The organism is Methylomonas lenta, from assembly GCF_001644015.1.
GTDB classification, from domain to species: domain Bacteria; phylum Pseudomonadota; class Gammaproteobacteria; order Methylococcales; family Methylomonadaceae; genus Methylomonas; species Methylomonas lenta.
Map to the genome: position 1 here is coordinate 1 of NZ_LUUI01000149.1, position 47,840 is coordinate 47,840.

Here is a 47,840-nt window from a genome sequence, read left to right on the forward strand (position 1 = left end):
CCTCGTTTCTCACGGCTGCTGGAAATTCTCTCACCCTTTGCAATATGCCGGGAAAAATAGGCTTTGATTAATCCCCAGCGAGTGGAAAAGTCAGAATCACCCTCTGGCAATGTCAAAATGCAATGTAAATGTTCAGGCAGTATCACGATCGCATCAATTGCATAAGGGTGCATGGCTTTTACATGGGCAAAGGCCATCCTCAATAGGTCAATCCGATCAATCAGTAGTCGATTGCCATGACGTTCGGCCAGATTCACAGTAAAAAACCAAGTGGCCCCGGGATGTTGAAAACGGCGATACTCAGTCATATTTTGTGTTTATGCAGTTGAGTTTCTCGAACGATGCGGTTCGTACCTCACCGCATCCTACCGGGCTGTTACAAAAATATTTTCGCCTTACGCTTTTTAAATTCTTCGCGTGAAATTTGGCCTGTGTCTTGAAGAGCTTTGAACGCGGTAAGCCGCAATCCGTAGGGCGTCAATAGGCGATAGCCGTATTGCGCCGCAAGTTAGCTTTCAATCATTCGACGCATTACGCTTTCGCTAGTGCGCCCTATGTGGACCGGGCTACCATCCTAATTACGCAGCATAGCCTAACAGATCGCCATTTCGTGAAACAATACCAGTCAGCCAAAATTCATCACACCCGAAAAAGCTGCCCGCGATAAAATCCCCCCTTCGCTCGGCCTTTTGCCGCAGCCACTAAACTTAAGCTCATTTTTTTACCACCATGCTCAATTTTAAAAATATCGCCATTCGTCGCGGCAGTCGGGTCCTGTTTAGCGGTGCTTCGTTCACGATTCATAAAGGTCAGAAGATTGGTTTGACCGGTGCCAATGGGGTGGGCAAGTCCAGCTTTTTTGCGCTATTGCGGGATGAACTGCATGCCGATGAAGGCGAGTTTTCCATGCCGCCTAATCTGGAAGTGGCGCATGTGGCGCAGGAAACCCCGGCGCTGGAATGCTCTGCAATTGATTATGTGCTGGATGGCGACCGTGAATTAAGAGCTTTGCAACAACGATTGCAAGCCGCCGAACTGGCGCACGATGGTTTGAAACTGGCCGAACTGCATGGCGCATTGGAGCATGTGGGCGGCTATACCGCGCAGGCTCGAGCTTCGCGGTTATTGAATGGTTTGGGCTTTACCACGGCTCAGGAAAGTCTGCCGGTGAGCACATTTTCCGGCGGCTGGCGCATGCGTTTGAATCTGGCGCAAGCGCTGATGTGCCGTTCCGATGTGTTATTACTGGATGAGCCTACCAACCACTTGGATTTGGACGCCGTAATGTATTTGCAGGACTGGCTGTGCAAATACCCCGGCACCTTGCTATTGATTTCGCATGACCGCGATTTTCTGGATGCCATCACCGATCACATCGTACATATCGAACAAAGCCAAGCCGAGATTTACACTGGTAATTATTCCGATTTTGAACGCATGCGGGCGGAAAAACTGGCCCAGCAACAAACTGCTTTTGATAAGCAACAGCGGGAAATTGCCCATATCCAAAGCTTTGTCGATCGTTTCAAGGCGCAGGCTACCAAAGCCAGACAAGCACAAAGCCGTATCAAGGCGCTGGAACGGATGGAGCTTATTGCTCAGGCGCATGTCGATTCGCCGTTTGGTTTTAGCTTTCCACCACCGAAAAAAATGCCCAATCCTTTGCTAAAAATCGAAGAAGCCGACATTGGCTACGGTAGCAAGGTGGTGGCGCACAATGTCTCGTTATCGATTTCGCCCGGCGATCGTATTGGTTTGCTGGGTCCTAACGGCGCCGGCAAATCCAGCCTGATTAAAGTATTGTCCGGCCAGATGCCGGCCCTCAGCGGCAAATTGCTAACCGCGCAGGATTTGCATATCGGCTATTTTGCCCAGCATCAATTAGAGCAATTGCGACTGGATGAATCGCCGTTATGGCATTTGCAACAACTGGATAAACAAGCGCTGGAAAGAGATTTGCGTAATTTCCTGGGTGGTTTTGATTTCCGTGGCGACAAAGTCCACGACCCGATAGCCCCGTTTTCCGGTGGTGAAAAAGCCCGGTTAGTGCTGGCATTGCTGGTTTATCAAAATCCTAATTTATTACTACTGGACGAGCCGACCAATCATCTTGATTTGGAAATGCGGCATGCCTTGAATGTAGCCTTGCAGGAATTTCAAGGCGCTATCGTGGTGGTTTCGCATGACAGGCATTTGCTGCGTTCGGTGACCGATCAGTTATTGTTGGTGGCGGATGGCAAAGTGCAGCCGTTTGATGGTGATCTGGATGATTACAAACAATGGCTGGCGGATCAAAAAAGAGCTACGGATGAACCGGAAGCCACCTCTACCGCCGCTACCAATGTATCGCGCAAAGATCAGCGCAAGCAGGACGCTGAACGGCGTCAACGTTTAAAGCCTTTACTGGACGCGGTAAAAAAAGCCGAAGCAGACGTCGAGAAGTATCATCAGCAACAACAGGATTTGGAACAGCAATTAGCCGACCCGGCTATCTATAATGAAGAAAATAAGGAACAATTGAAAAAGTTATTGAGTCATAAAGCGCAGGTCGACAATGCGCTGGAACAAGCCGAACTCGACTGGATGACTGCCGAGGAAAATCTTTCGCAAGCGGAGTAACTATGTACGAACTGATCCTACTATTTTTTCAAATCGCCATCTTTAAAAAGGGTCCGCAGGATGTACCGGCCTCACCCATGGTATTGCGTTTGTTGTTGCCGGCTTATGTAGCCATCAATTTTCTGATTTTGTTTATAAATGGTGCTTTATCCACAGCTTTGTTGCAAATTCTGGTGGATTTTGCCTTGATCGTGCTGTTCTGCTGGCCTTTATTGTACGCTTCCGGCAAGCGTGCTCGCTTTCCGCAAACATTGGCAGCGATGGTGGGCACTGATATCGTGATCAGTTTTTGTGCTTTGCCGGCTATTGCCACCTTAAATTCCAACGCTAACGATCTGGCTTATTTTTCCATGCTGGCACTGGTGTTGTGGCATTGGCTAGTCAGCGGGCATATTATTAAAAACGCCTTGGATAGGTCATTGTTTTTCGGATTAGGATTGGCGCTTTTGTATATTATGCTGTCTTCCCAGGTGATGGCTGCGCTATTTCCTGAAATTGTCAGCAATCCGCAATGAGGTTGATATGAATCACTATAAACACATTTTATTAGCCGTCGACTTTTCCGAGCATGGCAAACAGGCTTCCAGTAAAGCCCTGGAAATGGCATCGCGAAATCAGGCGCAATTGAGTCTGGTACATGTGGTGGAAAACCTGCCCATCACCGACGCCGCTTACGGCCCTATTCCATTTGATGTCGATTTAACGCAGGAATGGTTAGAAGCATCGAAACAACGTCTGGAAAAAATTGGCGCCGAATTAAATGTGCCTAAAGAACGCCAATGGCTGGAAATGGGCAGTGCTAAATTAGAAATCGTCCGCATCGCCGAGGACAATAATGTCGACTTAATTATGGTCGGCTCACATGGTCGTCACGGCCTGGCGTTGTTACTGGGCTCGACAGCTAATGGCGTGTTACACCATGCCAAGTGTGATGTGCTGGCGGTGCGCCTAAAAGATGATTGAACTGATACTGGGTGGCGCTCGTTCCGGCAAAAGCCGTTATGCTGAACAACTAGCCACAAAATCCGGCTTGCCGGTTATTTATCTGGCTACCGCTGAAGCCCGTGATACAGAAATGCAAGCCCGCATCGCGCATCATCAACACAGAAGACCCGCAGACTGGCAAACCCTGGAAGAACCGATTCAGTTGGCTGCCGTGATACAGCAACAGGCTGATGCAGATGTTTGTTTGCTGATCGATTGCCTGACCTTATGGTTAAGCAATGTGTTGTTCGACAAACAAGGCAACTTGCAGTACAGCGTTTTTGAAACCGAGAAGTCGGCGTTATTGGCTGCATTAAGCAACTGCAAGGGTCGAGTGATCATGGTGAGCAACGAAGTAGGCCTGGGTGTGGTTGCAGCCGATGCCATGACGCGACGCTTTGTTGATGAAGCCGGCTTTTTGCATCAGGATCTAGCCAGAATTTGTCATAGCGTGGTGTTGGTCAGCGCCGGCTTACCTCAAAAACTTAAATAAATGCACTCACTTTTTGCCCCCATTTCCGCGCCTAACAGCGAATTTCATCAGCGGGCGCTGGATAGACAATTGCAACTCACCAAACCTCCCGGCTCACTGGGCATGTTGGAAAGTCTTGCCATTAAACTGGCCGCCATGCAAGGTCGCGATCAACCACAGCTGAATAACATTCATATCAGTATTTTTGCCGCTGATCACGGCATAGCTGCCGAAGGCGTATCGGCGTTTCCGCAAGCAGTCACAGCAGAAATGGTTAAAAACTTCGCCGCCGGCGGTGCAGCGGTGAATGTTTTGGCAAGACATCTGAAGGCTGAATTTGAAGTGATCGATGTGGGTTTGTTAGCTGCGGTTGATTTGCCGAATGTCATTGCCCATCGCGCCGGCTGCGGCACCGAAAATTTTAAAACCAAACCGGCTATGAGCTTGCCACAATTAGATATTGCGCTGGCTGCCGGACAATCTGCGGTACATCGAGCAGTGGCGGTCAAAGCCGAGTTATTCATCGGCGGAGAGATGGGTATTGCCAATACCAGTAGCGCCAGCGCTATGGCCGCCGCGTTGTTGGCCATAGCCCCCAGTGAACTCACGGGTGCCGGCACTGGCTTGAATAATCAGCAAATCGATCATAAAGCGGCGGTCATAGCGCAAGCACTACAAAAGCATCAAAAATATTTAGATACGCCGTTGGCGATATTGCAGTATCTGGGCGGTTTCGAAATCGCCGCCCTCACGGCAGCCTATATCAGTGCGGCGCAACAAGGTTTGCCGGTAGTGGTGGATGGATTTATTAGCAGTGTGGCGGCATTAATCGCATTTAAAATTAATCCGGATTGCGCGGCTTGGTTTTTTTATGGTCACCGTTCCGAAGAAAAAGGTCATAAAATAGTCCTGCAGGCTTTGGCCGCCGAGCCGATTTTAAATTTACAGATGCGCCTGGGTGAAGCCAGTGGCGCGTTGATGGCAGTACCCATATTGCAAATGGCTTGCCGCCTGCATAATGAAATGGCCACTTTTACACAAGCACACATAACAATAGGATAAAAAACATGCTTGGACATATAGAAAGTTACGATGAGCGCTGCCAAACCGGCGTGGTTAAACGAGAAGGCAAGTTTTATGAATTTCATCTCGATCAGTGGAGTTCACAGGAACCACCGAAAGCCGGTGATGATGTCGATTTTGATTATGAACACGACGAGGTGACTGACATCGGTCCAGTAGGCGCATATCTTATCGACAGCCAACCGGTAAAAAGCCGGATCGTGGCAGCTTTGCTGGGCGTCGTATTTGGCGCTATAGGCTTACATCGCATGTATCTGGGATTTTGGGGGATTGCCATCGCACAAATCCTGGTGACTTATTTAACCGGGGGCTTCGGCGTGGTATGGGGCTTTGTTGATGGTGTTTTGATTTTCACTGGACATGTTTATAAAGACAGCAAAGGCAGGCTGTTAAAATAATCATTTAGGCGAAAGACTAATTTTTAGCTAGGCTTGTATGAAGTCTTTCGCCTTAGTAACACAACAGGGTATATTGTCATTCCGAATATAGCGTATAGCAAAGATTTAAGATTTCTCGGCAACTGTTTGGCCTTCGTATAAAGTGGGGCAGGCTCTCCGTACCGTGGTCTTTTTGGTCGAAATGACAGAACAAACCAGTATTTTTTAAATTCTCTGAAGATTTACCAGCTCCTAAACAAACTCAGACATTCCATTCATGGACTCCTTACTGATTGCATTACAATTTTTGACGCGTATTCCAGTCAAAAACTCATTGACCACAGATGATGCCGCACTGGGTCGATCGGTATTGTATTACCCGTTAGTAGGCTTTTTGATTGGGGTATTGCTAAGTTTTATAGCTTTAGTCATGTCGGCTAGTTCGGATATGGTGGCGACGGCGGTTGTGTTAAGCGCCTGGGTATTCTTAACCGGCGGCCTTCATCTGGACGGACTGGCCGATTGTGCCGATGCCTGGGTGGGTGGCATGGGCAGTCAGCAACGCAGCTTAGAAATCATGAAAGATCCTGCTGCAGGGCCGATAGCAGTGCTGGTATTGCTACTTACATTACTTTTGAAATTTGCCGCAATACTGGTTTTGATACAGCAAAATAATCTGACGATTTTAATGCTAACCCCCTTATTAGGTCGCACAGCAATTTTAATCCTAATGTTATCTACACCGTATGTCAGTTCGCAAGGTTTGGCGGAAAAAATCGTGCAAAACCTGCCATTTAACGACGCCCGCCTGGTAATAGTAATCTCGCTTGCTTTTGCAGGTTTAGTCATGGGCTGGGCCAATGTGCTATTGGCTTGCGGGGTATTATTGTGGATTCGTTACGCGGCGCTAAGCCGTTTGGGTGGCGTTACCGGCGATGTGTATGGTGCCGCTGTGGAGCTGATGGAAACTGCCGGATTACTGGCAGTAGTCTTGTTGTGAGTCAACACCGTTTTAACGAACAAGAACGCATTGGAGTTTATCGCGCGATTGCCGAACGTCGCGATATGCGGCATTTTTTGCCTGATCCGATCGAACCCGAGTTATTGGCACGTTTGTTACTAGCGGCGCATCAAGCTGGCAGCGTTGGCTTGATGCAGCCCTGGCGTTTTATTCGCATTACCGATAAGCAATTGCGCACACGCATTCACGACTTGGTCGAACAGGAACGGCGGCTGACGGCTATCGCCTTAAAGCAGCGGCAAGATGAATTCATGCAATTAAAAGTAGAAGGCATTCTGGACTGCGGCGAGTTGTTAGTCGTTGCTTTGCCGGACAGACGCGAACAACACATTTTTGGTCGCCGCACACTGCCGGAAATGGATCTGGCATCGGCGGCCTGTGCCATTCAAAATATATGGCTGGCCGCACGTGCAGAAGGCTTGGGGATGGGCTGGGTATCTTTGTTTGACCCCAACAGCTTGGCTGAATTGTTAGCCATGCCTGAGGGCAGTAAACCCATTGCCATTTTATGTCTGGGCCATGTCGCTGAGTTTTACCCCAAACCCATGCTGGAAATGGAAAACTGGATCAGTCCGCAACCTTTGTCAGCCATGGTTTCTGAAAATAGCTGGGGCAATGACGCCTAAAGCCTTAATGGTGCAAGGCACCACCTCCGACGCAGGCAAAAGTACTTTGGTGACCGCATTGTGTCGGCATTATCATCGGCAAGGTGTCAGTGTCGCCCCCTTCAAGCCACAAAACATGGCCCTGAATAGCGCAGTAACGCTTGATGGCGGTGAAATCGGTCGTGCCCAAGCCGTGCAAGCGGCCGCTTGTGGTTTGCCCGCACACAGTGACATGAATCCGGTTTTGTTAAAACCCAATACCGATACCACTGCACAGGTCATTATTCACGGTCAGGTGTTACAAAATCAGTCGGCGGTGCAATATCACGATTATAAAAAAGTCGCCAAACAAGCGGTACTTGAGTCCTGGCAGCGTTTGACTGCTCGCTATCAAACCGTGATTGTCGAAGGTGCTGGCAGCCCGGCTGAAATCAATTTGCGCGCGGGTGATATCGCCAATATGGGTTTTGCTGAAGCAGTGGATTGCCCGGTGATATTAATTGCCGATATCGACAGAGGTGGTGTGTTTGCCCATATCGTCGGCACTTTGGCTTTGCTTTCCGCCTCCGAACAACAACGTGTGATTGGTTTTGTCATCAACCGATTTCGCGGCGACATAGCGCTGTTACAACCGGGCCTGGATTGGCTGGAATCTGAAACAGGCAAACCCGTATTAGCGGTACTACCTTATCTGCACGATTTGTATTTGGAGGCGGAAGACGCCCTCTGCAGTCGACACGCCGTTAGTAGTAGCAAAACAGCATTTACTATTGTGGTCCCGCATTTACCCAGTTTCAGTAATCACACCGATTTCGACCCCTTGCAATTGCATCCCGGTGTACAGGTGGTATTTGCCAAAAGCCCGGAACATATCGATGGCGCAGATTTGGTTATTTTGCCCGGCAGCAAGTCGGTGCGTAGCGATTTAGCACGCCTCAAGCAGCAAGGCTGGGAAAGCTTTATTCATCGACATTTGCGTTATGGCGGCAAACTATTAGGCATTTGCGGCGGCTTTCAAATGTTGGGTTCCGCGATACACGATCCACATGGGCTGGAAGGCGAGCCCGGCAGCGCTGAAGGTCTGAATTTACTAACATTTGAAACCACACTGCAAACCCACAAACGTTTAAGACAAATGAGCGGATTTTTTGCCCATCAATCGGTGCCGGTGGCTGGCTATGAAATTCACATGGGTATCAGTCAAGGACCGGCCTTGAACCGACCGCTATTTAATTTGGCCAGCGAGGACGACGGCGCAATATCGTTGGATAATCAGGTGGCTGGCAGCTATCTGCACGGCTTGTTTGATGTGCCGGCTGCTTGTGATGCTTTATTGAATTGGGCCGGCTATCAGCAGCAGCATGCGGTGGATTTTAATGCGTTACGAGAATCCGGTATTGATCGAATTACTGACAGTTGGGCAGAGCATTGTGATTTTGCCAAGCTGGATCAGGCCTTAAGGCAGTTTTATCGCCAAAGTGATGAGCGCACTGCTTTGAGTACAGCTTTGAATGACTTTTCTTCATAAGCTCTATGACTAAAATCAGTCTTGCCCAACTTGTTTAGATTCAGCCAAACGTTTATTTTCCGATTTTGCATCATAGTCCGAGTTTAAGATGCCTTGGCTGATTAAATCTTGGTATATCCGATAACAATTGCGTCCGGCATGTTTGGCCTGATACATGGCTTGGTCGGCATGTCGCAATAAAATATCGGTGTCTACATTATCCTGCGGATAAAGCGTTAGTCCACTACTGGCACTGATCCAGATCGGGTGATCACTCAAGTTGAATGGTTCAGCCAAAGTTTGATGGATACGCCTTAAGGTCTCATCGCATTGGGGTTGCGATTGTAGGTCTTGCAACAGTAAAGCAAACTCATCGCCGCCCAGTCGACAGATGGTGTCACATTCACGTAGATTAAGTTTGATGCGCGTTGCAACTTGAACCAGCAACTCATCACCCACGTCATGACCAAAATTATCATTGACCGGTTTGAACCCATCCAAATCCAGGTAGCAAATCGCTAAAGAATTACCGGTACGTTTGCTATGGGCAATGGCCTGAGAAAAACGATCGGCAAACAGCACCCGATTGGGTAGACCGGTAAGCGGATCATAATGGGCCAAATATTCCAGTTTTTGCTGATGCATTTTACTTTCAGTAATATCGGAAAATAAACCGATATAGTTGGAGCACTGATTTTTTTCATCTCGCACTGCAGAGATGGTTAACAGTTGGGCATTTACTTCACCGCTTTTATGCCGATTCCAGATTTCCCCCTGCCAATGGCCTTTCAATGTCAAAGTTTCCCATAGTTTGATGTAATAATCAGCATCTTGTCGGTCCGATTTAAGAAACTTGGGGTTTTGGCCAATGATCTCGTCATGACTATAGCCGGTAAGTTGGGTAAATGCTGCATTGACATCCAGAATTCGTGCCTTGGCATCAGTGATCATGATGCCCTCATGCGCATCAGAAAAAACCCTGGCGGACAACTTGAGCTTTTCTTCGGCTTGTTTGCGTTCACTAATATCCTGAACCACACCCAGCATACGCACCGACTTGCCTTTTTCATTGCGCTCTACCTGACCGATAGAGCGCATCCAACATTGTCTTCCGCTAACATTGATGCGATATTCAACGTCAAATTTATCGCCCTGTTTGATGTGTTTCCTTAGCGCATCGATAACCATGGGCCGGTCTTCTTTGCAGACAGATGCCAAAAAGTGAGCCCATTTAGGGTTTTCAGTTTTCGGAAAACCAAAACCGTTATTAACAATTTCTGACCAGGTCCGACGGTTATTCACCAAATCAAACTCCCAAGTCACAATATCTGCATAATTTTGACTCACCCGCAGTTTCTCTTCGCTGGCTTTGAGTGCCAATTCGTGTTGTTTACGTTGACTGATATCCTGTAATAACAAAACAAACTGGTTGGGGCCTGCCTGATAACTGTCTGCTTCCAACCATCGGTTTACGGCTTGACAGTAGATCTCATAACTTAGCGGTTGTTTGCTGTGTTCGATTTCAGCGAAGTGTTTGATGGTGCCTTGCAAGCCAGGGAGAGGAATGCGTGAAGATCGCTTGCCCACACAAGTATTCGTATCGATGCCAATTATTTTCTCGAAAGCGGGATTAATCGCCAGGTAACGGGAATCGATGATTTGACCTTTTGCGTTGCGGATAGCTTCGTGCAAGGCAAAGCCCAACGACATATTGCTATACAGCAGGGCTAATTCGGCTTCACTAAGTCGGCGGGCCTTGATTTCCCGACGCAACCTAAACACCCAATAGCCCACTAACAACAAAAGGAGTATTGCCACAGCCACGTACTTAGCCAATGTATCTAAGCTGATGCCAGGATTCACTGTCAGGCCCATCCAGCGATTTATCATACTGTCGCGTTGGGCTTGTGGAATGCTGTCCAGGGTTTTTTGCAAAATAGTCAGTAATTCCGGGTGCTGTTTGGCTACTGCAAAACGGGTATCGCTTTGATATCCGCTTTGCCCGGAGAAGCCCAGATTAGTAAAGCCTTGTTGCTTGATAATGAAACTGGCAGAAGCAGCATCACCGATATATGCATCAACTTTACCTTCTGTAACCAAGCTGAGAGCAGCTTGCACTGAATCCACGGCGATAGTTTTAATTTTAGGATATTCGCGATCTAACAATTCCTGAATAAAATAGCCTTTGACCACAGAAACCGTACGCCCGGCCAACAGACTTAGCGAACCGAGATACCCCAATCGATTATCAGCGATGATTACAGTCGGCGTGCTGACGTAAGGTGGACTGAAATTTAAATACTGCTGTCTATCGGGCGTATTAACAGCTGCAGCAATCATATCCAGCTCGGCGTGCTTGGCCATATCAAGTATCTGATACCAAGGCCTATCTTTGATGATTTCAAATTTAACACCCAGCTTACTTTCGATCAAATACAAATGCTCTGCAACCAAGCCCACATAATGACCACGCTGATCAATCCATTCATAAGGGGCAAAATCGCGATCAATACCCACCCGGATGGTTGGATGTGCAAGCAACCAGTTACGCTCTGCTGTGGTTAGGTTTAACTCTGGTTTAGTGTTGAAGATAAAAGCTGCTAACTTTTCGTCTGAAACCCGCGGCGCCAACTTTAGATCGGCATAGATTTGGGCCACACGCCGAAGACGACTGACTTCGATTTGTCCGATTGGGATGCTGTCCGGCATGACCAGCTTACGGGTTTCCTGTGCTTCAAAGCGCAGTTGTGACAGGCTGCGTTTGCTGTGATATTGATTGATGATGAGTTGTATAATTTCTTCGCTATGATCCAGCGCGTATTGCCAACCTTTAATGGATGCGCGTCGAAAACGCTCAGCCCGACCGGGATGCTGTATTAGCTCGGTTTTACTGGTAAACAGCAGGTCACCATAAAAATCAATTCCATAGTTTTGCGGGTTGATGAGGTTGACTTTGATCTTGCGCTGTTGAAACTCAAACGGCTTGTCAGTCAGATAACCAGACATTACGTCCACTTTGTCGCCGATCAGGTCTTCAATATTGAAAGATTCGGCTACCAGAATATAACGATTTTCATTGAGACCCGCTTCAGTCAGCAGCGCACGAACTGGCGCGTTATTTTCGCCGATCGCATCGTACATGATCAGCTTGCCAGCCATTTCATAAGGGCTGATGATGCCGGATGATTGTTTGCTGAAGAAGACTAAAGCATCGTGCTGAAAAATTGCAGCCAATGCCACCAAGGCATCTCCATTGAGATAATGGGCGATGATGCCAGAATCACCTATGCCGAAGTTGATTTTACCGTCCAGAATTTGTTGGATAAAATCTTGTCCGGGTTGACGTTCTTTGATCTCGACATCCAAGCCTTCTTCGGCATAGTAGCCTTGCGCCTGTGCCGCATAATAACCAGCAAACTGAAACTGATGGAAAAACTTTAATTGTAGACTGACGTGCTGCAGATTTTGGCTATGTTCGCGGCTGGAGGCCTGTAGTGGAAAGCTTAGCAAGAGGGCAACCAGTGCTGCCAAAACAAAGAGAGATTGCTTAATCATCGAAGCCCTTTCGATATCACGTAAAAACGTTCACCATCAAGGGGCATTCTACATGGAATCGTGCTTAATGTTAGTGCGGTATTTTAAGTTTAGGGTTTGGTTTGGAATAACGTCCCGAATTGAAATCCGCATGAAAAATATCGTCGTTCCGGTATAGATTGCCGGCATGACGTGCTTGGATAGCGAGAAGTTATTTGTGACCAAACCCTTAGTGGGTGCAATTTTATGAATATCCATTTATTCAGAGCCGATTGAAGCCGTGGTAAACAAGGCCTGAAATCTACTTTTTTCCGCGTTTGATTTTCTTTGCTGGGCGTGGTTAAGCGCCAGCTTGGCTTCATTTTGTAATTGTGTATCGGCATATACTTGCATTTTACGCACCGGTGCTTCGGCAGCTTTTTGAAAAAATGCTTCCGCTTCTGCTGTACGGTCCTGACGGAATAAAAAATCGGCGTAAAAATAATTGGCATCAATACCGTCGGGATTAATCTCCAAGCTGGATTTTAAGTACTCTTCAGCCATTTCATCGTCACCAAACGATACCGGCCAGCCTGGCAGCATGTAATACAAAGTACCCAGAGCGACATAAGCACTACCGTCCAGGGCTTTGGGGTTGATTTTGATAGCAGCTTCCAACAAATCCTTGGCATTTTTCAAATTGGACAACGCCGTTAAAGATGACTCAAACGCTGCATTGGTTGCCAAAATTGTAGCCAGCCAAATTTTGGCTTCTGCGGCACTGGGATAACGCTTAACCAACAATGCAGCTTGCTCCAATAATTTTGGATAGGTTTGTTTTTGACCTGCTTCGTCGGCTTGATAGTAAGCGTTGGCCCAGTCGTTTTCCAGACTTACAATTGAGGCATTTAGCTCGGATGCCATCAACGGGACAGTAAAAAGTAACAAAAAAACAACAAATGTGGCTCTATTCATACAGAAAATATAATCGATTGCGGATCATATTTCAATATGCAGGCTAAATTATTGTTATTTAGCAACTATCGTTAACTCAGGCAGCTGCCGATAAAGGCCATTCAGAAGCATATTTTAGTTGCTAGCTTGCAATTAGTGCTTACATGACTGATCGCCTCGACGAGGCATCTGTTGTTACAATTTTGTTTAAGTTTTGAAACCCTATGCCGAAAACTCATCAAATAAAACCTTTTGATTGAGTATTCTTGTAAAAAAGGCCTAGAATTTAGTCACTGATTTTTTAACAAGGCGTGGACCATGAAACCTGTTATAACTCCTAGCAATAGGGAAAGAAAAATAGCCGATGATGATTTCATCGTTTCCAAAACAGATGCCTCCGGTCGAATTACTTATGCCAACCGCATTTTTATGGAAATAGCCGGCTTTCCCGAATATGAATTGTTAGGTGTACAACACAACATTATTCGACATCCTGACATGCCGCGCGGCGTTTTTCGTTTTATGTGGAATACCCTGAAAGCAGGTGACGAATTTTTTGGTTTTGCAAAAAATCTGTGTGCGGATGGCAGTTTTTACTGGGTATTTGCCAACATTACACCGGATTACGATAGGGATGGTAAATTGCAAGGCTATTATTCTGTGCGTAGAAATCCACCCCGTTCGGCTATAGAAGCAATAACCCCTATTTATCAAGAGATGATGTCGATTGAAAAAACCAGTTCCGTAAGAGAAGCTCCCGATAAATCCCTCGCCTACCTTTTTGACGTTGTTAACCAAAGCGGGCTTAGAACCTACAATAATTTGGTGCTAACACTATACAAACCCAACGGAGTGTTTCAATGAAATCAATGCAAAAGGGTAACGCCAATATCCCGTTCCTAAAAACCCGAGTAACTTATGCAGTAACAGGTATTATATTCTTCTCGGCTGCCTTATTTGCTTTCACATTCCTGCATGTGGGTTTTTCCTGGTTGGCATTGGGCTTGACTATCCCATTCCCTGCGTTTGCCTATTCAATCTGGACTACGACCAGAAAAAATTTGGATGTGCTTCAGCGCATGGAAGAAGTGTTGGTGCTTACCAATCGCGGTGAACTCTACCACCGCGTTACCGGCACAAGAGGCCTGGGCGAAGTTGGCAAAGTAGCCTGGGAACTGAATGAATCCCTGGATATCATAGAATCCTATTTTAAAGAGATTAACACCTGCTTCAGTGAAGCGGGCAAAGGCAATCACGATCGCTTTGCCTTGGGCGATGGCCTTCCTGGCGTATTAAAACAGTCTGCTAACAACATGAATCTTGCCTTGCAGCACATGCATGACAATGAAAGACTGATGGTGAAAAGACGTTTGTCTGCCGGTTTACATAACTTGAATACCTCTAACTTGTCCGGTAACTTAAAAACCAGCCAAAGCGACTTGATTAACATTACCGAACAGTTGCAAAAGGTAGAGTCCATTACCTTGGAAACGGGCAGTAATGCCGATGCCAGCCTACGTACTGTTCAGCTCATCAGTTCATCATTGACGAATATCAACGACAATGTACATTCAGTATCGGACGTGATCGCTGCTTTGATTAGCGATAGCAAAAAAATCACAGAATCACTGTCTATGATTACCGGCATTGCCGACCAAACCAATCTGCTGGCTTTAAATGCCTCCATTGAAGCCGCCAGGGCTGGCGAACATGGTCGCGGTTTTGCTGTGGTGGCAGATGAAGTGAAAAACTTGTCTGAACACACAAAAAATGCAGCGCTAGAGGTGTCAAAAACTCTAAAAGCCTTTAATAAACGTGTGGAACAAATGCACACTGAAGCTGAATCTTCTGCGAGCCTATCACAAGAAGTTATGGAGCAAGTCAGCTCGTTTCATCATCAGTTTTCCAGCCTTTCAAAATCAGCTAAAGCATCGATTGGCTACATTTCATATGCCAAAGACAAATCCTTTGGCCTGTTGACCAAGCTTGATCACATTATTTACAAACAAAACGGCTATATTGCGATTGAAAATCCGAATGAATGTGCACAACATCAGGCAATCACGGTTGATAATCATAACTGCCGGTTGGGTAAATGGTATTACGATGGCATCGGTTACGAAAAATTCCGCACTACAACAGCCTATAGTGCTTTGGAAGTACCTCATCAGACCGTGCATTCAACCACTCAATTGGCTTACGCAATATCCCGAGAGGATTGGATTAACGACCCTCAAAAATTAGATGCCATAATCAAACAAATGCAATTTTCCGAACAGGCTAGCACTCTGGTTATGCAACAAATCGATGAAATGGTAGAAGAAAAGAATCGTAATGTTTAAGACTTTACCCGGATAGCGGCCTACACTATCCGGGTACAACTTGATTATCCAGTTACTGGCTTTTGCGGTACTTTCTTTTTCCAAATACCGCCGCTAGCAAAACAAATCCAGCCCCAACGCAGCCAATCCAGTAATGACAAGGCCATCCACAAAGACCACCCCAACATAAGAATACGGTATACCATCATCGGTGCAGACACTACGGTTGCTGTTGGCAATACTGGCCCACTGTGATCCTGGTACCAATTTAAAACCCATGCCGTCGATTGGTTACCTGTGATTTGCATATCCGGTGAACCCAACAAACCTTGCTGCACGGCAGCAAACAGCAATAATACTGATACTAATGTTAAAAAGCCCAAGCCAATCTGAGCCAGATTAAATTGATTAATATTTTCCTGACTTTGGTGACGGCGTATTCCCAGTGCAAACAACCAAATGACCACTATCAAACCAGCGCCAACATGAATCTGACTTAAACCAATTAACAACAAAAACCACTGCCAACTTTTTAAGGGTGTTAATGTACTTCTGCCCAAGCCCAACGCAAGTAATAACAATACCAATAACAGCCCCCATATCAGTGCCGCCGGACCAAACTTAGGCCCCAACGTGAACAAAACCCAGCGATCACTAGCGGATGTCACTTGAATATTGCTGTTAACACTATCGATACCCAAGTTAACCAATGGCGTGGTAAATAACAGCGATTGTTCACTGACTACCTGCCAATTCAAGGTTATTTGCTGGGTACCAGGATGGATCGGCAAGGTCACGGTATCAGCTTTTTGTCGGATCGGTTGCGTTACTCCATCGATACTGACGTCTTGCAATTCTGCCTGGACAGGTAAAATTAAATTATGCTGTCCGCCTTTAGAACTGCGTAGATTTAAACTCAAACTCGCTATCTGATTACGTTTGCCGGGCTGCAGGTTTAGTTGGCTTTTATCAATGGTTAGCGTTGGACCTGGCACTGGCTCGGGGCGGCTTATACTCAATACAACCTTTTCACCCGGCCAGGGCCGCCACTCTGGCAACCAAATATCTTGCTGATCCAGATGATGCACCACTGCGATTCCTGTGGCTTGCAAATGCCAGATTGGGCTGACATCGGCGCGCCATATTTCGCTCCATGCTGAAGTATCTGTTGCCTGCAATTCTAATTGCTGGCGTTTTTCCAATAAAGAGCGCCATTCCAGCATGTTTTGGCCGGCGGGCATGTTGACCAGCACTTTGCCGTTTTCGATATGTATTTGATCAGAAGTAATCGCCTCCCCTGGCAAAAGTGGGATTTGTAAAACTATCGGATTTTCATTTCCCGTTAATCTAATCACTTGGGTAGTGACATACCAGTCTAATCCCAAATGCAATGTTCTTTCTACCCGGACAAAAGCCGCCAAATCTTTTTCTTGAAAACCCGTTTTGGCAAATTGTGCATCGCTGTCAATTCTATTGAACTCTAGTTGGGCCGCAGTTTGGTGGTTTTCATATAAGCCCTCCACCCGCCAGCCATCGACTTTTACTTCGCTATATTTTGGTTTTAAGGGCAAAGGCAAGCTAAATCTAAACTTTTGATTATGTCGTCCATAAAGTAATACTCTGTGCACCCCCTTGTTTAAGGCTAACCATAAATATCCGTCATTTTCACGTATCAAATTGCTAGTTTGCTTACCATTGACCGCAACCTGCTCCGGTAACCATTGTTCCAGTTGAGCCGGCAATGGTATCGCTACATCTTGCTGAACGTGAACCTGGAGATCGATCAGCATTTCATTTTCAGTGGCCGTCAGTTTCATTGATGCAATTTCTGCACAGGAAGGCAGACATTCCGGGGCTTTTAAAAGCTGGGTTTTAAGCTGATCTAACAAACCCTGATCCGGAATATCGGCAAAGCTATCAGTATTTGCGAATATCAAGATTGGCAATAGTAGCCATGCGCTCACCCCGGGCAAACTCATAGGCATTTTTGCCGTTGCTAATCCTAGTACTTTCAAGCTCATTAGGGCTACCAGCAAAGCCTGCAGGAAATGCCAGACTAAAGTCCAAGGCGGCGATAGATACCAAAGCTGGATTTGCTGTTGACTATCCACGGCCCCATTCCAAGATAATTGAACAGTTTGCCATTTCCACTGTGGCAATCCTGGTCCGGTTTGTATATTCGCATCCGGATCAATTCGATCGAAATTGACTGCAAATGTGCTTGAATCAGCGACAGCTGAATTGGTTTTCTGCATTTTTCGGGCTATTTGTTGTACAGGCGCCTCCGACATTTCCATCGCCGCCCCAGCCAGCATATCCTCGCTGCTTGTGACACTAGCGGCAGAGGGTACCGCTTCAATCGGTTGCCAGGGCTTTTCTAGTTGAGGGTAAATACCCATGCGAATTTGTGCAATCATGAATGGTATTACGATCACTACCAAACTTAACCAACATAGATTGCGATACCAAGTTACCCAACGCGAAAATTGATTTTTTGGTAATACCCGCAATAATGCCAAGGCTGCCAGTATATTTAACCAGATCCAATGAGGGGCATCTGCTTCATGCCAAAATAACATCAAACTGATTAAGGCCAGCAAACCCCATTGCCACGACCACAATCGACTAATAGCCAGTGCAATAATTAGCACCAGAAAAATGTCCAACAATGTCCATCGAGTTAACCAACTATCGGGCTCATTATCGACACCGAATACAGCCAGTAAGCGCCAACCCGGCGGGATATTCAATTCCGCCTGCACCTGTTGAAATGTTTGCTGCCAGCCAACTGCATTTAAATATCTACCATTGCCTATGATGCGACTGTCTGCTTGTAACTCAACAGTGCCACGACGTACTTCAACACCCTGCTGACCATCATTGATTTGGGTAATCAATTGATTTTGTCCATTCAGTTGCACTTGTCCCAAATGCGTTTGTGCTAATGCATTTATACGCCAATCATGTGTCATTTTGCCATTGATACGGTCGCTAACCGTATAGCCGTCGCCAGCAAAATCCAACCACAGCTTGCGATTTAATCTAAGTTTATTCGGCTCCAGGTCTGGGTCGCCACGACGAATTAATTTAAACCGCATACTTTGCCCCTGCTTGACTTGATAAGATGGCAGTTGTCGCCATTCTTCGGGCAAATTCGTTAGACTGGCATCTATCGGTGCCAGGTTTTCAATCTCGACTAATCTCAATGCTGGCATAGCTTTAAATGCCCAAATTTCGGATTCAGGCCAAGTCGTATCTTTGATGGCTAAATCTAATTGCATCAATTGCTGCGGGTATCGTGATTGAATTTTGATTGTCCATTGACCAGGTCGAACTTGTAACAACAAGCTGCCGTCATTATCTATTCTGGCAGAGAATGGACTATCAACACTTATTGGGATGAATGCCGGTAACAAAGCATACGGTATGCTGACTTCCCTTGCTGCACCGGATACATTTAACATCAAATGTGTAAACATCTGCAATGGATTGTCGTCGATAATCTGCCTGAATACTTGTAAATCTAAACTGTCTTGTTGGTTATTAGTGTTACTAACTTGTTGCGATCCTAGCCATAAAACATCCTTCTCGATGCGCGGATAGTTGATTGTTTCATTGTTTATGCTCAGCTGAATTAACCCGGTTTCCCTCGCAATAGCCAGACTTTCCGGCAGCTTGTCCCAGAAAAACTCACCGCTGATTTTATGATGTCCAGCTGGCAGCCAAATTGCTGGCTTGCCATGATATCCGCTTACTATAGCGGGCTTTTGCCCTTGCAGAACCATCTGCGGCCATTGTTTTTGATCGCCGGGCAAGATTATCCAGCCTGCTTGATATAGCGTCCATTCACCGCTAAATCGGCCAGAATTGTTTTGCAATTCCAGTCGCAAAGGACCTGACCAGCTGCAATGCTTTTGTTGATAATTATGATATAGAAATGGGCACTCTAGCTGGGGATAGTCCGCCAGCACCCATGGTATCCAGGGCTTTAATACTTCTGGTACAGCCTGGGTATCAATGGCAAGAACCGAATATGATTTGATTACCAGTAGCAAAACTAGCAATAAACGCTGAAAGAACATCATTGGGCTGCTCCGATTTGAGAGGTGAGTAGACACTTTTACCCTGTTTTCTCAGAGCATTTTAAGCCCAATCAGCCTACCGAATGCTTCTTTATATTTCGGAATATTAAATGTTAAATCAAACAAGCAACCACTGATGATTGCGGAAAATACAACGTCCCAAGCAATTGCTACACGCGAATCGGAAGTATATTTTCCCTTACATCCTACGACTGGCACAGGACGAACGGAAAATCCTGCGCCATCGAGAGGGAAGTTTTTTGATTAATGCCTTAGAAGACTCACTATTTTTACAAGATCTTTTATCAAAAATTTAGCTTGGTTTAAATACCTTTAATACTGACTTCCGACGTTTTTTATCGCTGCGAAATTGTCTTAACATCTCTCGTAGATACTCCACGATACAACTGCCTTGGTCGGCCTATCTTCTGTTCAGGATCTGAAATCATTTCATCCCATTGGGCTATCCAACCTACTGAGCGAGCCAAAGCAAAGATGGCAGTAAACATTTCTGTCGGTATACCCAAGGCTCTAAGAACTATACCTGAATAAAAATCTACATTCGGATACAATTTTTTCTCAACAAAGTATTCGTCTTCCAACGCTATTCGCTCTAACTCCATTGCCAATTTGAATAATGGATCATCTTTTAAATTTAACTCATCCAATACTTCATGACAGGTTTGTCGCATCAGTTTTGCACGGGGATCATAGTTTTTATAAACCCTGTGACCAAAGCCCATCAAGCGAAATGAATCGTTTTTATTTTTTGCTTTTGCTACATATTCCGGTATCTTGGACACATCACCTATATGTTCAAGCATATTCAACACAGCTTCATTTGCTCCACCGTGCGCAGCTCCCCACAAGCAAGCAATCCCTGCAGCAACACATGCATAAGGATTTGCCCCACTTGAACCAGCTAATCTCACTGTTGATGTCGATGCATTTTGTTCATGATCCGCATGTAAAATCAGAATTCTATCTAACGCCCTGACTAAAACTGGATTTGCAATATAATCATCACAGGGATCTCCCATCATCATTCGCATAAAATTTTCAGCATACCCTAGCTTCCTTTTAGGATACATAAATGGTCGTCCAGTACTGTATTTATAGCTCATTGCTACGATATTCGGCATTTTTGCAATAAGTCGAATAGCCGTTAAATTTCTATCTTCTACGCTGTAGATGTCTATAGCGTCATGATAGAACGCTGATAGAGCACCTACCACCCCGACTAATATTGCCATTGGGTGCGCATCACGTCGAAATCCACTATAAAAACGGGCTATCTGCTCATGTATCATGACGTGCTGCCCAACATCCCCAACAAATCGCCTCATTTCCGCGCCATTTGGCAATTCGCCTTTCAATAGCAAATATGAAACCTCAAGGAAATCGCATTTCTCTGCTAACTGCTCTATGGGGTAACCACGATAAAGTAAAATTCCTTCATCACCATCGATATAAGTTATTTTTGAGGAACAACTGGCTGTTGATGTAAAACCGGGATCATATGTGAAATGACCTGTTTTTGCGTATAGTGTCCGAATATCTATTACCGATGGCCCCATAGAGCCTGTCAAAATAGGCATTTGATTAGCTTCATCTGAACCATCTTCTATTATGGATACAATTTTTTCAGCCATTAATACTCTCCCAAAGTGAATGCCTCTGTATTGTTACAGATTAATTTCATTCTATTCCATGTTGAATCTACTAACTAGACTTGTATTGTTAAGCTTTAATGACTTAATTATTTCCATATTTGAATTATTTTTTATGCCACTAACTATTCAATATAACCCTGCTGTCATTTAATTGGATTATTTACTAACCCAAAATAAAATTCTTTCATTCCAAATCTACCATCTATTTCATAGCTTCTTCTTCATTCGTCACCACACCGGACATACACTCTAATACGCTTTCAGCAAAGTTTGCATGTGCCTCGGCTAAAGCTTTTGGCGACCCAAATGCTTCTCTAAGTTCATTCATGGTTTTATTAGGATCTGCTGATTCATTTAATCTAAGCATTTTGCTGTAGTTTTTATAGGCTTGGCTTCGCGCAGGATCAAATGGTAATAAACCAGGCATATTTTTTGACGATGTTTGTACCACACAATCAACCATTGTCTTTGGTTCAATCTTGTAGTCCTTAATATCATTATCTTTCTCTACTTGCTGTAGCACGGCTTGCTCATATTCTGCCTTTTCTGCACAGCCAACCATCATTACTGCTGCTATAAGTATCAAAACTTTATTCATTTCTTTAGACGTGTGATTAAAATTATTATTTATATGACATATCTGCCATAGCTTTGAGTAATTTTTATATTTTTTATGCTAAAAAAAAGCCCCCACCACCCTAAGGTAGTGGAGGCTTCTCATCCTCATTCTAAGATATTATTCTTAGAGTACTTTCATTAGATGAAAGATGGGATTAATGGAGCATCAACTGTTACCAATTGACGTGAACCATTTTCGTCCCAGAAGAACAGCAGACCTGCGAAACGGCTGTCTGGATCGTAGATCAAGTCAGCTAAGCGGTATACTTCCCATGCTGCATCAGAAGCTGTAACTTCAATAGTACGTGTCTCACCTGGAGCCAGTGGGCTATTGTCGCTAACAGTCAAACCTTCTTCAGCCAACAAGTCATCTGGATAAGCAGTTTCATCTTCATGAACTTCTGGATCCAAGAAACGTACGCCAGCAGTGTTGAACTCGCCTAAACGTACTGATGTATCACCATTGTTGGTAACAGTCATGGTCATTTGCATTGCACGACCTGGTACACGGTATGTAGCGTCATCAATTTTAACTGAAACAGTAGCTTCAGGCATTTGATAAGTTTTCATGCCACGCAACAAACCAGCTTGCAAAGGAGTAGTTACAGGGTATTTAGAGTTAGTTGTGCCCATAGAAGCAGCAACGATAACCATAGTACCTACAGCAAATACCATACCGATTTTTTTATCGCCTGCAGAAATCAAAGTACTAGCTTTACCAGTGCTTACTGCAATGTGACGAGGTACGAACATTGGGCGTTTAATCCAGAACAACAACCATGCGAAAGCTACTGCAAACCATACAGCATGCCAGAAATAGGTGTTTTCTAGATTATAAGTTTCCAAGTCGATTGTTTGACCAGTCAAAGTAGTAACTGGATTAACGAAATCGCCCATAGAACCTGTAATGGTTGTCCATTTACCAGGACCGATGATTGGACCACCGCCTTGAACGTTCATCATTGAGTGAACATGCCAGTCGCCTGGGCGACGTGCTTTCAACAAAACTTTGAACTCGTAAACTTCACCCAGCTCCAAAGAAACTGAACGAGGAACCAATTGACCACCGATCCAAGAACCAGCACGAATAAATACTGGACCAGGAATACCAATGTTCAAAAACGATACTTCTGGCTTATCAACAGTTTCTGGCCAACCTTTAAATACCAGGAATTTGCCTGAAATGGTCATAGTGTCGTTAACCGGCACTTCTTCTTTTGACCAATTCAAATCAAACCAGTGAATTGTCCGCATACGCATAAACGCAGCCTGAGACTTTTCACCGTGAGCAGATGCTGTAGGAGCATAAAACATCGCTGCTGTCATTGTGATCAGCAGTGCGACAAAGGACAGTTTTGCAACTTTGTCTTTAATTATTTTCATAATTTCCTCCTCTATTACTAGAGAATCTTGTAATTAAGATCTACTGGCATAATTAGTACATGCCAGCTGTCATTTTCAATCAAAACTTCAGATTAGGATGCTTCGTCAGAAATGAAATCGGTTTTAGCGAACCATTTTCCGAAAAAGTGCCACAAGAAGTAAATGATGATAGAAACGAATCCAGAGAAGAACGCTGATACAGGAGCAACGTCTTTACCGAAAGTTCTTAATGTACCTTTCTCTACCATACGAATGTACTCAGGAGTACCAGTTCTAACATAGTGGTAACCTTGTAAGTCAGCCAAAGTCATCATCATGCCGTTGTATTCAACAGGCACGTGCAATGGAGCGATTACAGGCCAGTTACCTGGATAGAACAACAGACCATATGCCAAACCACCAACAACAGCTGTCAAAGTCATGCTATTACCCAACATCAGGATAACGTCAAGAACAATGGCACCTGGGATCAGGTTAGATGGGAATACGAAGTTTACTGGGAAGTAAGTCCAACCCCAGAAGTTCATGTATCTGTTGATCCACTCACCTAACATCAGAGCAACTACAGAAAGAGTTGCGCCGATTGGCAAACGGTATCTCCACCACAAGCATGCTTGAACAGCCGCAGGGAATGTAATAGAAACGATAGGTGCTACGGTTACCCATAGACGTCTATCTTTCCAGTCAGTCCAGAAATCCCAGTCACCACCAGTCAACATATAATGAATATGGTAACCACCTAGAACTGCTGTGAACAGTGTAAAAAGAATCATCCAGTCGAACGTACGGGAAACTTGTACCGCTTCCGCACGTGAACGTACAGCTGATTGAGATGCGCTCATTAGCTTACCTCCTAAAGAATTAAAATTATATTTTTTTTTACTTTCCCTTATCCTGCCCTACACGAAGTAGGGCAAGAAAGGAGATAGTATTTACTTTTACAGACTTGGATTAAGCCAGGTCTTTTTTCAGCAATTTGGTAATTGCCATTACTTCGGTATTCACTACACCCATGATAGCAAGAGCAGCCCAACCAAAGAATACGAAACCGTAATGCAATGGTGCAACGAACAACTCTTCCATAAACCAGAATGTGTGACCCCATTCGTTCAAGCCAACATTAGGCAAGATCATGAATGGACCGATTACCGCAATCAAATACATCAAATGCAGACCTTCTTGGTATGTAGGCAATCTTGTTTTTGCATACATGAAAGAAGCAGTACCAGTGATGATATAGATTGGGTAAGACAGATAAAATTCGATGATGTGACTTGGTGTAAAGTCAGTATCACGAACGATGGTTTGGTGCCAAGTACCGTCTTGCTCTGTGAAGTAAGAAGCGCCCCAGTAGATAGCCCAGCCGTAACATACCAACCAAACCCAATGATGGAAATGTCTTCTCAACTCTTCACGAGGTGTGATTGACATAACTTTACGATCACGAGTTTTCCAAAGGAAGCCGTTGATACCTGCGAACAGGATAACTTCGACTACGATCTCGATGTACAGCATGTTCATCCAGTATGTTTCAAACTCTGGAGCAAACGAGTCAAGACCAGCTGACCAGCCGTAGACGCCTTCGTACCAACGAATGAAAGAATAAAAAACCAGATACAGCAAAATGCCTAGTGTCAGGTTTCTTTTATTTAAAAGCGGTGCTTCCGCAGCATCAGCCTTAACTGATTCAGTTGTAGCAGCCATTTCTACCTCCTAAAAGATTATCTAAATCCCCGGTTTAACCGGGAGTTCTTTGTGTTTCCATTAATAACAAGTTGCTCTAAAACGAACAACCCACCCCAATCCCTTAGAGTGTTTGCCAGTCTACCATCACAACAAGCCATGTCAAGATAATATTCTTTATTTTCGACCAACATTTGACATGCCACTTCATCGCTTAATTAATCGCTAAACGCGGGGAATTTTTTTTTGTTAGAATTCTCACAAAGTTACCTTAAAACATTACAACAACACCCACACAACTTGCCATGAACAAAAAAAAAATAATTCTCTTTGCTCTTTGCTTAGCCGGCTTGCTTGCACTTCAAATTAAATTTCTTCTACCTTGGATGTATGACATTGCCGCTTCCGACCTGTTTCTGGTCGATAGTAAAGACAGCGGGGACCCGATGCATGTGAGCAACGACATGACTGCGCTTGCATTTTCTCAATGCAATAGCTATATCAACAGCAATCTGGACTCAGAATACTCTGCTTCATTCGCCAACCAGCCAACTAACGCTTGGGGCATTGGTAATTATGAATACATTCTTAATGCACCTGTTGAAATAAGCACTAAAGACACTCCCAGCACGGTTTATCATTATGTGTGCCGAATCCAGTACGATAATGGGGATGACCTATCCGGTGTTAATGATATTAATAACTGGTCTATCGGTGGAATTACCGGCATTCCTGATCTTTAATTTCACCACCATGCGCCAATAGCATTGATCGTTGCACTAGGCTTCGATCAATGCTCTGATCCCATGGCAACCGGACACTAACCAACTATAAGAATCATTTAATTTAAACCCTGATTATAAAACTTGAATGTTGGCATTCCCTGCCGACATGACGCTTTGTAGACTGCGAGGGGGAATTAGGATTTGGCTTGGAATAACTTCCCGAATTGAAACCGTCGTGTAAAACACCGTGATTCCGACTGGGATTGCCGGAAGTTATGTATGACAAAAATACTCAACTGAAGAAGCTTGCCAACCAGATATATCAATTAGGTGAATGCAAGCGCATCAACAAAACCGCTTCATCACGTGTCATGCCACACGCCCTAACCAGCTCGTCAATAGTCGCCCCAGAATGTATTCTTTCGATGGCTTGCCTGTAAATCTGAGGCTGCTCGCTTTCACCTTCATCAATACTATCTCGGTCATACCCAGACAGGTATTCGGCATTATTTTGCTGAATTTCAATACTTTCCTGCACGTCTCTCAGAAGCGCTTCATTTGCCGACAAGCGCCTATCAACAGCTGCAGCAGCAGAACAAAGCCCTACAATATCATCACCACTGCGTTGAATTTGCAAAGCCAGGGCTTGATAAGCTTGCTTCAGTTTTTTTTGTTCGCGCTTAAGATTTAAAAATGCAACGACTACCAACAACAGCAAAATGATGGCAAAACCCGCAATACTCAACAAGAATAAATCATTCATCATACAATTTCATCGACATGCTGAGCCGGTTCGTCTTTCTGCTTAGAAGTATCTTCAGCAGTATGGTCATCCCTCGATTCCTGCTCTTGTTTATTAGCATTATTGTTTCTCTGCTGATTTCGCCTTATTTTATTAACACTAGACACTGCGGGACTAGGGCGAATTGGAGTAAGTTCTGACACAATCTATCTAATAATTGTTAAAACATATCCAGCTCAGCTTTTTCATCCTCGCTGAGAAACCTGTTCAAATCCACTAGAATCAGTAAATTATTGTCGCGACTGGTAACGCCTTGAATATATTTTGAACTCTCTTCATTGCCAACATTAGGCGCGGTTTCAATTTCCGAACCTCGCATCTCCACCACCTCCGCAACGCTATCTACTAGAATACCGATAATGTGCTTAGCGGTTTCGATAATCACAACGCGAGATGCATCATCAGGGGCCTTGGAAGGCAAACCAAAGCGATTACGGGTATCGATAACGGTGACCACATTCCCGCGCAAATTAATAATTCCCAGCACATATGATGGCGCCCCCGGCACGGGAGCAATTTCAGTAACACGCAGCACCTCCTGCACCTGCATGACGTTAATACCATACTTTTCTTCACCCAAACAAAAAGTTACCCACTGCATAACGGGATCGCTTTGCTTTTTATCTTCACTCATATTTTCATCCAAATATATTAGGTTGGTCGCCTTCTGTGGGGTACCAGTTGCTGTAAATCAATAATAGCCGTCAGCTCTTCGATAACGGTGCCGATCAACCATGGCTTCTTTTGTCGACTAGTACGCCACCTCACTTTATCGGGCCTAAGCTTACCTATGGATAGTATTTCGTCACATGCCAAGCCCCAGCGCTTATCCTTTGTAATTAGCACCCGCTTGAACGGATTCGTTTCCAAATCCCGCTGACTACCCCGACTTCTGCCAAAAATCAATTGCCCGGTATCTAGCACACCAATACGATTGTCCTGATCATCTAATAAGCCCAGAAACCAGGAAGGCTGCCCAGCTATTTTGCCAGGTTTTCGCTCAATTTTGATGGTCCGAGACAGCTCTGTCAGCGGAGTTGCCAGAATCAAATGCTCTACTTTAAAAAACAAGGCCTGGAACTCATGCTGCGCCCAATCCGGCATAATAGAAAGGGGATGCAATATGACTTGGTTCGCGCTAATACTAGACTGCGTTTGTAACGACTGAACCAGTGAATTATGGATAACCTCAGACTGCTCCGACTTCTGTTCGGAAACTTCTATCGGGTTAATCGAGCGCGACTCATCCTCATTCGACACAGCATCAGGCACTTCATCCAGCAGCTTGCTCAAATAGGCATCCAAGGCTAACTGCTGCTGAACTATAGTTTGCGGCGACTTTGCCTGATTCATACGCGGCTCACCAAAGGTTTTTCGGCTACATTATCTAGCAATAATTCCAATAATTCTGAATAGGCTTCGACCGCTTTGGCATTTTTATCTAACAAGGGCAAGGGCACACCTTGCTGACTGGCATCTCGCACTCTGGTATCAACCGGAATTACTGAATTCCAGATATTTCCCGGGTACTGCTGATGCAATACCAGCAGGCTTTCCCTGGCAGCACGCGTGCGCTTGTCAAACATGGTCGGCACAATGGTAAATTTAGGCGGCGTTTTGCGCGAATGGAACACCATATTAATAGTGTGCACCATCCTATCCAACCCTTTTATAGCCAAAAATTCAGCTAAAACAGGAATAATCAAATGATCGCAAGCTGCCAGGGCATTGATCATCAACACACCCAACATGGGCGGACTATCTATAATGACGTAGTCGTATTGATCTTTTAACTTACCCAGCGCAGTTGCCACTACCATGCCCATCCCGCCCATCTGCGCGACCTGTCTATCCAATGTAGCAATTGCGGTAGATGCCGGTAACACTGTCAGCCCATCAAACTCAGTTTTTGCTATATAAATACTGGGATTAACATCTTTCTTTTTTTCACTGGTATCACGAAACAGGTTATATACGCCAAGCTCAACTTCGTCCGGATTCATTCTAAAATAACTAGTCAATGAACCGTGAGGATCCAAATCAACCAACAAGGTCCTGAAGCCCCATGCAGACAGCAATCCTCCAAGGGTCACGACTGTAGTGGTTTTGCCTACACCACCTTTTTGATTTGATACAGACCAAATCTTCATTATTGAACCTGGGGATTCACTGCATTTCCAACGAGGTCGGCGGGTTCAGCTTCAGGTTGAGGCGCCAACTTCAAAGCTTTGGCGCGTTGAATGTCTGTCATGCCATATCGGGCAAAAGCTTGAGACATCAGCACTAAAACTACGCGACGATTTTTAAAGCGTCCTTCTTCGTTATTGTTATCGCCAATCGGATGAAATTCGCCATAGCCTACGGCCGATAAACGGTTAGGCGGTATTTCGTTTTTCACTAACTCTTTAACCACGTTGGTTGCACGGGCAGAGGATAAATCCCAATTTGAGGGATAAATACCTGTAGAAATTGGCACATCATCCGTATAGCCCTCAACATTAATCACATTGGGGACATGCCGCACCACTTCAGCTACCTTTTCAAGTACCGGTAAAGCCTTGCTCGACAATTCCGCCGAGCCGCTGGCGAATAATAATTCGCTATTCATTTCCAGCTCAACCCAAAAATCGTGTTTTTTAATGCCTACCAACTGACTCTCCACAAAAGGTTGCAACGCACGTTGAAATTCGTCCGAGACTTCGTTTAAGCGCCTTTTTTCTTCCATGATTTCTTCGCTTAATTGATGCTCTTCCTCTGTTACTGTCACCAGGTTTGGCAATTCAATTGGTTGAATTCGAGTGGGTATCTCGCCAACCTGAATGGGTTCAGCCGTTTTTGCTACTTTTAATGCTTTTGCTGCTTTATCATTATGAAACAACGCTTCATCTAGCGATTCGGAAAAGGTTTCGTATTTACCTTTGTTAACCGATGAAATTGAATACATCACCACAAAAAATGCAAACAACAAAGTAATGAAGTCGGCAAAAGACACCATCCAACGATCTTGATGCTCCGTTTCTTCGATGTATCTTTTTCTACGTCTGATCATGGGGGGTGCAGAACATTATTTTTCCAACATGAAGCCTGAGAGTTTTAATTCAATATTGCGCGGATTTTCACCCTCTGCAATAGAGGAAATCCCTTCTATCATCATTTCTCTCGCTTGTGAGGCACGAAAAACATGCGTTTTTAATTTGTTCGCAATTGGAATAAATAACAAGTTAGCCAGACCCACACCATAAATGGTCGCCACAAATGCAGTGGCAATACCACTACCTAACAACTCAGGCTTGGCTAGGTTTTGCATTACATGAATCAAGCCAATCACTGCCCCCATAATCCCTATCGTTGGCGAAAACCCGCCCATGGCGTCAAACACTTTCGCCGCCTGCAAATCCAAATGCTCCTTGGTTGCCAATTCCACCTCTAGGCAATCTCTAATCACCTCGGGCTCATTACCATCCACTAATAGTTGCAAACCTTTCTTGGCAAAGCTATCTTTTTCAGTATCGATAATCCCTTCTAATCCGAGCAGCCCTTCTTTTCTGGCCATCGTACTCCAGCGGACAATTTTCTCGATTTGCTTGTTAAGCTGAAGACTTTCCGGCTTAAAAATCCAAATGACTATCCGCATGCTACGTAAAAACACCCGCGGTGGAAATTGCAATAATGTCGCACCCAAAGTCCCTCCCACCACGATTACAAAGGCATGAGAGTTGACCAGCGAATCAAATTCACCACCTGCCATCAGGTTGCCGCCTATGATGGCGGAAAACCCTACCAATACCCCGATGATGCTTAAAATATCCATCAACTCAACTAATTAAAATGCGTTGGCAAATTCATCCAAGCGCTAAAGGGATAGACTGTCTTTATTCCCCTCAAGCCGACTTGGCTCTTGTCATGTTTAACATCTGCGTGTACGGCCAAACCTTTAGTGTAATAACTGTTCAAAAAAGCCAGCTGCCCAGAATCTTTTTTTTCGATTTAATTCCCAGCTTAATTAGCATATCTTTTCATCAAACCCGGCACATCCAGAATCAGGGCAATCTTTCCATCGCCGGTAATTGTTGCGCCTGACAAGCCGTCTAGACCTTGTAACTTGGCCCCCAACGCCTTGATAACCACTTCTTCCTGACCAATAAGTTGATCCACAACAAATCCCACATGCCGACCACCCGCATTGACCACAACCACATGCCCACTGGCTGGCATATCATTAGTGCGATCAGTCTCAGAAATCAGCCATTCATTCAAATAAAATAAAGGCATCGCTTTGTTTCTGACCATGACCACCAATTGATTATCAACTTTGTTGGTTTTACTCAAATCCAGATCAAGAATTTCCAGCACACTAGCCAAAGGCAATGCAAATGCCTGCCCGCCCAATTTAACCATCAGCGTTGGCATAATCGCCAATGTCAAAGGCACCTTGATGATGATGTTACTGCCTTTACCCTCTACAGAGTCGATTTCCACCACACCATTCATTTGTGCGATACGCGTTTTCACGACGTCCATACCAACGCCACGCCCGGAAACATCGGAAATTTCGGTTTTCGTTGAAAAACCTGGCATAAAGATCAGATTGTAGCATTCCTTATCATCCAGTCTGGCTGCACTCTCTTCATCCATCAAGCCCTTTTCCACCACTATGGCGCGCAATACATCCGGGTTCATCCCCTTGCCATCATCTTTAATTGAAAGCTGAATGTGGTCCCCTTCCTGAGATGCCTTGAGTATCACAACCCCTTCTCGCGGCTTACCTTTTGCAGTACGCTCGTCAGGCATTTCGATGCCGTGATCAACCGCATTTCTGACCAAATGCACCAAAGGATCAGCTAAAGCTTCAACCAGATTTTTATCTAAATCGGTTTCTTCACCGATCAATTCCAGTCGAATCTCTTTTTTCAAATTTCGCGCCAAGTCCCGCACCACTCGAGGAAAGCGACCGAATACTTTCTTAATCGGCTGCATGCGGGTTTTCATAACTGCTAATTGCAAATCTGCCGTCACTACATCCAGATTGGAGATAGCTTTAGATAATTGCTCACCAGCTTCAGCATTGGCTTTGAGGGTTTGAAAGCGATTACGCACCAATACCAACTCACCCACCATATTCATAATATCGTCGAGAATCTGAGTATCAACACGCACCGTGGTTTCGGCCTGTGCGACAGCAGTAGGTTTGGCTTTTTCCACAGATACCTCGACTGAGATATCTTTAGTGCTGGCTTTATCGGCTCCGGTTTGCTGCGGAGCATTGACTTTAGCTTCTACAAGTGGAGCAGGTGCTGGCTTCGGTACCTTAGGCTTAATCTCAGCGGCTGGATGCACAGGAGATATTTTGGCTTGTTGAGCGACACTGGCATCAAATTTCCCTTTACCGTGCAGCTCATCAAGCAGTTGTTCAAATTCGGCCTCGGTTATATCGTCAGAATTGGCGGGTTCTGTAGCCGTAGAAACCAGCGCCTTGAACTGCCCTTTTCCGTGCAATTCGTCCAATAGATTTTCAAATTCATCTTCGGTAATGAGGTCATTATTGCCACCAGCTGCAGACGATAGATTTTTTTGGGTTGTTGGAGACCCACCTTTGCCATGCAAGGCATCAAGTAAGTCTTCAAACTCTTCTTCAGTAATCTCGTCCGCTTCCAAACGCGACTCTGAAGGCGCGGGTCGCACACCCGCGTCTAACAAGGATTCAAATTCCTGAGCCACCTGATCCAGGTCTGTAATATTTGCCATAACAGGCTCGGCTGCTATAACTTGTATCGAGGCTGGTTCATTATCATTACTGGCATAAGCTTTTAATCTAGCCAATAATTCGGTTGGCGCAGCTTCCGGCGGCTCACCGGCGCGCACGCGGGCAAACATATCATTGACAATGTCCAACACCTGCAAAATAACATCCATCAATTCTGCAGTGACTTGACGATCACCTTGCCTCAATACATTAAATACATCTTCAGCGCTATGGCAAATTTCGACCAACTCATGAATAGCCAAAAATCCGGCGCCACCTTTGACGGTATGAAAGCCACGAAAGATTGCATTCAACAAATCAAAATCGTCGGGTGATTGCTCCAGAACGACTAATTGCTCACTTAACTGCTCAAGGATCTCTCCTGCCTCAACCAGAAAGTCCTGTAAAATTTCGTCGTCTAGATCAATCGCCATAGATCACCCCTCAAAAACCCAGGCTAGACAATAAGTCATCAACATCCACCTGATTAGTGGCAACCCCGCCTTCTTTATCATCCACCCCTGGCACCACCGGCCCCGGCAATTCAGGTTGACTTTGTTGCAAGGCTGCTTTTGGCGCTTTGCTGCCAGCGATACTAATCATTTTGACCATACTGCCTTCCAGCTCTTGAACCAATTCAATTACCCTGCGAATAATCTGCCCGGTAATATCTTGAAAGCCTTGCGCCATTAAAATATCATTCAAGCCTGACTGAACTTGTTGCAAGCTAATTTTAGATTCTTTAAAGTGTAGAGAGATCTCCTCACTCATGGCTTTAAACTCTTCCAATGGCATTTCTCTACCCAGGAAACGATCCCATTTGGTAGACAATTGTTCAATTTGCTCGCTGAGTACCTGAGAGACGGGTAATAGTGTCTCGACAACGGTCAAAGTCTGATCTGCGGCTTGCTCCGTCATTGAAATAACATAGCGCAAACGTTCTTTAGCATCTGGGATATCACGCTCAGTCATGGCTGTGATTTTAGCCTCCACACTAAAACTGATCATCGAGTCATGTAGTTGGCGCGTCAAACGTCCAATTTCTTTAAACAGCTGAGTTTCCCTAAGCCCAGCCAGCTCATCCAATAAGACACCTACTGCGACTTCATCGCCTTTTTCGAGCGCCGTTACCAAGTCTTTAGCTAATCCAAGAAGATCAGTATTCATATCCAATTCTCCCGACCTTAGCCTTCGATACGCTCAAATATTTTTTCGATTTTTTCTTTTAGTGTGGCTGCGGTAAAGGGTTTTATTACATAGCCGTTAACACCCGCTTGGGCCGCCATGATGATCTGCTCACGCTTGGCTTCTGCGGTCACCATTAATACTGGCAAAGTGGCTAAATTTGGATTGGCTCTGACAGCTTTTAATAAATCAATACCCGACATGCCTGGCATATTCCAGTCTGTAACCAGAAAATCTATACCGCCTCTTTCCAGGATGGGTAAGGCGGTTTTGCCATCGTCCGCCTCTAAGGTATTAGTAAAACCGAGGTCTTTTAATAAATTTTTTACTATTCTCCGCATTGTCGAAAAATCGTCGACAACCAGAATTTTCATATTTTTATTCAAGGAAAATCTCCACCCTGATCACTTCATTTTAAAGAATATGTTTTTTGCCGTGAAACCGGATAAAACCCTATTAATAATGCCTAAACGCGCGAACCATTATCATTCCCTTCCAACCAATCTGCAAGCCGGGCCCGAAGCCGTAACATGGCTTGACTACATATCTGGCTAACTCGAGATTCACTCACATTCAGTACCAGGCCAATCTCACGCAAATTCAGTTCTTCATCGTAATACAGTGAAACGACTAAGCGTTCTCTTTCCGGTAATTCGGCAATGGCTTTGGCTAAGGCCTGCTGAAAGTTTTGTTGGATTAGTTGCTCTTCAGGTTGGTAATTGGTGTGGATATCATCAATGACGCTGTCTTCGCCTTGAATAAGCTCTTCGACACTAAAGGTTTTACAGGACGCCGTGTCTTGCAAAATATGCCTATATTCCTCCAAACCAATACCCATATGACCAGCCACTTCAGTGTCTTTGGCCTCGCGCCCGATTTGATTTTCCACTTCGCGGATTGCTCCAGCCAGCATACGAGCTTTTTTATGCACCGAGCGCGGCGTCCAGTCAGCCCTGCGCAATTCATCCAACATGGCGCCCCGGATACGTATGCCAGCATACGTCTCAAAACTAGCACCTTGCCCAGCATCGTAATTTTTAATGGCCTCTAAGAGCCCGAGCATTCCAGACTGGATTAGATCGTCAAGTTGCACAGCATCTGGTAGACGCCCCATCAAATGGTAGGCAATGCGCTTAACCAACGGTGCATGCTGAATCACCAAATCATCGGCGGTTCCAGCTTGCACAGCAGCATACATTGCCGCACCACTCACGCAACATTCTCCCGGGCACTATATTGAATCATGCGTTCAACAAAAAACTCCAAATAGCCGCCGGCATTAGACTTGATAGGCCAGTGATCAATTTTGCGCGCCAAATTTTTTATCGCCAGTGCCGACTTGCTTTGCGGAAAGGCTTCTACCACTGGCGTCTGTTTTTGCACCGATTTTTTTAAGTACTCATCACTAGGGACTGCACCCACAAATTGCAAAGCCACATCAAGATAACGATCGGTAACCTTGCTTAATTTGTTAAACAATGCCTGACCGTGCTCAGCCGTTTGCACCATATTGGCTATGATGTGAAAACTATTTAGCCCGTAATCACGGTTTAGTAATTTGATGTAGGCATATGCATCGGCCAACGAAGTCGGCTCATCGCAAACGACCACTATAATTTCCTGACAGGCACGAGCAAAGTTAACCACACTGGCGGAAATACCGGCCGCCGTGTCGACAATCAATACATCCAATTCTTTATCGATCTCACTAAAGGCGCGGATAACACTGGCCTGTTCGACATTACTCAAATCCGACATGCGTTGAATCCCAGACGATGCAGGGATAACCTTCAATCCGGCCGGCCCGGTCATCATGATTTGCTTCAGAGTTTTTTCGCCACTTAATACATGCGATAAATTGAACTCTGGGAACATGCCCAGTAAAATATCAACATTGGCCAAGCCCATATCCGCATCCAATATAGCTACCCGGCGGCCCACTTTAGCCAAGGCCACCCCGATATTCACGGATAAATTGGTTTTACCGACCCCACCCTTACCGCTGGTCACAGCGATTACTCGCACTGGTTTCATTTGTCTCATCTGTCTTATTCCAGCTGCCTGATCCAACGACTTATGCATGGTATTCCGCCATCCAATGGTCATAATTGAACGTATCAGTATAATCACCTTCGTTTTGCAATTGCATGCATTGCTGAATCAAGGTATCAGCTTCGGGTGCATAAATATCCTCCGGCACTTGCTGGCCGTCGGTAATGAATGATAGAGGCATGCGGCGTTCAATCAATGCTGACAACGCTGTCGCTTTGCTTACTGCCTCATCAAATTTGGTAAGTATAGTTGCTTGTGGCTGAAGAATTTGAAATGCCTCCATAATTTCCATCGCCGCCTTGTATTGCGTAGTTGCAGACATCACCAGATAAGGCTGGATAGGCAAATCATCTTGTTGCAAAGTTCTAATTTGTTCGGCAAGCCGCAAATCGCGCTGACTCATACCGGCGGTGTCGATCAAAATCAGTCGCTTGTCAGAAAAGCTATTGATATGTTGACGCAGCTCTTCCGCATCGCCAGCCATCCGCACAGGCACATCCAAAATTTTTCCGTAGGTACTGATTTGTTCATGCGCACCGATACGGTAGTTATCGGTGGTGATCAAGGCTATCTGCCGCGTACCATGTTTGAGGATAAATTGCGCAGCCAGCTTGGCAATCGTAGTGGTTTTACCCACGCCGGTTGAGCCTACAAGTGCAGCAATTCCTCCCTGCTCCAGTAAGCGATCTTCTGCAATAGGCACTATCCTGGTCAGCAATTCCTGAGACTTAGCCAAAGCCGTTTCAAATTGTTTATGACCACCCACACGATAGGTGATTTTGTCCGCAAGATTTTTTGTGAACCCCGCATCTAACAAGCGTTCCAACAATTCATGTCGCATAGACTGCTCGCCAATTTGCGGCAGATGCGTGATGCTGGATAATTTACTATCCAACAGTGCGCGCATATCTTTCATTTCTTTGCGCATATCATCCATGAACTTATCAGATGTAGACGGCTGAGCAGGTTTAACTGCCGCCGCAACCGCTGGCTTGTGTGAGGGCTCTGCTGCCGCCCAAGTAGATTTATCTGCTGGTTTAAGTTTTTCGGCTATTTTCTGCGCATTAACACTACCCAACTGGACTTTTTCGGCATACCCCAGATACTGATCCATATTCCTGCGCACTGGATTTTCTTTTTCACTTCCCGGTTTACGCGCACTACTGAGCAACTGCGCCGGTTTATTGTCACCGGCAAACTCAGGCAAATCATATTTTTTTAGGCGTTTGGCAACCAATTCGTCTTCATGTTGCTGCTTGAGATTCTTATGTATCACTTGCTCATCAAAATCACGGGCAGCTACAATCTCAACACCACCATCCACTGAGCGGTTGGACATAATAACCGCGTCAGCGCCCAGTTCTTCTTTGACCATACGCATAGCCTGACGTATATCTGCTGCAAAAAAGCGTTTGATTTTCATCGCTTGTCCTCATAAATCATTAAGTACGTTGACCTACGGTCGAAACTACCCGGATTTGTCTATCCTGAGGAATTTCGTTATAGGCTAGTACATGTAAGCCGGGTATCGAATGACGAACGAAGCGGGCCAGCCAGGGCCGGATGAAAGATGAAACCAACAATATTGCCGACTGCCCTTCCATTTCCATGCGTTGAGCACTTTCTTCCAGAGACTGATGCATTTGTTCTGCTAAGCCGGGCTCCAACCCTGCACCACCTTCACTCGCCGTCTGCAATGACTTATGCAATATCTGTTCCAGACTTTGGTCAAGCGTAATTACAGGGATTTCCATCTGTACCCCATTGATTTCATGGACAATTGAGCGTCCAAGCGCGGCTCGAACCGCTGACGTCAGGATGTCCGGATCTTGACTCTTAACACCATACTCCGCCAAAGTTTCGGCGATGGAGCGTATATCTCTAATCGACACCCGCTCTAGCAGCAAATTTTGCAGCACCTTGACCACCACACCCAACTGCAAGGTTTTAGGCACCAAATCTTCGACTAACTTGGGTGCAACCTTGGCCAGGTTATCCATCAGCTGTTGCGCTTCTTCATAACCAAATAATTCATGCGCATTGCCTTGCAAAATATGGCTCAAATGCGTTGCAACTACCGTCCCTGGATCGACTACGGTATATCCAAGCGTTTGAGCATGATCTTTTTGCGCCACTTCAATCCATACAGCATCCAAACCAAAAGCAGGATCTTTACAAGCCGTCCCTTGCAAAGTACCAAACACTCGCCCCGGATTGATAGCCATTTCCTTTTCCGGCATGATCTCGGCCTCGCCTACAGTGACCCCCATCAATGAAATTCGATAAGCCGTCGGCGATAAATCCAGGTTATCGCGAATATGCACCGATGGGATCAAAAAACCCAACTCTTGTGACAGTTTTTTACGTACGCCTTTGATACGCGTCATCAGCTGACCACCCTGGCTTCTATCCACCAATGGAATCAATCTATAACCCACTTCCAAGCCGATAGTGTCTACCGGCATGACGTCATCCCAGCCCAGCTCCTTAATCTCAGCCTTAGCCATTTGCTGCTGCGGAGAAACAATACGCTCCATTTCTAAAGCCTTGTCTTCTTCGAGCTTACGTCGACGATCAATTAAATAGGCCGCGCCAGCCAATGTTGATGCCAGTAGAATAAAAACCATATTAGGCATACCGGGAATAATTCCCAGCAAACCCATCACAACTGCCGTCACTACTAGCGTTCTAGGGTCTTCAAATAGCTGAGCGGATACCTGCTGCCCCAAGTCCTGCTTGCTACCTCTAACCCGGGTGACCACCATGGCCGATGCCACCGACAACAACAAAGCTGGAATCTGTGCCACCAAACCATCACCAATGGTCAACAATACGTAAGCGTTGGCGGCTTCGGCAAAACTCATATCATGCTGCCCTACACCAATCGCCAAACCGCCTATCATATTGACGAACAAAATAATGATGCCGGCTACCGCATCACCGCGCACAAATTTACTGGCACCATCCATAGAACCATAAAAGTCTGCTTCGGCGGCGACCTCTTCCCGCCTGGCCCTGGCTTCATCTTGGTTGATTAAGCCGGAATTCATATCGGCATCAATTGCCATCTGCTTACCCGGCATAGCATCTAAAGTAAAACGCGCGCTAACTTCGGCCACACGTCCCGCACCTTTGGTAACCACTACAAAATTGATGACCACCAAAATAGCGAACACCACGATACCCACGGCAAAATTACCGCCAATAACAAACGATCCAAATGCCTCGATCACCTTGCCGGCAGCGTCGCCGCCTTCATGGCCTTTCATAAGCACCACTCGAGTAGAGGCAACATTTAAGGCCAATCGCAACAACGTCGCCATCAAAATCACCGTTGGGAATGAAGCGAATTCCAATGGTTTCATGCTGTAAATCACCACCAGCAAAATAATCAAAGAAAAGGCGATATTGAAGGTAAAAAACAGATCGAGCATGAAAGCTGGCAACGGCAACACCAACAATGCCAACAACATGACAATAAGCACTGGCGCGCCCAAGCCCATGCTGGTTAGTGATTTCAATGTGCTTATGATTTTTGCAAGATCCATGATTGACTCGATTTGATTTTATTGCCTGAATTCATCAGGCACTTGCACATCACTCGGCGGCACCGGCTTGCCCCAGCCATTTTGTGTCGCAGCCCGCAGCTGAAAAACATAGGCTAAAACTTGCGCCACAGCCAGAAACAGTCCGCGCGGAATTTCCTGATTTAATTCGGTGGAATAATATAAAGCTCTGGCCAGAGAAGGTGCTGCCACCAGGGTTACTTTGTTTGCCAAAGCGAGATTACGAATCTGTGCAGCCACCAAATCCGTGCCCTTTGCCACCAGTATTGGTGCGCCACTACCATTTGGGTCATATTTTAAAGCCACGGCAAAATGCGTCGGATTAGTAACAATGACATCAGCACTCGGCACGGCCTCCATCATGCGTCGCTGGGCAGCCTGCATTTGCATCTGCCGAATCTTGCCTTTTAATTCCAGACTGCCTTCCGATTCTTTGGCTTCATCACGCACTTCCTGTTTAGTCATTTTTAGTTGGCGCTGATGATTCCATAATTGATAAGGCACATCAATTAACACCAACAATAACAAGGTCGAACTCAACACTAATACCGACATGACTAAAATTTCGCCCGTCCGAAATAGCGCTTGATCAAGATTCAACCGGCTTAACGACATGAAATCGTCAAAATATACTTTAAACAAATTCCAGGCCACAAAACCAATCAAAATCACTTTGATGATAGCCTTGATCAATTCGACCACACCTTGTATACCAATAATTTTTTTGATGCCCTGCAGCGGATTGAGTTTGGAGAACTTTGGCTGCAGCGCTTCGTCAGCAAAATTCCAGCCGCCCATCAATAATGGCGTCAATAAATCCGCAATCATCAAGATAATCATCAACGGGGCAATCACACTGTAGCCCTCGACTATAGCTGTCTCAAAATACATGATCGGCGCATTGGGGTCGAAAATGACTTCACGCGACAATTCAAACTGATGTTTCATCATGTCCACCAACCCGCTGACCATGTATCGACCCAGATAAAAAAACAACGCCGCACTAACTATCATGGTTACAAAAGTGTTTAACTCTTTAGATCGAGGTACTTGTCCTTTTTTTCGCGAGTCGGAGAGTCTTTTACTGGTCGCGTCTTCTGTTTTGTCCTGACCGGAATCGTCTGCCATCAGCTTATTCTCAAAAGCTGACTAATAAGAATAAATCCCTCGTGCAATTTGTCCGCAAACCCTTCCAGCATGGTGGACAGCCCGATCCAGATCAGCAGCATTCCCAATAAAATAGTGATCGGAAAGCCGACACCAAACAACTGCAACTGAGGTGCAGCTTTGGAGGCAATCCCAAAGCTAATGTTGACGAATAACAGTGTTGCCATCACCGGCAATGCCAACAAAACACCGCCGGCAAATATTTGACTACTCCAAGTGATCATTCCCCACAGCCCAGCCTTATCTAAACTGCCGGTAGTAACCGGCAACGTGGTAAAACTCTGCGCTATCATCTCGATCAGCAATAAATGCCCATCAACTGCCAAAAATAGCAAGCTGGAGGCAATTACAAACAACTGAGCTATCACGGGCGTTTGCACCCCTGTAGCCGGATCCACCATGGATGCGAAGCCTAACCCCATACCATAGGCGATGGTCTGGCCCGCAAATAACATAATAGAAAACACCATTTGCAAAATAAAGCCGGTTGATATTCCCAACATTAATTGATGTATTGTTACCAGCCAGCCTTGCGAACTAAATAAGTCGATAGCAGGCATTGCCGGCAAAGTTGGCATGATGACAAAAGTGATCAATAAACTCAGCATGACGCGCAAACGCGCCGGCACCGCTTTGACACTCAAAACCGGAATGGAAATAAACATGGCGCTCACGCGCATGAAGGGCCATACGAATGAGGCAAGATAAGCTATAAGTTCGTCTTCTCTAAAATTCATCCTATCAAAGAAGGAATTTCGCGCATCAAGTCTTGAAAATAATCGATGAGCATTTGCAGCATACCTGGACCTGCAACCATCAAAACCACAATGATGGTTGCCAGCTTTGGGATAAAGGTCAGCGTTTGTTCTTGGATTGACGTAGCAGCCTGGAACATGGAAACCACTAAACCGACCGCCAAGGAGGATAATAAAATCGGCCCCATCAGTTTTAAGGATATCCAGACTGTTTCCTGCGCAATCACGGAAATGGTTTCCGGCGTCATCATTTCGACACCCCCAAATTAGACATAAAAACTGGCTGCCAACATTTCCAAAACCAACGACCAGCCATCGGCCAGCACAAACAACATGATTTTGAACGGCAACGAAATAATCATGGGGGATAACATCATCATGCCCATCGACATCAACACACTGGCAACCACCAGGTCAATGACTAAAAACGGTAAAAATATCAAAAAACCAATCTGAAACGCGGTTTTAAGCTCACTGGTGACATACGCCGGCAGCAACAATGAAAAAGGCACGTCTTCAGGTTTGTTAATATTCTGTTTGCCGGAGATGCGCACGAACATGTCAATATCAGTCTCTCGAGTTTGCCGCAGCATGAATTGTTTAATCGGCTCTGAAGCGCTTTGCAGTGCTGTAGTTATGTCGATTTTTTCTTCCAGATAAGGTTGAACCGCTGAGTCGTTAATTTTTTCTAAAACCGGCATCATGATGAATATAGTTAAAAACAACGATAAGCCTAGCAATACCTGATTACTCGGGGCCTGCTGCGCACCCAAGGCTTGCCGCAACAAACCCAACACGATCATGATGCGAGTAAATGATGTCATGGTTAACAACAATGCTGGCAGTAACGTCAGCATTGTCATGATCGCCAAAATTTGTATGGTTACGGTATAACTTTCACCGCCTTTGGGGTTTGTAGTTACTGTAATCGCTTCAATCCCTGGTGGCGCAGCCCACACATTCTGTGACATCAACAGGGCAAAAATACCTACCAAAGTTAATATCAACGATGCTTTAAACATCGATTTTACCTTGTAGGACTTGCTGTAGTTTTTTAGCAAAAAGCCCGTTATCAGCAGCGTCGGTTTGATTCTGAAATAGCCGCGAATCACCCTCAAGTTCTAATAACTTATCCACACGACCAGGCGTAACGCCTAGCAATAGCTGCTTTTCTCCGACTTTTACTAAGACTAGCTTTTCCCGCATGCCTAATGACAATCCGGAAACGATGGCCAGCTGTTTTTTGTTCACAAAAGACAAGTTGCCACTTTTACGTAACAACCACATAAAAATTCCAAAAATCGCCAAGACGACAATCAAAGCCAATACCCACTGCAAAACATCTGCATAAGAAACAACTTTTGCAGATTGCTTTTGCACTTCCAGCTCTTCAGCCCACGTTGAAGTAAACCTTATGCAACCATAACAAATTGCCAGCAGTTGAATTTTAGACATTAGCCTAACTTTCTCACCCGTTCTGATGGGCTAATGATGTCTGTCAACCGAATGCCAAACTTATCATTCACCACCACCACCTCGCCATGAGCCACCAAAGTGCCATTAACCAGTACATCCATCGGCTCACCTGCAAATCGATCCAGCTCGACAACCGACCCCTGATTCAACTGTAACAAATTTCGAATATTTATTCGTGTCCGCCCAATTTCCAGTGAAACGGTTACCGGCACATCCAGGATGACATCTAACTTTACCTCATCAGCGCTTTGATAATTTTTTTGCTTAGTATCCTCAAAGTGTGGAAAATCGGCAGCCTCATATCCGCGTGTATTTTTTTTCCCAGCTTGCTGCTCCTTCATGGCATCACCCCAGTCGGCTTCGGCTTCTCCCTGAGCTTGTTCCGTCATCGCATCACCCCAATCAGCCTCGGCTTCGCCCTTAGCTTGCTCATTCATCGCAGCTGACCAGTCATCGGCTGCTTCATCATTTTCACTCATGCTTTGATCCTTCTAATCTATCGATTATTATCCATAGTCACTTTTTCGACTATTTCAATGGCGTAATTTCCATCCGACAACCCAAGCTTTCCAATGAATACCGGCACCTTTTCCACCTCTAAAAACACAGTTTCTGGCATATCAATTGGAATGACATCACCTTGTTTTAACTCAATCACATCACTGATACGCATCTCTTTTTCGATCAGATTACAATTTATAACCACCTCGCCACGCATCATTTCTGCTCTTAAGGCTTCCTGCCAACGACCATCTATTTCCCCACGATCACTGGTTACTGCATCCAGCAACTCTCGAATGGGTTCAATCATGCTATAAGGCATAGCAATATTGATATCACCACCGCCACCTTCTAGCTCAACATGAATTGTCGAGATCACTACTATTTCAGCCGGGCTGACTATGTTTGCAAATTGCGGATTCACTTCCGAATTAATATATTCAAATTCTAAATCCATTACCGGTTTCCAGGCTTCCTCGTAATCTTTGAAAATCATACCGATAATCAAACGAATCACCCGCATTTCTGTTGGCGTAAACTCTCGACCTTCTACCTTGTTATAAAACTGGCCACCGCCACCAAAGAAATTATCCACAGCGGTAAACACTAAACGAGGCTCCATTACGATAAGAGCACGCCCTCGCAAGGGCGACATACGTATTACATTTAAATTGGTTGGAACGAATAACCCTTGAATAAACTCTGAAAATTTTTGTACTTGAATGCCTGATACTGAAATTTCCGCAGACCGTCTGAGAAAGTTAAATAGCGATATTCGAAAATAGCGCGCAAAACGCTCGTTAACCATTTCCAGCGTTGGCATCCTGCCACGAACAATACGCTCTTGACTGGTAAAGTCATATATTCTGGTAGATGTAATGGCTTCATCATTTTCATCACCTGTTTCCACATCACCATCATCGACACCATGCAGTAAAGCATCAATTTCTTCCTGCGAAAGTAAGTCTGAGCTCGACATTTATTGCATTACAAATTCAGTAAAAAATACATCTTTAACCGGATTTTTCTTGGTCATTTTTTCCATCACATTCCCAATTTCACTCAACATCTTAGCCTGCAATTCCTTTTTACCTTCTATGGATTTAGCCTTATCAGCACCCACCGAACTAATCAACATCAACAAATTGTTTCGTATCATAGGCTCGTGTTTTTTGAGCGCCTCAACATCGGACTCACTTTTAATTAATACAGAAACTGATATCTTTATGATCTTTGCACTGGATTCGGGAGGAAAGTTCACCATCAAGGGATCAACCAAGTCATAGTAGACCTCTGGCTCAACAACCTCATCAGCTTTAGTCGCTTCTACCTTATCCTGCTTTTGATCCGCTGAATTTTGTTCTGCATCTGCGGGTTTATTCATAAAAAAGAAATAGCCGCCAGCCGCCGCACCAAGCAATAACACAATAATCGAAATTATCAGGATCATTTTCTTGGAAGATTTTTTTTCTAGGGGGGGAGTTTCAGCCATGCTTTATCCTTTTTTCATTATAAAAGCAAAAAATAAGCCAACATTAATTGACGCAGAATTGTTAGTATCGTCAACCAATTTGTTGATTGATAATACAAGAAAAAACATTGTTTTAGAATAATAGCCTAAACACTAACTGAATTGTAGTCTGCTTATGGCAATAAGAAAGCGATTGGACACTTATTGAGAGGATGTAACTGCCGGAAATATGACACACCGCAGCAAAAAAGGAGACAGCGACAAAGAAACTGAATGCTCTTTGTCGCTTTGATCGATTTACAAAGTATTTACCGCATTTAAATCTTTAAAGGCTTGCTCTAATCGAGTCACCATACCTACTTGAGCGGCACGTTGCCAAACGCGAGGATCATAGTATTTTTTGTTTGGTTTATCAGCACCATCCGGGTTGCCGATTTGAGCTTGCAGATAACCTTCGTTCTTTTTATAGAACTCCATTACGCCTGCCCAGCTAGCCCATTGAGTATCGGTATCGATGTTCATTTTGACTACGCCATAACTAATCGATTCCTGGATTTCTTCTGGAGTAGAGCCTGAACCGCCATGGAATACAAAATTTAAAGCATTGTTTGGCAAACTGAATTTTTCAGAAACATATTTTTGTGAGTCAGCCAGAATGGTTGGCGTCAATTTCACATTACCCGGCGAGTAAACACCATGAACATTGCCGAATGAAGCTGCGATAGTGAACCTATCACTGACTTTGCTCAGCACTTCATAGGCATAAGCGACATCTGCTGGTTGCGTATACAATGCAGAGTGATCCATGCCACTATTATCAACGCCGTCTTCTTCACCACCTGTGCAACCTAATTCGATTTCCAGAGTCATGCCCATTTTGGACATGCGCTCCAAATATTTGGCGCAGGTTGCGATGTTTTCTTCCAGACTTTCTTCTGATAAATCCAGCATATGCGAGCTGAACAAAGGCTTACCGTGTGCAGCAAAATATTTTTCACCTGCATCCAACATGCCGTCAATCCATGGCAGCAATTTCTTAGCTGCGTGATCGGTATGCAGTATAACCGGTACACCATAAAGTTCTGCCATGGCATGAACGTGGTGCGCACCAGAAATTGCACCAACAATTGAACAACCTTGGCCATCCAGTTTCAAACCTTTACCAGCCACAAAAGCAGCGCCGCCATTTGAAAATTGAATAACAACAGGCGACTTTACTTTTGCAGCCGCTTCTAAAACTGAATTGATGGTATCGGTACTGATTACATTTACTGCTGGTAAAGCAAATTTATTTTCTTTGCAAATAGCAAAGACCTTCTGAACATCTTCACCGGTTACAACGCCGGGTTTAACTACATCTAATATTGTTGTCATGCAATGAATCCTGCTGAAGAATCCGGTTATGCCTTTTGAGCATAATCCAGACTATATCGAAATGGAGGGTGCGCAGAAATTAAATTCTGCGCACAGTCTTGTCTTTTATTAAGCTTCCAGGCTTGCCAAACGATCTGACAATAATTTTTCCAGAGTTTCAAGCGCCTTAGTAAAGCCATCTATACCTTCAGCCAATTTTTCGTTGGCCATCCGGTTTTCTGCGTGCATAGCTTCAAAAGTTGCTTTATCAACACTTATCTTTTCTATGGATGCAGATGAAGCTTTGGCTGGATCAAGTTTACGTGGCAAATCGCCTTCAACAGATTGCAATTCAGCCAGCAATGAAGGTGCGATGGTTAATAAGTCGCAACCTGCTAACTCAGTTATTTCACCAACGTTTCTAAAGCTTGCGCCCATAACTTCGGTTTTATAGCCAAATTTTTTGTAGTAGTTATAAACTTCTGTCACCGACAATACGCCTGGATCTTCTGCTGGTGCATAAGAATCTTTACCAGTATCTTTTTTGTACCAATCCAGAATTCTGCCAACAAATGGTGAAATCAGGGTGATTCCATTTTCAGCGCATGCAATTGCTTGATGCATACCGAAAAGTAAAGTCAAATTACAAGTAATGCCTTCTTTTTCCAGCACTGCCGCAGCTTGAATACCTTCCCAGGTTGAAGCAATTTTAATCAGAATACGTGATTTTGAAATACCAGCTGCTTCATATTGAGCTATTAACTCACGACCTTTAGCAATTGTAGCTTCAACGTCGAACGACAATCTTGCATCAACTTCAGTAGAAACACGACCGGGGATGATTTCCAGAATTTTTAAACCAAACGATACAGCCAACCGATCAAACGCTAAAGATACCACTTCAGCTGCAGCTGCACTGGCACCCAAAGTTTCTCTAGCCGCTTTCAAAGTGTCATCAACAATACCTTGATATTGTGGCATTTGAGCTGCTGCTGTAATCAATGAAGGATTGGTAGTAGCATCGCGCGGTTTGAATGTCTCAATCGCTTGAATGTCACCAGTGTCTGCAACTACAACTGTCATTTCTCGTAGTTGCTCAAGTAAGTTTCTTGCCATGTAGATATCCTCGTTAAGTTATTAAAATGTTTTACGCGTTCAATAACGGTTTGGTTTGCATATCATAGATAGGAGGATATGCAAATAATTAGCTAAAAACCGCTATTGATGAGTGGGTTTATTTGACGTTGAAAAGCAAAATCGCCACTCCTCGCAGCCCTTATCTATATTTAGCAGACAATTAAGGCGCATAGTGTGGCGATTCATTAAAAATACAACATAAACAATTGATCAGGCATGCCTGGTCAATTGGAATTAGCGCATTGATCAGACTTTATCACGCAAATATTTTTCAACACCCGTTACTTTGGAAGCAGCAACTGCTCTATCTTTAACAATCTGCTTAGCCATGTATTTGGCGACACCTGTAGAAGGATAAGTTTCAACTTGTTTTTCCAAATATTTAGCCACACCTGTTTTATTGATACCCACTTTCTCCAAGTATTTTTCTACACCTGTTGAACCGTCGGCTGAAGCTACATAATTGTTTTCGGGTACTGATTTCTTGTTGCTTTTGCTTACACCTAAGCCACCGGTTTTTTTGCTATAGACAAAAAATCCTGCTATGGCGATAACTACTAAACCAATATAAGAAAAGTCAGAAGAGGCTTCTTTTTCAGATTGAATAACCTCTACAGAAGCACTTGCTGATGTTGCAGATGCAGATGATTTTGTTGAGCCATTAGCACTTGGTGCAGCGGGGCTGTGTTTGTAATCTGCATCACTGAACAAAACTTTTGGCTGATAGTTTGCTGCAGGAAAGTTTTCATCAATTTCAGTTGCTTGAACGCTAGCAGGTTTTGACTTAGGCGCGTTTTGAGTCGCGCTTTCATCGCTAAAAATCACCTTGGGTTGAAAATCAGCCGCAGGATAGTCAGATTCAGCCATTGCCGCAGAACTAGCAAAAACTAATACTGCTAAAACGACTTTAGTTAATTCATTTTTTTTCACGTTTACCACCTATGATTCGTTGAAACTGTTTTGAGGTCCAGCTTGCTGAACCTCAATTTTTAATTATTAAAGCACTGCTTCC

45 protein-coding genes are annotated in these 47,840 nt (G+C 44.9%); 12 read left to right on the forward strand and 33 right to left on the reverse strand.

Annotated elements, in window-relative coordinates:
• On the reverse strand, positions 1 to 308 hold a 308-nt coding region (locus A1359_RS18010), incomplete at its 3' end, for an REP-associated tyrosine transposase (RefSeq protein WP_198159399.1).
• Between the two features lie 421 nt (positions 309 to 729).
• Between A1359_RS18010 and A1359_RS18015 the strand changes: the two genes are divergently transcribed.
• The 9 genes from A1359_RS18015 (at position 730) to A1359_RS18055 (ending at position 8,689) form a co-directional block, all read left to right on the forward strand.
• Positions 730 to 2,619: an ATP-binding cassette domain-containing protein gene (locus tag A1359_RS18015; protein ID WP_066986521.1), complete on the forward strand. Its 1,890-nt coding sequence runs from the start codon at positions 730 to 732 to the stop codon at positions 2,617 to 2,619.
• 2 nt (positions 2,620 to 2,621) lie between these two features.
• Positions 2,622 to 3,134 (forward strand): hypothetical protein, encoded by a 513-nt coding sequence (locus A1359_RS18020; RefSeq protein ID WP_066986524.1) that lies wholly within the window; start codon positions 2,622 to 2,624, stop codon positions 3,132 to 3,134.
• 7 nt (positions 3,135 to 3,141) lie between these two features.
• Positions 3,142 to 3,582 carry a universal stress protein gene (locus A1359_RS18025; protein WP_066986528.1) on the forward strand — a complete coding sequence of 147 codons (441 nt, stop codon included), beginning with the start codon at positions 3,142 to 3,144 and terminating at the stop codon, positions 3,580 to 3,582.
• Positions 3,575 to 4,096 (forward strand): bifunctional adenosylcobinamide kinase/adenosylcobinamide-phosphate guanylyltransferase, encoded by a 522-nt coding sequence (gene cobU / locus A1359_RS18030; RefSeq protein WP_066986532.1) that lies wholly within the window; start codon positions 3,575 to 3,577, stop codon positions 4,094 to 4,096. Before A1359_RS18025 ends, cobU begins: the two co-directional genes overlap by 8 nt.
• Positions 4,097 to 5,137 carry a nicotinate-nucleotide--dimethylbenzimidazole phosphoribosyltransferase gene (cobT, locus tag A1359_RS18035; protein ID WP_066986535.1) on the forward strand — a complete coding sequence of 347 codons (1,041 nt, stop codon included), beginning with the start codon at positions 4,097 to 4,099 and terminating at the stop codon, positions 5,135 to 5,137.
• Positions 5,138 to 5,142: 5 nt separating this feature from the next.
• Complete coding sequence (locus A1359_RS18040) at positions 5,143 to 5,556, forward strand: TM2 domain-containing protein (protein ID WP_066986538.1); 414 nt, start codon at positions 5,143 to 5,145, stop codon at positions 5,554 to 5,556.
• Between the two features lie 256 nt (positions 5,557 to 5,812).
• Entirely contained in the window at positions 5,813 to 6,535 is a 723-nt protein-coding gene (locus tag A1359_RS18045; protein WP_066986541.1) for an adenosylcobinamide-GDP ribazoletransferase, read from the forward strand.
• Positions 6,532 to 7,182: a 5,6-dimethylbenzimidazole synthase gene (gene bluB, locus A1359_RS18050; RefSeq protein ID WP_066986544.1), complete on the forward strand. Its 651-nt coding sequence runs from the start codon at positions 6,532 to 6,534 to the stop codon at positions 7,180 to 7,182. The genes A1359_RS18045 and bluB overlap by 4 nt, the downstream gene beginning before the upstream one ends.
• Positions 7,172 to 8,689: a cobyric acid synthase gene (locus A1359_RS18055; protein WP_066986547.1), complete on the forward strand. Its 1,518-nt coding sequence runs from the start codon at positions 7,172 to 7,174 to the stop codon at positions 8,687 to 8,689. The genes bluB and A1359_RS18055 overlap by 11 nt, the downstream gene beginning before the upstream one ends.
• 15 nt (positions 8,690 to 8,704) lie before the next feature.
• On the opposite strand, the gene A1359_RS18060 is transcribed toward A1359_RS18055, so the two are convergent.
• Positions 8,705 to 12,223, reverse strand: a complete 3,519-nt coding sequence (locus tag A1359_RS18060; RefSeq protein WP_083960715.1) for a diguanylate cyclase domain-containing protein — start codon at positions 12,221 to 12,223, stop codon at positions 8,705 to 8,707.
• 237 nt (positions 12,224 to 12,460) lie between these two features.
• Positions 12,461 to 13,105, reverse strand: coding sequence for a tetratricopeptide repeat protein (locus A1359_RS18065; protein WP_232322358.1), 645 nt, complete (start codon positions 13,103 to 13,105; stop codon positions 12,461 to 12,463).
• Positions 13,106 to 13,453: 348 nt separating this feature from the next.
• Between A1359_RS18065 and A1359_RS18070 the strand changes: the two genes are divergently transcribed.
• Positions 13,454 to 13,999 carry a PAS domain-containing protein gene (locus tag A1359_RS18070; protein WP_066986552.1) on the forward strand — a complete coding sequence of 182 codons (546 nt, stop codon included), beginning with the start codon at positions 13,454 to 13,456 and terminating at the stop codon, positions 13,997 to 13,999.
• Positions 14,000 to 14,004: 5 nt separating this feature from the next.
• Entirely contained in the window at positions 14,005 to 15,477 is a 1,473-nt protein-coding gene (locus A1359_RS18075; protein ID WP_066986648.1) for a methyl-accepting chemotaxis protein, read from the forward strand.
• A gap of 44 nt (positions 15,478 to 15,521) precedes the next feature.
• Here the strand turns inward: A1359_RS18075 and A1359_RS18080 are convergent, their stop codons facing one another.
• From A1359_RS18080 to amoC, 6 genes are all read right to left on the reverse strand, one after another.
• Positions 15,522 to 19,541, reverse strand: a complete 4,020-nt coding sequence (locus A1359_RS18080; RefSeq protein WP_066986555.1) for a hypothetical protein — start codon at positions 19,539 to 19,541, stop codon at positions 15,522 to 15,524.
• 353 nt (positions 19,542 to 19,894) lie between these two features.
• Positions 19,895 to 21,190: a citrate synthase gene (gene gltA / locus A1359_RS18085; RefSeq protein ID WP_066986558.1), complete on the reverse strand. Its 1,296-nt coding sequence runs from the start codon at positions 21,188 to 21,190 to the stop codon at positions 19,895 to 19,897.
• 223 nt (positions 21,191 to 21,413) lie between these two features.
• A complete protein-coding gene (locus A1359_RS18090) occupies positions 21,414 to 21,809 on the reverse strand; it encodes a hypothetical protein (RefSeq protein ID WP_066986561.1) in 396 nt (131 codons plus the stop codon).
• A 158-nt stretch (positions 21,810 to 21,967) separates the two neighbouring features.
• Positions 21,968 to 23,212 (reverse strand): bacterial ammonia monooxygenase, subunit AmoB, encoded by a 1,245-nt coding sequence (amoB, locus tag A1359_RS18095; RefSeq protein ID WP_066986564.1) that lies wholly within the window; start codon positions 23,210 to 23,212, stop codon positions 21,968 to 21,970.
• A gap of 92 nt (positions 23,213 to 23,304) precedes the next feature.
• On the reverse strand, positions 23,305 to 24,054 hold the full coding sequence (gene amoA, locus A1359_RS18100) for a bacterial ammonia monooxygenase, subunit AmoA (RefSeq protein ID WP_066986567.1): 750 nt from the start codon (positions 24,052 to 24,054) through the stop codon (positions 23,305 to 23,307).
• Between the two features lie 109 nt (positions 24,055 to 24,163).
• Positions 24,164 to 24,916 (reverse strand): bacterial ammonia monooxygenase, subunit AmoC, encoded by a 753-nt coding sequence (gene amoC, locus A1359_RS18105; protein WP_066986570.1) that lies wholly within the window; start codon positions 24,914 to 24,916, stop codon positions 24,164 to 24,166.
• A 284-nt stretch (positions 24,917 to 25,200) separates the two neighbouring features.
• On the opposite strand from amoC, the gene A1359_RS18110 reads away from it, so the two are divergent.
• Entirely contained in the window at positions 25,201 to 25,638 is a 438-nt protein-coding gene (locus A1359_RS18110) for a hypothetical protein (RefSeq protein WP_066986573.1), read from the forward strand.
• A 304-nt stretch (positions 25,639 to 25,942) separates the two neighbouring features.
• Here A1359_RS18110 and A1359_RS18115 read toward each other — a convergent pair whose 3' ends face one another.
• The 24 genes from A1359_RS18115 to A1359_RS18235 all read right to left on the reverse strand — a co-directional run bounded on the left by A1359_RS18115 (position 25,943) and on the right by A1359_RS18235 (position 47,758).
• A complete protein-coding gene (locus A1359_RS18115; protein WP_198159400.1) occupies positions 25,943 to 26,383 on the reverse strand; it encodes a DUF2802 domain-containing protein in 441 nt (146 codons plus the stop codon).
• 199 nt (positions 26,384 to 26,582) lie between these two features.
• Positions 26,583 to 27,056: a chemotaxis protein CheW gene (locus A1359_RS18125; RefSeq protein ID WP_066986582.1), complete on the reverse strand. Its 474-nt coding sequence runs from the start codon at positions 27,054 to 27,056 to the stop codon at positions 26,583 to 26,585.
• Between the two features lie 17 nt (positions 27,057 to 27,073).
• Positions 27,074 to 27,775, reverse strand: coding sequence for a chemotaxis protein CheW (locus A1359_RS18130; RefSeq protein WP_066986585.1), 702 nt, complete (start codon positions 27,773 to 27,775; stop codon positions 27,074 to 27,076).
• The gene (locus tag A1359_RS18135) at positions 27,772 to 28,572 is read right to left on the reverse strand and encodes a ParA family protein (protein WP_066986588.1); all 801 of its coding nucleotides are present in this window, start codon (positions 28,570 to 28,572) and stop codon (positions 27,772 to 27,774) included. Before A1359_RS18135 ends, A1359_RS18130 begins: the two co-directional genes overlap by 4 nt.
• A complete protein-coding gene (motD, locus tag A1359_RS18140; protein ID WP_066986592.1) occupies positions 28,572 to 29,471 on the reverse strand; it encodes a flagellar motor protein MotD in 900 nt (299 codons plus the stop codon). The genes A1359_RS18135 and motD overlap by 1 nt, the downstream gene beginning before the upstream one ends.
• A gap of 15 nt (positions 29,472 to 29,486) precedes the next feature.
• Entirely contained in the window at positions 29,487 to 30,233 is a 747-nt protein-coding gene (locus A1359_RS18145) for a flagellar motor protein (protein ID WP_066986595.1), read from the reverse strand.
• A gap of 188 nt (positions 30,234 to 30,421) precedes the next feature.
• The gene (locus A1359_RS18150; protein WP_066986598.1) at positions 30,422 to 32,599 is read right to left on the reverse strand and encodes a chemotaxis protein CheA; all 2,178 of its coding nucleotides are present in this window, start codon (positions 32,597 to 32,599) and stop codon (positions 30,422 to 30,424) included.
• 10 nt (positions 32,600 to 32,609) lie between these two features.
• Positions 32,610 to 33,332 (reverse strand): protein phosphatase CheZ, encoded by a 723-nt coding sequence (locus A1359_RS18155; RefSeq protein ID WP_066986601.1) that lies wholly within the window; start codon positions 33,330 to 33,332, stop codon positions 32,610 to 32,612.
• 17 nt (positions 33,333 to 33,349) lie between these two features.
• Positions 33,350 to 33,736 carry a chemotaxis response regulator CheY gene (gene cheY, locus A1359_RS18160; protein ID WP_269747945.1) on the reverse strand — a complete coding sequence of 129 codons (387 nt, stop codon included), beginning with the start codon at positions 33,734 to 33,736 and terminating at the stop codon, positions 33,350 to 33,352.
• A gap of 80 nt (positions 33,737 to 33,816) precedes the next feature.
• Positions 33,817 to 34,548 (reverse strand): RNA polymerase sigma factor FliA, encoded by a 732-nt coding sequence (locus A1359_RS18165; RefSeq protein WP_198159401.1) that lies wholly within the window; start codon positions 34,546 to 34,548, stop codon positions 33,817 to 33,819.
• 11 nt (positions 34,549 to 34,559) lie between these two features.
• The gene (locus tag A1359_RS18170; protein WP_066986610.1) at positions 34,560 to 35,393 is read right to left on the reverse strand and encodes a MinD/ParA family protein; all 834 of its coding nucleotides are present in this window, start codon (positions 35,391 to 35,393) and stop codon (positions 34,560 to 34,562) included.
• 31 nt (positions 35,394 to 35,424) lie between these two features.
• A complete protein-coding gene (gene flhF / locus A1359_RS18175; protein WP_066986613.1) occupies positions 35,425 to 36,825 on the reverse strand; it encodes a flagellar biosynthesis protein FlhF in 1,401 nt (466 codons plus the stop codon).
• Positions 36,826 to 36,844: 19 nt separating this feature from the next.
• Positions 36,845 to 38,950: a flagellar biosynthesis protein FlhA gene (flhA, locus tag A1359_RS18180; RefSeq protein WP_066986617.1), complete on the reverse strand. Its 2,106-nt coding sequence runs from the start codon at positions 38,948 to 38,950 to the stop codon at positions 36,845 to 36,847.
• A gap of 18 nt (positions 38,951 to 38,968) precedes the next feature.
• Positions 38,969 to 40,096 (reverse strand): flagellar biosynthesis protein FlhB, encoded by a 1,128-nt coding sequence (flhB, locus tag A1359_RS18185; RefSeq protein WP_066986619.1) that lies wholly within the window; start codon positions 40,094 to 40,096, stop codon positions 38,969 to 38,971.
• A complete protein-coding gene (fliR, locus tag A1359_RS18190; RefSeq protein WP_066986622.1) occupies positions 40,096 to 40,872 on the reverse strand; it encodes a flagellar biosynthetic protein FliR in 777 nt (258 codons plus the stop codon). The genes flhB and fliR overlap by 1 nt, the downstream gene beginning before the upstream one ends.
• Positions 40,869 to 41,138 (reverse strand): flagellar biosynthesis protein FliQ, encoded by a 270-nt coding sequence (fliQ, locus tag A1359_RS18195; RefSeq protein WP_066986651.1) that lies wholly within the window; start codon positions 41,136 to 41,138, stop codon positions 40,869 to 40,871. The genes fliR and fliQ overlap by 4 nt, the downstream gene beginning before the upstream one ends.
• Before the next feature lie 18 nt (positions 41,139 to 41,156).
• A complete protein-coding gene (gene fliP / locus A1359_RS18200; RefSeq protein ID WP_066986624.1) occupies positions 41,157 to 41,912 on the reverse strand; it encodes a flagellar type III secretion system pore protein FliP in 756 nt (251 codons plus the stop codon).
• Positions 41,905 to 42,345 carry a flagellar biosynthetic protein FliO gene (gene fliO / locus A1359_RS18205; RefSeq protein WP_066986627.1) on the reverse strand — a complete coding sequence of 147 codons (441 nt, stop codon included), beginning with the start codon at positions 42,343 to 42,345 and terminating at the stop codon, positions 41,905 to 41,907. The genes fliP and fliO overlap by 8 nt, the downstream gene beginning before the upstream one ends.
• Entirely contained in the window at positions 42,345 to 42,707 is a 363-nt protein-coding gene (fliN, locus tag A1359_RS18210) for a flagellar motor switch protein FliN (RefSeq protein ID WP_408606561.1), read from the reverse strand. Before fliN ends, fliO begins: the two co-directional genes overlap by 1 nt.
• 155 nt (positions 42,708 to 42,862) lie before the next feature.
• Positions 42,863 to 43,846, reverse strand: a complete 984-nt coding sequence (fliM, locus tag A1359_RS18215) for a flagellar motor switch protein FliM (RefSeq protein WP_066986633.1) — start codon at positions 43,844 to 43,846, stop codon at positions 42,863 to 42,865.
• Positions 43,847 to 44,359 (reverse strand): flagellar basal body-associated FliL family protein, encoded by a 513-nt coding sequence (locus tag A1359_RS18220; protein ID WP_066986636.1) that lies wholly within the window; start codon positions 44,357 to 44,359, stop codon positions 43,847 to 43,849.
• A 276-nt stretch (positions 44,360 to 44,635) separates the two neighbouring features.
• On the reverse strand, positions 44,636 to 45,712 hold the full coding sequence (gene fbaA / locus A1359_RS18225) for a class II fructose-bisphosphate aldolase (protein WP_066986639.1): 1,077 nt from the start codon (positions 45,710 to 45,712) through the stop codon (positions 44,636 to 44,638).
• A gap of 108 nt (positions 45,713 to 45,820) precedes the next feature.
• A complete protein-coding gene (locus A1359_RS18230; RefSeq protein ID WP_066986642.1) occupies positions 45,821 to 46,807 on the reverse strand; it encodes a transaldolase in 987 nt (328 codons plus the stop codon).
• A 267-nt stretch (positions 46,808 to 47,074) separates the two neighbouring features.
• Entirely contained in the window at positions 47,075 to 47,758 is a 684-nt protein-coding gene (locus A1359_RS18235) for a hypothetical protein (RefSeq protein ID WP_066986645.1), read from the reverse strand.
• Between the last annotated feature and the right edge of the window lie 82 nt (positions 47,759 to 47,840).

Excerpts from the sequence above, each read along its gene's own strand:
- fliO (WP_066986627.1), bottom strand. The coding sequence starts at position 42,345 with ATGTCTAAAATTCAACTGCTGGCAATTTGTTATGGTTGCATAAGGTTT.
- A1359_RS18070 (WP_066986552.1), top strand. The coding sequence starts at position 13,454 with ATGAAACCTGTTATAACTCCTAGCAATAGGGAAAGAAAAATAGCCGAT.
- A1359_RS18170 (WP_066986610.1), bottom strand. The coding sequence starts at position 35,393 with ATGAGACAAATGAAACCAGTGCGAGTAATCGCTGTGACCAGCGGTAAG.
- cobT (WP_066986535.1), top strand. The coding sequence starts at position 4,097 with ATGCACTCACTTTTTGCCCCCATTTCCGCGCCTAACAGCGAATTTCAT.
- A1359_RS18165 (WP_198159401.1), bottom strand. The coding sequence starts at position 34,548 with ATGTATGCTGCTGTGCAAGCTGGAACCGCCGATGATTTGGTGATTCAG.
- A1359_RS18115 (WP_198159400.1), bottom strand. The coding sequence starts at position 26,383 with ATGAATGATTTATTCTTGTTGAGTATTGCGGGTTTTGCCATCATTTTG.
- fliQ (WP_066986651.1), bottom strand. The coding sequence starts at position 41,138 with ATGACGCCGGAAACCATTTCCGTGATTGCGCAGGAAACAGTCTGGATA.
- fliR (WP_066986622.1), bottom strand. The coding sequence starts at position 40,872 with ATGAATTTTAGAGAAGACGAACTTATAGCTTATCTTGCCTCATTCGTA.
- flhF (WP_066986613.1), bottom strand. The coding sequence starts at position 36,825 with ATGAAAATCAAACGCTTTTTTGCAGCAGATATACGTCAGGCTATGCGT.
- A1359_RS18110 (WP_066986573.1), top strand. The coding sequence starts at position 25,201 with ATGAACAAAAAAAAAATAATTCTCTTTGCTCTTTGCTTAGCCGGCTTG.
- A1359_RS18020 (WP_066986524.1), top strand. The coding sequence starts at position 2,622 with ATGTACGAACTGATCCTACTATTTTTTCAAATCGCCATCTTTAAAAAG.
- fliP (WP_066986624.1), bottom strand. The coding sequence starts at position 41,912 with ATGTTTAAAGCATCGTTGATATTAACTTTGGTAGGTATTTTTGCCCTG.
- A1359_RS18145 (WP_066986595.1), bottom strand. The coding sequence starts at position 30,233 with ATGGATATTTTAAGCATCATCGGGGTATTGGTAGGGTTTTCCGCCATC.
- A1359_RS18130 (WP_066986585.1), bottom strand. The coding sequence starts at position 27,775 with ATGAATCAGGCAAAGTCGCCGCAAACTATAGTTCAGCAGCAGTTAGCC.
- cobU (WP_066986532.1), top strand. The coding sequence starts at position 3,575 with ATGATTGAACTGATACTGGGTGGCGCTCGTTCCGGCAAAAGCCGTTAT.
- amoC (WP_066986570.1), bottom strand. The coding sequence starts at position 24,916 with ATGGCTGCTACAACTGAATCAGTTAAGGCTGATGCTGCGGAAGCACCG.
- A1359_RS18025 (WP_066986528.1), top strand. The coding sequence starts at position 3,142 with ATGAATCACTATAAACACATTTTATTAGCCGTCGACTTTTCCGAGCAT.
- fliM (WP_066986633.1), bottom strand. The coding sequence starts at position 43,846 with ATGTCGAGCTCAGACTTACTTTCGCAGGAAGAAATTGATGCTTTACTG.
- A1359_RS18060 (WP_083960715.1), bottom strand. The coding sequence starts at position 12,223 with ATGATTAAGCAATCTCTCTTTGTTTTGGCAGCACTGGTTGCCCTCTTG.
- gltA (WP_066986558.1), bottom strand. The coding sequence starts at position 21,190 with ATGGCTGAAAAAATTGTATCCATAATAGAAGATGGTTCAGATGAAGCT.
- A1359_RS18230 (WP_066986642.1), bottom strand. The coding sequence starts at position 46,807 with ATGGCAAGAAACTTACTTGAGCAACTACGAGAAATGACAGTTGTAGTT.
- A1359_RS18135 (WP_066986588.1), bottom strand. The coding sequence starts at position 28,572 with ATGAAGATTTGGTCTGTATCAAATCAAAAAGGTGGTGTAGGCAAAACC.
- fliN (WP_408606561.1), bottom strand. The coding sequence starts at position 42,707 with ATGAAGGAGCAGCAAGCTGGGAAAAAAAATACACGCGGATATGAGGCT.
- A1359_RS18045 (WP_066986541.1), top strand. The coding sequence starts at position 5,813 with ATGGACTCCTTACTGATTGCATTACAATTTTTGACGCGTATTCCAGTC.
- A1359_RS18015 (WP_066986521.1), top strand. The coding sequence starts at position 730 with ATGCTCAATTTTAAAAATATCGCCATTCGTCGCGGCAGTCGGGTCCTG.
- A1359_RS18075 (WP_066986648.1), top strand. The coding sequence starts at position 14,005 with ATGCAAAAGGGTAACGCCAATATCCCGTTCCTAAAAACCCGAGTAACT.
- motD (WP_066986592.1), bottom strand. The coding sequence starts at position 29,471 with ATGATCAGACGTAGAAAAAGATACATCGAAGAAACGGAGCATCAAGAT.
- A1359_RS18155 (WP_066986601.1), bottom strand. The coding sequence starts at position 33,332 with ATGAATACTGATCTTCTTGGATTAGCTAAAGACTTGGTAACGGCGCTC.
- A1359_RS18150 (WP_066986598.1), bottom strand. The coding sequence starts at position 32,599 with ATGGCGATTGATCTAGACGACGAAATTTTACAGGACTTTCTGGTTGAG.
- amoB (WP_066986564.1), bottom strand. The coding sequence starts at position 23,212 with ATGAAAATAATTAAAGACAAAGTTGCAAAACTGTCCTTTGTCGCACTG.
- A1359_RS18080 (WP_066986555.1), bottom strand. The coding sequence starts at position 19,541 with ATGATGTTCTTTCAGCGTTTATTGCTAGTTTTGCTACTGGTAATCAAA.
- fbaA (WP_066986639.1), bottom strand. The coding sequence starts at position 45,712 with ATGACAACAATATTAGATGTAGTTAAACCCGGCGTTGTAACCGGTGAA.
- amoA (WP_066986567.1), bottom strand. The coding sequence starts at position 24,054 with ATGAGCGCATCTCAATCAGCTGTACGTTCACGTGCGGAAGCGGTACAA.
- flhB (WP_066986619.1), bottom strand. The coding sequence starts at position 40,096 with ATGGCAGACGATTCCGGTCAGGACAAAACAGAAGACGCGACCAGTAAA.
- A1359_RS18040 (WP_066986538.1), top strand. The coding sequence starts at position 5,143 with ATGCTTGGACATATAGAAAGTTACGATGAGCGCTGCCAAACCGGCGTG.
- A1359_RS18065 (WP_232322358.1), bottom strand. The coding sequence starts at position 13,105 with ATGGCATCCGAGCTAAATGCCTCAATTGTAAGTCTGGAAAACGACTGG.
- A1359_RS18055 (WP_066986547.1), top strand. The coding sequence starts at position 7,172 with ATGACGCCTAAAGCCTTAATGGTGCAAGGCACCACCTCCGACGCAGGC.
- A1359_RS18125 (WP_066986582.1), bottom strand. The coding sequence starts at position 27,056 with ATGAGTGAAGATAAAAAGCAAAGCGATCCCGTTATGCAGTGGGTAACT.
- A1359_RS18220 (WP_066986636.1), bottom strand. The coding sequence starts at position 44,359 with ATGGCTGAAACTCCCCCCCTAGAAAAAAAATCTTCCAAGAAAATGATC.
- A1359_RS18090 (WP_066986561.1), bottom strand. The coding sequence starts at position 21,809 with ATGAATAAAGTTTTGATACTTATAGCAGCAGTAATGATGGTTGGCTGT.
- flhA (WP_066986617.1), bottom strand. The coding sequence starts at position 38,950 with ATGGATCTTGCAAAAATCATAAGCACATTGAAATCACTAACCAGCATG.